The sequence below is a fragment of the Botrimarina sp. genome, from assembly GCF_040219535.1.
In the GTDB taxonomy this organism is placed as follows: domain Bacteria; phylum Planctomycetota; class Planctomycetia; order Pirellulales; family Lacipirellulaceae; genus Botrimarina.
In genome coordinates this window covers 228,871-285,120 of record NZ_JAVJSH010000003.1, presented here as the reverse complement: position 1 = coordinate 285,120, position 56,250 = coordinate 228,871, and the positions used below count along the sequence as shown (strand labels likewise).

General features: G+C 68.5%; 49 protein-coding genes, 1 pseudogene and 1 riboswitch (2 of these 51 cut by a window edge). Of the genes and pseudogenes, 32 read left to right on the top strand and 18 right to left on the bottom strand.

Translation table 11 applies throughout. The features are described 5' to 3' along the window. Positions 1 to 444: pseudogene (locus RIC11_RS01870) on the top strand (lysylphosphatidylglycerol synthase transmembrane domain-containing protein); its annotated part reaches 471 nt to the left of the window's first position; the annotation flags it as partial. Between the two features lie 35 nt (positions 445 to 479). Here the strand turns inward: RIC11_RS01870 and RIC11_RS01865 are convergent. Further along, positions 480 to 1,964 carry a PQQ-dependent sugar dehydrogenase gene (locus tag RIC11_RS01865; protein WP_350208127.1) on the bottom strand — a complete coding sequence of 495 codons (1,485 nt, stop codon included), beginning with the start codon at positions 1,962 to 1,964 and terminating at the stop codon, positions 480 to 482. Positions 1,965 to 2,071: 107 nt separating this feature from the next. On the opposite strand from RIC11_RS01865, the gene RIC11_RS01860 reads away from it, so the two are divergent. Then, the gene (locus RIC11_RS01860) at positions 2,072 to 2,725 is read left to right on the top strand and encodes a hypothetical protein (RefSeq protein WP_350208126.1); all 654 of its coding nucleotides are present in this window, start codon (positions 2,072 to 2,074) and stop codon (positions 2,723 to 2,725) included. Beyond that, entirely contained in the window at positions 2,722 to 2,970 is a 249-nt protein-coding gene (locus tag RIC11_RS01855) for a hypothetical protein (RefSeq protein ID WP_350208125.1), read from the top strand. The genes RIC11_RS01860 and RIC11_RS01855 overlap by 4 nt, the downstream gene beginning before the upstream one ends. On the opposite strand, the gene RIC11_RS01850 is transcribed toward RIC11_RS01855, so the two are convergent. Further along, positions 2,967 to 3,971 carry a DUF362 domain-containing protein gene (locus RIC11_RS01850; protein WP_350208124.1) on the bottom strand — a complete coding sequence of 335 codons (1,005 nt, stop codon included), beginning with the start codon at positions 3,969 to 3,971 and terminating at the stop codon, positions 2,967 to 2,969. The two genes, RIC11_RS01855 and RIC11_RS01850, sit on opposite strands and share 4 nt — an antisense overlap. Beyond that, positions 3,968 to 4,861 (bottom strand): hypothetical protein, encoded by an 894-nt coding sequence (locus tag RIC11_RS01845; RefSeq protein WP_350208123.1) that lies wholly within the window; start codon positions 4,859 to 4,861, stop codon positions 3,968 to 3,970. Before RIC11_RS01845 ends, RIC11_RS01850 begins: the two co-directional genes overlap by 4 nt. 406 nt (positions 4,862 to 5,267) lie before the next feature. Next, positions 5,268 to 5,350: riboswitch (cyclic di-GMP riboswitch) on the top strand. A 240-nt stretch (positions 5,351 to 5,590) separates the two neighbouring features. Between RIC11_RS01845 and RIC11_RS01840 the strand changes: the two genes are divergently transcribed. From RIC11_RS01840 to RIC11_RS01800, 9 genes are all read left to right on the top strand, one after another. Next, complete coding sequence (locus RIC11_RS01840; protein ID WP_350208122.1) at positions 5,591 to 5,773, top strand: Flp family type IVb pilin; 183 nt, start codon at positions 5,591 to 5,593, stop codon at positions 5,771 to 5,773. Between the two features lie 304 nt (positions 5,774 to 6,077). Continuing rightward, positions 6,078 to 6,650 (top strand): A24 family peptidase, encoded by a 573-nt coding sequence (locus tag RIC11_RS01835; protein ID WP_350208121.1) that lies wholly within the window; start codon positions 6,078 to 6,080, stop codon positions 6,648 to 6,650. 206 nt (positions 6,651 to 6,856) lie between these two features. Continuing rightward, a complete protein-coding gene (gene cpaB / locus RIC11_RS01830; protein WP_350208120.1) occupies positions 6,857 to 7,921 on the top strand; it encodes a Flp pilus assembly protein CpaB in 1,065 nt (354 codons plus the stop codon). 161 nt (positions 7,922 to 8,082) lie between these two features. After that, a complete protein-coding gene (locus RIC11_RS01825) occupies positions 8,083 to 9,876 on the top strand; it encodes a type II and III secretion system protein family protein (RefSeq protein ID WP_350208119.1) in 1,794 nt (597 codons plus the stop codon). 137 nt (positions 9,877 to 10,013) lie between these two features. Continuing rightward, positions 10,014 to 11,246: a CpaE/TadZ family protein gene (locus tag RIC11_RS01820; RefSeq protein WP_350208118.1), complete on the top strand. Its 1,233-nt coding sequence runs from the start codon at positions 10,014 to 10,016 to the stop codon at positions 11,244 to 11,246. Between the two features lie 269 nt (positions 11,247 to 11,515). Further along, positions 11,516 to 12,841, top strand: a complete 1,326-nt coding sequence (locus tag RIC11_RS01815; protein ID WP_350208117.1) for a TadA family conjugal transfer-associated ATPase — start codon at positions 11,516 to 11,518, stop codon at positions 12,839 to 12,841. Positions 12,842 to 12,976: 135 nt separating this feature from the next. Next, positions 12,977 to 13,945, top strand: coding sequence for a type II secretion system F family protein (locus RIC11_RS01810; RefSeq protein WP_350208116.1), 969 nt, complete (start codon positions 12,977 to 12,979; stop codon positions 13,943 to 13,945). Between the two features lie 100 nt (positions 13,946 to 14,045). Further along, on the top strand, positions 14,046 to 15,017 hold the full coding sequence (locus RIC11_RS01805) for a type II secretion system F family protein (protein ID WP_350208115.1): 972 nt from the start codon (positions 14,046 to 14,048) through the stop codon (positions 15,015 to 15,017). Between the two features lie 265 nt (positions 15,018 to 15,282). Beyond that, on the top strand, positions 15,283 to 16,668 hold the full coding sequence (locus tag RIC11_RS01800) for an MFS transporter (RefSeq protein WP_350208114.1): 1,386 nt from the start codon (positions 15,283 to 15,285) through the stop codon (positions 16,666 to 16,668). Between the two features lie 44 nt (positions 16,669 to 16,712). Here RIC11_RS01800 and RIC11_RS01795 read toward each other — a convergent pair whose 3' ends face one another. Both RIC11_RS01795 and RIC11_RS01790 read right to left on the bottom strand, forming a co-directional pair. Continuing rightward, entirely contained in the window at positions 16,713 to 17,216 is a 504-nt protein-coding gene (locus RIC11_RS01795) for a DUF427 domain-containing protein (RefSeq protein WP_350208113.1), read from the bottom strand. A gap of 58 nt (positions 17,217 to 17,274) precedes the next feature. Beyond that, complete coding sequence (locus RIC11_RS01790) at positions 17,275 to 18,855, bottom strand: YifB family Mg chelatase-like AAA ATPase (RefSeq protein WP_350208112.1); 1,581 nt, start codon at positions 18,853 to 18,855, stop codon at positions 17,275 to 17,277. A gap of 412 nt (positions 18,856 to 19,267) precedes the next feature. On the opposite strand from RIC11_RS01790, the gene RIC11_RS01785 reads away from it, so the two are divergent. Together RIC11_RS01785 and RIC11_RS01780 are read left to right on the top strand one after the other, a co-directional pair. Continuing rightward, entirely contained in the window at positions 19,268 to 20,623 is a 1,356-nt protein-coding gene (locus RIC11_RS01785; protein WP_350208111.1) for a phenylacetate--CoA ligase family protein, read from the top strand. Positions 20,624 to 20,628: 5 nt separating this feature from the next. After that, positions 20,629 to 21,810 (top strand): aminotransferase class V-fold PLP-dependent enzyme, encoded by a 1,182-nt coding sequence (locus tag RIC11_RS01780; RefSeq protein WP_350208110.1) that lies wholly within the window; start codon positions 20,629 to 20,631, stop codon positions 21,808 to 21,810. Positions 21,811 to 21,823: 13 nt separating this feature from the next. On the opposite strand, the gene RIC11_RS01775 is transcribed toward RIC11_RS01780, so the two are convergent. Together RIC11_RS01775 and RIC11_RS01770 are read right to left on the bottom strand one after the other, a co-directional pair. Continuing rightward, positions 21,824 to 22,627: a dienelactone hydrolase family protein gene (locus tag RIC11_RS01775; protein ID WP_350208109.1), complete on the bottom strand. Its 804-nt coding sequence runs from the start codon at positions 22,625 to 22,627 to the stop codon at positions 21,824 to 21,826. Between the two features lie 103 nt (positions 22,628 to 22,730). Continuing rightward, positions 22,731 to 24,023 carry an MFS transporter gene (locus RIC11_RS01770; protein ID WP_350208108.1) on the bottom strand — a complete coding sequence of 431 codons (1,293 nt, stop codon included), beginning with the start codon at positions 24,021 to 24,023 and terminating at the stop codon, positions 22,731 to 22,733. Between the two features lie 122 nt (positions 24,024 to 24,145). On the opposite strand from RIC11_RS01770, the gene RIC11_RS01765 reads away from it, so the two are divergent. Together RIC11_RS01765 and RIC11_RS01760 are read left to right on the top strand one after the other, a co-directional pair. After that, positions 24,146 to 24,502 (top strand): translation initiation factor, encoded by a 357-nt coding sequence (locus RIC11_RS01765; protein ID WP_350208107.1) that lies wholly within the window; start codon positions 24,146 to 24,148, stop codon positions 24,500 to 24,502. Positions 24,503 to 24,899: 397 nt separating this feature from the next. Beyond that, positions 24,900 to 25,088 (top strand): hypothetical protein, encoded by a 189-nt coding sequence (locus tag RIC11_RS01760; RefSeq protein WP_350208106.1) that lies wholly within the window; start codon positions 24,900 to 24,902, stop codon positions 25,086 to 25,088. A gap of 95 nt (positions 25,089 to 25,183) precedes the next feature. Here the strand turns inward: RIC11_RS01760 and RIC11_RS01755 are convergent, their stop codons facing one another. After that, the gene (locus RIC11_RS01755; RefSeq protein WP_350208105.1) at positions 25,184 to 26,146 is read right to left on the bottom strand and encodes a lipase family protein; all 963 of its coding nucleotides are present in this window, start codon (positions 26,144 to 26,146) and stop codon (positions 25,184 to 25,186) included. A 323-nt stretch (positions 26,147 to 26,469) separates the two neighbouring features. On the opposite strand from RIC11_RS01755, the gene RIC11_RS01750 reads away from it, so the two are divergent. From RIC11_RS01750 to RIC11_RS01715, 8 genes are all read left to right on the top strand, one after another. Beyond that, complete coding sequence (locus RIC11_RS01750) at positions 26,470 to 27,447, top strand: DnaJ C-terminal domain-containing protein (RefSeq protein WP_350208104.1); 978 nt, start codon at positions 26,470 to 26,472, stop codon at positions 27,445 to 27,447. A gap of 48 nt (positions 27,448 to 27,495) precedes the next feature. Further along, on the top strand, positions 27,496 to 27,798 hold the full coding sequence (locus tag RIC11_RS01745) for a hypothetical protein (protein WP_350208103.1): 303 nt from the start codon (positions 27,496 to 27,498) through the stop codon (positions 27,796 to 27,798). 64 nt (positions 27,799 to 27,862) lie between these two features. Beyond that, positions 27,863 to 28,276 carry a ribonuclease P protein component gene (rnpA, locus tag RIC11_RS01740; protein WP_350208102.1) on the top strand — a complete coding sequence of 138 codons (414 nt, stop codon included), beginning with the start codon at positions 27,863 to 27,865 and terminating at the stop codon, positions 28,274 to 28,276. Between the two features lie 2 nt (positions 28,277 to 28,278). Further along, a complete protein-coding gene (gene yidD, locus RIC11_RS01735) occupies positions 28,279 to 28,530 on the top strand; it encodes a membrane protein insertion efficiency factor YidD (RefSeq protein ID WP_350208101.1) in 252 nt (83 codons plus the stop codon). 247 nt (positions 28,531 to 28,777) lie between these two features. Next, complete coding sequence (locus RIC11_RS01730) at positions 28,778 to 30,532, top strand: flagellar basal body P-ring protein FlgI (RefSeq protein WP_350208100.1); 1,755 nt, start codon at positions 28,778 to 28,780, stop codon at positions 30,530 to 30,532. Positions 30,533 to 30,647: 115 nt separating this feature from the next. Beyond that, positions 30,648 to 34,307 carry a chromosome segregation protein SMC gene (gene smc / locus RIC11_RS01725; protein WP_350208099.1) on the top strand — a complete coding sequence of 1,220 codons (3,660 nt, stop codon included), beginning with the start codon at positions 30,648 to 30,650 and terminating at the stop codon, positions 34,305 to 34,307. A gap of 677 nt (positions 34,308 to 34,984) precedes the next feature. Continuing rightward, on the top strand, positions 34,985 to 35,557 hold the full coding sequence (locus RIC11_RS01720; protein WP_350208098.1) for a helix-turn-helix domain-containing protein: 573 nt from the start codon (positions 34,985 to 34,987) through the stop codon (positions 35,555 to 35,557). Between the two features lie 390 nt (positions 35,558 to 35,947). Next, positions 35,948 to 36,895, top strand: coding sequence for a polyprenyl synthetase family protein (locus tag RIC11_RS01715; protein ID WP_350208097.1), 948 nt, complete (start codon positions 35,948 to 35,950; stop codon positions 36,893 to 36,895). Position 36,896: 1 nt separating this feature from the next. Here the strand turns inward: RIC11_RS01715 and RIC11_RS01710 are convergent, their stop codons facing one another. Then, positions 36,897 to 37,976 carry a permease prefix domain 1-containing protein gene (locus RIC11_RS01710; RefSeq protein ID WP_350208096.1) on the bottom strand — a complete coding sequence of 360 codons (1,080 nt, stop codon included), beginning with the start codon at positions 37,974 to 37,976 and terminating at the stop codon, positions 36,897 to 36,899. Next, positions 37,976 to 38,353 (bottom strand): PadR family transcriptional regulator, encoded by a 378-nt coding sequence (locus RIC11_RS01705; RefSeq protein ID WP_350208095.1) that lies wholly within the window; start codon positions 38,351 to 38,353, stop codon positions 37,976 to 37,978. Before RIC11_RS01705 ends, RIC11_RS01710 begins: the two co-directional genes overlap by 1 nt. Before the next feature lie 139 nt (positions 38,354 to 38,492). Between RIC11_RS01705 and RIC11_RS01700 the strand changes: the two genes are divergently transcribed. Further along, on the top strand, positions 38,493 to 40,184 hold the full coding sequence (locus RIC11_RS01700; protein ID WP_350208094.1) for a Na+/H+ antiporter NhaC family protein: 1,692 nt from the start codon (positions 38,493 to 38,495) through the stop codon (positions 40,182 to 40,184). Positions 40,185 to 40,204: 20 nt separating this feature from the next. Here RIC11_RS01700 and RIC11_RS01695 read toward each other — a convergent pair whose 3' ends face one another. The 3 genes from RIC11_RS01695 to hisE form a co-directional block, all read right to left on the bottom strand. Further along, the gene (locus RIC11_RS01695; protein ID WP_350208093.1) at positions 40,205 to 41,392 is read right to left on the bottom strand and encodes a serine/threonine-protein kinase; all 1,188 of its coding nucleotides are present in this window, start codon (positions 41,390 to 41,392) and stop codon (positions 40,205 to 40,207) included. Between the two features lie 76 nt (positions 41,393 to 41,468). Beyond that, entirely contained in the window at positions 41,469 to 42,362 is an 894-nt protein-coding gene (gene hisG, locus RIC11_RS01690) for an ATP phosphoribosyltransferase (protein ID WP_350208092.1), read from the bottom strand. 67 nt (positions 42,363 to 42,429) lie between these two features. Beyond that, positions 42,430 to 42,735, bottom strand: coding sequence for a phosphoribosyl-ATP diphosphatase (gene hisE / locus RIC11_RS01685; RefSeq protein ID WP_350208091.1), 306 nt, complete (start codon positions 42,733 to 42,735; stop codon positions 42,430 to 42,432). A 209-nt stretch (positions 42,736 to 42,944) separates the two neighbouring features. Here hisE and miaA point away from each other — a divergent pair, with 209 nt between their 5' ends. Beyond that, a complete protein-coding gene (gene miaA / locus RIC11_RS01680; RefSeq protein WP_350208090.1) occupies positions 42,945 to 43,889 on the top strand; it encodes a tRNA (adenosine(37)-N6)-dimethylallyltransferase MiaA in 945 nt (314 codons plus the stop codon). 143 nt (positions 43,890 to 44,032) lie between these two features. Next, positions 44,033 to 44,719 carry a hypothetical protein gene (locus RIC11_RS01675; RefSeq protein WP_350208089.1) on the top strand — a complete coding sequence of 229 codons (687 nt, stop codon included), beginning with the start codon at positions 44,033 to 44,035 and terminating at the stop codon, positions 44,717 to 44,719. Positions 44,720 to 44,760: 41 nt separating this feature from the next. Here the strand turns inward: RIC11_RS01675 and RIC11_RS01670 are convergent, their stop codons facing one another. Next, positions 44,761 to 45,501, bottom strand: coding sequence for a PIG-L family deacetylase (locus RIC11_RS01670; protein ID WP_350208088.1), 741 nt, complete (start codon positions 45,499 to 45,501; stop codon positions 44,761 to 44,763). A 163-nt stretch (positions 45,502 to 45,664) separates the two neighbouring features. On the opposite strand from RIC11_RS01670, the gene RIC11_RS01665 reads away from it, so the two are divergent. The 3 genes from RIC11_RS01665 (at position 45,665) to purN (ending at position 50,634) form a co-directional block, all read left to right on the top strand. Continuing rightward, a complete protein-coding gene (locus RIC11_RS01665; protein WP_350208087.1) occupies positions 45,665 to 46,024 on the top strand; it encodes a hypothetical protein in 360 nt (119 codons plus the stop codon). A gap of 194 nt (positions 46,025 to 46,218) precedes the next feature. After that, positions 46,219 to 49,887 (top strand): isoleucine--tRNA ligase, encoded by a 3,669-nt coding sequence (locus tag RIC11_RS01660; RefSeq protein ID WP_350208086.1) that lies wholly within the window; start codon positions 46,219 to 46,221, stop codon positions 49,885 to 49,887. A 105-nt stretch (positions 49,888 to 49,992) separates the two neighbouring features. Then, positions 49,993 to 50,634, top strand: a complete 642-nt coding sequence (gene purN / locus RIC11_RS01655) for a phosphoribosylglycinamide formyltransferase (protein ID WP_350208085.1) — start codon at positions 49,993 to 49,995, stop codon at positions 50,632 to 50,634. A gap of 40 nt (positions 50,635 to 50,674) precedes the next feature. Here the strand turns inward: purN and mscL are convergent, their stop codons facing one another. The 4 genes from mscL to RIC11_RS01635 form a co-directional block, all read right to left on the bottom strand. Further along, positions 50,675 to 51,100: a large-conductance mechanosensitive channel protein MscL gene (gene mscL / locus RIC11_RS01650; protein ID WP_350208084.1), complete on the bottom strand. Its 426-nt coding sequence runs from the start codon at positions 51,098 to 51,100 to the stop codon at positions 50,675 to 50,677. Positions 51,101 to 51,218: 118 nt separating this feature from the next. Further along, positions 51,219 to 51,698, bottom strand: a complete 480-nt coding sequence (locus tag RIC11_RS01645; protein WP_350208130.1) for a GNAT family N-acetyltransferase — start codon at positions 51,696 to 51,698, stop codon at positions 51,219 to 51,221. Positions 51,699 to 51,709: 11 nt separating this feature from the next. Then, positions 51,710 to 52,696, bottom strand: a complete 987-nt coding sequence (locus RIC11_RS01640) for an RluA family pseudouridine synthase (RefSeq protein ID WP_350208083.1) — start codon at positions 52,694 to 52,696, stop codon at positions 51,710 to 51,712. A 13-nt stretch (positions 52,697 to 52,709) separates the two neighbouring features. Continuing rightward, on the bottom strand, positions 52,710 to 53,612 hold the full coding sequence (locus RIC11_RS01635) for a tetratricopeptide repeat protein (protein ID WP_350208082.1): 903 nt from the start codon (positions 53,610 to 53,612) through the stop codon (positions 52,710 to 52,712). A gap of 132 nt (positions 53,613 to 53,744) precedes the next feature. Here RIC11_RS01635 and RIC11_RS01630 point away from each other — a divergent pair, with 132 nt between their 5' ends. Both RIC11_RS01630 and RIC11_RS01625 read left to right on the top strand, forming a co-directional pair. Then, a complete protein-coding gene (locus RIC11_RS01630; RefSeq protein WP_350208081.1) occupies positions 53,745 to 55,817 on the top strand; it encodes an ATP-dependent helicase in 2,073 nt (690 codons plus the stop codon). A gap of 159 nt (positions 55,818 to 55,976) precedes the next feature. Beyond that, a protein-coding gene (locus RIC11_RS01625; RefSeq protein WP_350208080.1) for a hypothetical protein crosses the window boundary here: on the top strand, positions 55,977 to 56,250 show its 5' end (the start). The gene runs 1,154 nt beyond the window's last position; the window shows 274 of its 1,428 coding nt (coding positions 1-274); its start codon is at positions 55,977 to 55,979; its stop codon lies off the right edge, out of view.

The window sequence follows — 56,250 nt, the reverse complement described above, 5'->3', positions numbered from 1 at the left end:
CTGTGTCGGGCGACGCTGCTGCTCACCGCGGCGGCGGCTGTCGCGCTGTTTGCACCGTTGTGCTCGGAGCGTGCGCCGGGCTGGGTCGCCGGGAGGCTGGTCGGCGTGCGGCTGTTGGGGCCGTTGGCGGCTAAGGTGGCCGCCGCCGCGCAGGTGTACCGCAGCGGGCGGCGGTGGCTGTTCGCGGCGATAGCGGTCGGGATGGTGGTGAACGCGGTGTTTATCGCCTCGTTTTATGCGGCAGCGGCTTCGCTGCCGATGGCGGTCCCAAGCCTGAGGTCGCACTTGTTTATTGTCCCGCAGAGCCTGATCGCCGGCGCGGCGCCGATCTCGCCGAACGGCCTGGGCACGATGGAGGCGACCACCGAGTTCCTCTACCGGCAGGTACGCCCCGAGACGCCGGTGGGCGTGGGCACACTGGCGGCGCTCGCGCACCGCGTCGCGATGTTGCTGGCGGGGGTGACCGCGGTGGCTTACTACTACGCGGCCCCGCGGCGCGAAGCGGACGCGGCGATCAGCCAAGCCAGCGCGAGCGCAGTGGCGGAAGAAGGCTCGGGGACCCCGCCGCCGGCGGCGGCCAGCGCGTCGCGCCAGACCGTGTAGTCGGCCGCGTCGACCACGCCATCGCGGTTGCCGTCGGCTGCCAGATCGTCCGACCCGCCGTAGAGGCTCGACCAAACCGCGTAGTCGTCCGTGTCGAAGTCGGAGTCGCCGTCGTAGTCGCCGGGGAGAGCCATGTCCATGCGGTAGAAGCCGCCGCCGAGCGACAGGACATAGATCTCGCCTGTGAGGTCCTCGACGAAGGCGACAGGGCTTGTGGGCACGTTGCGGCCGAAGAGCTGGCCTGTGATGTTCTCGACGGTATCGAACGGGTCGGCCGGGTCGAACTTCCAGTACCGGCTGGCGACCGCGTCGGCGAAGAAATAATGGCCCTGCAGCGACGGGTCGTAGCCGCGGTACGCGACGCCCCCGGTGATCGAGTTGCCGGTGAACAAGGGGTCGGCCGACGCGTTGTTCGTGTGGAAGTACTCGTAGACCGGGTCGACCGCGCCGGGGGGCTTGGGGCCGCCGACTCCGCCGGTGGGCGTGGCGACGGAGCCCTCGCGTAGCCGCCAGCCGTAGTTCTCGCCGCCCGGGCTATCGCCCGGCTGAAAGTTCACTTCTTCCAGGAAGCTTTGCCCGACGTCGGCGATCCAGAGGTCGCCGGTCTGGCGGTCGAAGCTGTTGCGGAAGGGGTTGCGGAGCCCGTAGGACCAGATCTCGTCGTCGCCGGTGACGCCGACGAACGGGTTGTCGGCCGGGATCGCGTAGTTGCGGCCGGCGTCGGCGGGGAAGTCGTCGCCGGACACGTCGATCCTCAGCATCTTGCCGAGGAGGTTGTTCGTGATGTCTTGGCTGTTGCCGATGCCCGGCGTGTGGCCCGTGCCGTTGTCGTTGCTCCCACCGCCGTCGCCCGAGGCGATATACAGGTACCCGTCGTTGGGGCTGAAGCCGATCCACCCGGCGTTGTGGTTGTTCTGCGGCTGGTCGAACGATAGCAGCGGCGTGATGCTGTCGGCGAGCGCTCGAGTGGGGTCCGCCGGGTCGCGTTGGAAGCGGGCGATGCGCGAGGTCAAACCGCTCGTGCCGCGCGTCACCGTGTAGTACGCGTAACCGTAGCCGTTCGATTCGTAATTCGGGTCCAGGGCGAGGCCGAGCAGGCCCCCCTCGCTGCGGGTGTCGACGCCGGGGATCGTCAGGTAGGGCGTCGGGTCGACCTGGCCGGTCGTCGCGTCGAGTCGGCTGATCGTCCCACTGCGGCCAGCGATGAGGAACTGCCCCGGCAAGGTCGGATCGGCGGCGGCCGTGGTGGCCGTGCCGACCGACGCGATAAACGTCGACCCGGTGACCCCAGCGTACGCTTCGACCGCCAACGCGACCGCCACGATCGAGAGGGGCGTCCTCAGCAAGCCTGCCTTCGTCATCGTTGCCCTGCCTGGTTCGCGTAGCTAGCGAACGATCGACATCGTTCGATAAGGTAGCCACAATAGTAGCGGAGCGACGACCTCATGCAATTCGGGCGCCGAGCGGGATGAGCAGGGAAAGCCGACAGATGGCCGCGGCGTTCCGTGCTCTGCGACCCGTGTACGACCGGCTGGGGACGCGGGGATCGCTCGCGCTAATCGCACTCGCGCTAGTCTACTTGGCTGTTGCACAGCCATGGACCGAGCCGTGGCCCGCAGGGGCCGGGCCGGTCGGCTCGACGCCATCGGCCCAGGCGCCGGTCGGCGATTCGGGAGCGCGGGCGGGCGCAGCGCACGGCGACCAAACCGACGTCGACCCGGCCGAGCTGAGCGACGTGCTGACCGACCAGGGGCGCGGCGTGTTCCGCTCGCCGGCGGGGCTCCGCTACACACGCGGCAGCGTCCACGGGCACCGGCTCGCCCACCTGCTCTCCCACGCCCGCGACGACCCGGCCCGCGACGGGCCGCACGGCGTGTTCGACGAGAGCGACCCGGCCGAGCTGGTGCGCCTGATCGACGCGTTGTACCTGCAAGCGCAGGAGGGGCGCGCGACGAGGTCGCGTCGCGAGCGGGAGCGGACGGTTTATACGGTCGACGCCGGCGAGCGGATCGGCTACGTGGGCGGCGAGACCGGCGCTCGGCGCGGCCGGCCTACCGCGCGGCACGTGCGGATGGTCGTCGAAGGCGACCGGCTTATCACCGCCTACCCGGTCATCCCATGATCTTGCCGAGCATGGCTTCGATAGGGACCTGCCGCATCTGTGGGACGGGTCCGCTCCGTTGGCGCCGGTGCGGCGTGTGCCGGAGGGAGGTCGTCCTGTGCGACGAGTGCGACTCGGCGTGGCGAACGGCCGACACGGCCGGCGCGCCGACCTACGCGACCGACCGCGACATGCCTTGCCCTTGGTGCCGGGCGTCGCTGTGGTCGAACGGGGCGGAATGGGCTGCGGGCGAAGAACGCGCCTAGCTGACGAGCTCGCCGCCGGTCGCGCGGAGCCGCTGCAACGCGGGCTGGTCGAGCACGTCGAACGGATCGACGAGCGGCCGCCACGGCTCGCCGCGTTGCTCGATCCGCTCCTCGGCGATCGGCCCCAGCCGCCGCGAAGCGAGCGCCAGATAGCCGATCCGCTCCGGCACGAGCCCCATGATGCGGGCCACGGTGGCGTCGAGCGCCGGCAGGCTTGCGCCGACAGCCACCAGGCCCATGTGCTTGCGGCTGCCGAGGATCGGCCCGTCGCCTTCCATGCAGTCGATGCCGTCGACGATGCCGACGACGCGGGGCAGGGTGCTGTTGATGTCGGCGACGGTCTCGGGGATGCCGTTGTGGTGCAGTACGTTCTTGGGCCAGCCGTACTTGATGCCCGGGATCACGCCGTACAGATTCTTCATCGCCGCGGTCACGCCGACCCAGTGGTGGGTCTTCATTTTCGGCATCGAGACGACGAGGTCCGCGTCGAGCACGCTCTCGGGCAGGTAGAGGCCCGGCAGCTTGCTGAAGCGGCCGCGGTTGCGGCGGTAGCCGACCCGCTGGTAGTTGAGGTCGGCGAACGGCAGGCGCTCGCCGGCGAGCGCCTCGCCGACGCCCGACTCGATGAGGGCGGTCTCGGTGTCGCGCACGTGGCCGGGCCCCTCGCCGACGGTCACTTCCGCGCCCCATCGGCGGAACACGTCGGCGGCGGCGAGGATCATCGCGGGGTGGGTCGTCATGTGCGGGATCGCGCGCGTCGGCTCGACCAGATTCGGCTTGAGCAGCACCCGCTTGCCGGCCAGTCGTTGCGCGTCGAGCCCAACCGCCACGAGGCCGTCCCGGATGGTCGCGGCCAGCGGGCCGTCGTAGCGCTGGTTCTTCGCGACGAACACCGGCGACGGGCCGCCGTACAGCAAGCGGCCGGCGCCGAGCAGACCCGCGGCCGCCAAGCCGCCGATGCCGATCGCGGTGCGCCGGGTGATTTGGTTCGGCTCGTTCATCGTGCGGCGACGGGGCGAATGGGTAGGCGGTTGTGGGTGAGCGTCGCTTGTGCGGCGAGGGCGAACAGCGCGGGCTTGTACAAGCCGTTGTCGCGACCGACGCGGGACCATGCCGCCGACAGCCGGGCGGCCGCGTCCTCGCCGGCGAGGCCGTGGGCGGCAAGGCCACGCACGGCCCAAGCGACCGACGCGGCGCCAAGCGGCTGTCGGATCGTGTCGGCGAGGTAGTCGAGCGTCAGCCGCAAGCGGGGGTCGTCGACCCGCTCGCCGGCCAGCGCCCACGCGGCCACTCCGCTGGCTTGGGCGTGTTGCAGCAGCTCTTGGCCGAACACGACCGTGTTGCCATAGTTGGCGCCGCCGCTGGGCAGGAGCCGGTCCTGGAGCAAGCGGACGGCCTCGACGCGCCGGGGGTGCGTCGCGAGCGTGCCGTCGCGTAGGGCGACCGCGAAGAAGGCGGTCGGCTCGAGCCACGAGTGCGTGTCGGGCGCCCACGACCAACCGGCGAGGCTGAGGTCGTGACCCAGCACGGGGTTGGGCGGCTGGGTCCAGGGCTCCTGATCGAGCGCCCAATCAGAGGCCGATGCGATCGGCTGCGCGTAGCCGACCGGGTCGACGGCGCGCCACGCGAGGATCGCCAACGCGGTGGTCCAAGCGGGCTCGGCCTGCTCGGCGGTGACGCCGACCGAGCCGTCGCCCGCTTGGCGCTCCGCGAGCCACCGAGCGCCGGCCTGCGCCGCGGCAGGCTCGCCGGCGTGCGCCAGAGCGATGGCGGCCCAGGCGATTGGCTCGCTGGCCGCGGGTCCGTCGGCGTGGTAGCCGCCGATCGGCGAGCGGCGGAGTCGCGTCAGAGCGCTATCGAGGGCCGCTGTGAGGCCGAGTTCTTCCGCCATGGGGGCGACACCGACTGGGAGAGACTGTGCTTCGACTCGCCGCTTCGGCCCGGCAGGGCCGTGATCGGGCAAAGCGTGTTTGGGGCTTGTCTCTACTGTCGCTCGCGGAAGCGGCACGGGTGGTGAGGGGGCTCGGCGCGGCTGCAGAGCGGGGCCGAGAGCGTGCCGGACGCGCCGGCGCAGCCGGTTTACGGGCCTTTTGAAAAAAATCTCAAGCCGCGTTTGACCCGCCCACGGCGTGACATAGGTTTCTGGTGTCGCGAGAAGCCGAGCTCGAATCGAGCCGAAGCGACGCTCTTCAAAACGACTCATCCCACCTGTTTCGCTCACGAGATTTCGCCCGCCGGCGGCCCGAACGAAGGGCCACGGCCGGGAAAACCGAGACAAGAGCCCGCCGCGTATCTGTCCACGAGAAAGGCAAACCCGTCGCGAGGCGGGGGCGCAAAGCCCACGGGCCCAGCAAGATTGCGGGGCAGCCGGGCTGCCGATGGAACGCCCACCCCGCCGCTTCCGAGCGGCTGCGTGGGACGAATGGAATCACCTCACCGGGTGATACGCACGTTCACGTGCTTAATTTCACGACCGAAACGCGACGCCCGGCGGGCTCGCCTTGGAGTAGTCCAAGGGTCGCGTGGAGGTCAGCCAACGAGGGCCCCGATGCCCTCGCCACTAGCAGGGCCACGCCGCGAAAGGCGTCGAGGCGGGTCCGTAAAAACGGAGAGGAAGAAGATGAAGAAGTTCGCCCAGAAAGTCCAACGTTTCCTCGCCTCGGAAGACGGTCCCACGGCTGTCGAGTACGCGGTCATGTTGGCGCTGATCGTGATCGTCTGTCTGACGGCGATCCAGTCGATCGGCACCAACGCGTCGGCCACGTTCACGAGCGTCGCCGGACAGCTTAGCGGCGGCAGCTGATCCGACAGCCTTGGCGACCGGGCCCTGCTAGCCTGGCGCACCACCACCGGCCCGGCCGGCGCTCCGCGAGGGGCGCCGGCCGGGTCTTTTTTTGCGCGCCGCGGGCGACCGAACGAGCCGGTCCGGTTGTCGCGGTTGGCGTGACCGGGAGGGCTGGCGCCGCAACGAGCCGCCGCATCGCGGCCCGGCCGGCCGTCGCGCGGCGCAACGGCGGGCTACGTTTCGGCGGTTCGTCGTGCGGAGTCATCCGGCGCGGGCCGCTTAAGCCTTAAACGACCTCGACGCCTGCGTAGACCCACGAGCCATGGACCCCACCCAACTCGCCGACGCCCTGCTCAGCAACTGGCCCGTTTGGGTCGTCACGGTGACGCTGGTCGTCGCCGCTGTGATCGACGGCCTCCAGCTGAAGGTGCCGAACTGGATCACGTTCCCGATGATCCTCAGCGGTTGGGCGTACAGCGCCACGCTGAGCGCCTACCCCGGCTGGGAGGGTTTGGTCTACAGCCTGATCGGCACGGCCGTGGGCCTCGGCTTGCTGCTGCCCGCCTACGCGATCGGCGGCATGGGCGCCGGCGACGTGAAGCTGATGGCCGGCATCGGCGCCTGGATGTGGGGCACGGTGACCGCCTACTCGTTCGCCGTGTCGGCCGTCATCGGCGGCGTGATGGCGGTGATCATGGTCTTCAGCAAGCAGCGGTGGGAGAAGCACCACGGCCAGTTCTGGCTGATCCTGAACGAGATCCTCACCGTCAAAGACCCCGAACAGCTCGCGCAGATCGCCGCCGAACGCAAGCCGCGGATGATGCTGCTGCCGTACGGCATCCCGATCGCGATCGGCACGATCGCGTACTTCGCCTGGAACCGGATGCTCGTCTGACGACGCCCGTGAGACGGGGGGGCGGCGACCGCCGCTAGCGACCCCCGCCCGCTGATAGCTGACCGCTGAGAGCTGAGAGCTTTGTATTTCCTGGACCGGATGCGCCGGTCCTGCCGAAGTAACCGACGAGGCCCGCTTCGCGGCGGGTGGTCGGAGTGTCTGTCCCCGCTGGGGCAGCCGCGCCGGCCGACCGTGGGGGGAACCACATGCGACCAAAATCTTTACTATTGCTCGCCTTTGCCCTCGGCAGTGGCCTGGCGGCGTCGATCGCCATCAGCCGCGTGATGGACGCCAAGGCGAACGGGGGCGTCGAGCTCGACACGACGCCGATCTACGTGGCGCGGCACAACATCAACCTGGGCGACCCGATCAGCGCCGAGATGGTGGCCCTCGACGAATGGCCGACGGACAAGGCGCCGAAGGGATCGATCACCGCGCTGGAAGACCTCGAGGGACGCCGGCCCCGCACGACGATCGTCGCGGGCACGCCGATCCTCGAGGCGCAGCTGCTGGCCCAGGGCGAGACGGCCGACCCCGTCGCGAACATCCCCGACGGCTTCCGCTTGTCGACGATCAAGGTCGACGCCGAGAAGAGCGCGGCCGGCTTGCTGAGCCCGGGCGACCGGGTCGACGTGCAGCTCTACGTTGCCGCCAGTCAGCGGGCCGGCATCCCCGAGGCGAAGACCCGCGTGATCCTGCAGAACATCCGCGTGTTCGCGGTCGAGCAGGCCGTGCAGCGGTCGGCCGACGGAGAGGAATCGAAGGCCATCCCCAAGACGGTCTCGTTGCTCGTCACGCCGACCCAAGCCACCACGATCAACCTCGCTCAGAATGCCGGAGAGCTGAGCCTGATCCCGCGCAACCCGAACGACGAGAGCGTCGCCGAGGTGGCCGACATCACCCTGACGGAGATCCTCGGCGGCCGCAGCGAGCGTAACTCCCGCGAGGAAGAGCAAAACCGTGAATCGAGCGGCGCCCCGAAGCCGAGTTTCTTGGACACGGTCGTGGGCATGATGAGCCAAGCGGCGCAGCAGCGTCCGCCGTTCGAGATGACGATCGTGCAGGCCGAGGAGGTCACCACGCTGCAGTTCGACCCGTCGACCGGCGCGCCGCTCAGGGGCCAGTACGACGCGCTGCGTGGCGCCCGCACCCGCAGCACGGGGACGAAGGGGACGCCGGCGAGCTTCGCGCCGCCGGCGGTGAAGCCGAGCGAGAAACTCGGCGAGGACGTGACAGGGTTCGATTTCCCGATCGACTTCGGGGAAGAGTAGCCGAGCGAAGCTGAAGCGACGCGACCGCGGCCTACCGCGGCGGCCGTCGGGCGAGGGACCGCCCGCCGGCGAAGAAACTACCTGGGGGGAAGCGTCCGCCACCGCGGTCGCGCCAGGCCATCGCCCCGACGGGGCGGCGGCCGCAACCGGAAAGTACAAGGATGTACGACTCCATCAGCCGCCGATCGGTCCGCGCCGCACGCCGAGCGACCGCCCTCGTGTTGTCGGCCCTCGTGGCGATCCCGCCGTCGGCCTCCGCCCAGACGGGCGGCGGCTCGGTGGTCCGGAAGATCGACGGGCCGAGCGACCAGATCGAGATCACGACCAACTCGAGTCGGATCCTCACGCTCGAGAAAAAGATCCCCAAGGTGCAAGTCAACAACCCCGAGTTGTTGGCGGTCACCCCGCTGTCGGCCAACGAGATCCAGATCTCCGCGAAGAAGGCCGGCGTGACGCAGGTCAACCTGTGGGACGAGAACGGCGACCTCCACACGGTGGACGTCTACATCTACGGCGACGTGCGCGAGCTCGAGCACGCGCTGGCCACGCAATTCCCGAACTCGTCGATCAAGGTCTACCGCTACAGCCAGAGCCTGGTTCTCACCGGATTCATCGACCGGCCCGACTACGTCGACCCGATCGTCCGCCTGGCCGAGGACTACGCGCCCAAGGTGATCAACAACATCGCCGTGGGCGGAGTGCAGCAGGTCCTGCTGAAGGTGAAGATCTACGAGGTGTCGCGGTCGAAGCTGCGGAAGCTCTCCACCGACTTCGCGTTCATCGGCGACGGCGGCTACTTCGGCACCAGCGTGTCGGGCCTGATCAACAACGTGGGCGGACCGAGCAACCCGTTCGGCTTCGTCACCCTGGCCGGCGACGTGAAGGGCGTCGCGGACACGGCGGGCCAAACGGTCGAGTTCGCCGTCACCGACGGCACGGACGCGCTGGTCGGCTTCCTCGACGCGCTGCAACAGAAAGACGTCGCCAAGATCCTCGCCGAGCCGAACATCGTGGCCGTGAGCGGCCGCCCCGCGCAGTTCAACGAGGGGGGCGAGATCCCGATCATCGTGCCCCAGTCGCTGGGCAACGTGGCGATCGAATACAAGCCGTTCGGCACGCAGGTCGACTTCCTCCCGATCGTGCTGGGCAACGGCAAGATCCGCCTGGAAGTCCGCCCCCGGGTCAGCGACCTCGACTTCTCCAACGCGGTGATCATCAACAACACGCAGGTGCCGGCTCTGACGGTCCGCCAGGTCGACACGGCGGTCGAGATGAGCGCCGGGCAGACTTTCGCGATCGCCGGCCTGATCCAGCAACGCACCACGTCGACGCAACGCGGCGTCCCGTTCTTGATGGACATCCCGATCCTCGGCGTGCCGTTCCGGAGCAACTCTAACGAGGTCGAAGAGGTCGAGCTGCTGATCCTGGTCACCCCCGAATTCGTCGACGCGATGGAGCCCCACCAGGTGCCTCCTTGCGGGCCGGGCATGGGCACGGTTTCGCCGAGCGACTGCGACCTGTACATCGACGGCAAGATCGAGACCCCCGACTATTGCAGCCCCTGTGCGAACGGCCGTTGCGGCGGCTGCCCGCAGTGCAACGCCGGCGGCTTCCCCGGCCCCCCCTCGCAGCTGCTCAACGGCGGCGCCCGGCGGGGGGGCTACGGACCGGCCGCGACGCCGACGCCCGCCGGGCCGCCGATGGAGTACTTGCCGGCGCCCGAGTCGATGGGGCCCGGAGAAGGGGTCCCGGCCGACGTGCAGCCGCTGGACCTCAGCCGAGCGGCGCCGCCGACGGGCGAGGCCGGGCAGGCCGCCGAGTCCGCGCCGGGGCCGTCGCACTTCGGCGCCGAGCCTCCGCGGGGCTACGTGCGTCAAGCCGCTCGGCCGTACCAAGCCACGCCGGCGGTCGCCACCGACGAGGGTTTGATCGGTCCGGTCGGTTATGAGGACTGACGCGCCCGACCGCCAAAACGCCCGGCGCGCCCACACAGGTGAGCTAGCCTCTCTTTAGCCGCCAGGCCCCGCCGGTGGTCGCGCGCCCGCCGCCGTGTGGCGCCGTCAGCTGAAGCTCCGATGAGACGCCCTCCGCTATGGCCAATGTCCTGCGACTCGCGATCGTCGACCCGAACGACGGGACGCGCGGATCGCTGAAGGCGACGCTCATGGGCCTCGACACGGTGTGGCTCGAGGCCGAGTGCTCGCGCTACGACTTCGTGCGGGACGTGCTCGATCAGACCGAGCCGGACGTGGCCTTTGTTTGCATGGACAGCGACCCCGACAAGGCGGTCGCGTTGGTGGGGGAGCTGGCGAAGCACAAGCCGGGCGTGAGCGTGCTGGTCTCCAGCAGCTCGACCGACGGGAACCTCATCCTCCGAACGATGCGCGCCGGCGCGAAAGAGTTCCTCACGCAGCCCCTGCGTCCCGACGACCTAGCGACTGCGTTCCAGCGGATCGCCCAGTCGCGGTTCGGCGCTTCGGGCGGGGGGGGCGCCAGCTGCCGGGTGATCGCGGTCACCGGCTGCACGGGGGGCGTCGGCTCCACGAGCATCGCGGTGAACCTCGGCTGCGAGCTCGCGGCGAACCCGAACAACTCGGTCGTGGTGGTCGACCTGGACCTGCCCCTGGGCGACGCCGACGTCTACCTCGACACGATCCCCGAGTACACGCTCACCGACGTCGCCCAAAACATCGGCCGGCTCGACTTCACGCTGCTGAAGCGGTCGCTCACCAAGCACGCTTCTGGCGTGTACCTGCTGCCCAGGCCGGTGCAGCTGGAAGACGCCGGCCTCGTGACGACGGAAGACCTGGGGCGCGTCATCAGCCTGTTGCGCGCGACCTTCACGCACTTGATCATCGACACGTCGAAGGCGTTCAACTCGCTCGACATGCAGGCGATGGACTTCGCCGACGACGTGCTGATGATCAGCCAGCTCGACCTGCCGTGCCTGCGGAACGTGGTCCGGTTGATGATGTCGTTCGAGCAGCGGGGCGCGCTGCGCGACAAGGTGAAGATCATCGTGAACCGCGTGGGGCAGGGCGGGGCGTCGATCAGCGTCAAGAAGGCCGAGACGACGCTCGGCCAAGAGATCTTCTGGCAGCTGCCCAACGACTTCCGCACGATGATCGAGGTCCGCAACAACGGCGTGCCCCTGATCGAACAAGCCCCGAAGGCCGCCCTCACCCAGTCCATCTCGCAGCTCGCCCGCGAGCTGACCGGAGAGGCGGCCCCTGGCGAGGGGGGCTCGAAGTCCACCCGGAGCTGGCTCGGGCTGTGGGGCAAGAAGGGCGCCACCGGGACCGAGGCGGCCGCCGCCGACGCCTGACACACCGCCCGCCCCGCCGGCCGCGGAGAACCGCGATGGGGGGGCGCGCGGGCCCGGTCCCAGATGCCCGCCCGATCGAGAGCCCGCCCCCCTCGTGCGGGGCGCCGTGGGCAGGTCCGGTTTTGCGGATCAGGCCCCGCCACCGGCGAACGCCCAGGCCGAGCCGGCGCGCCGTCCTGCGTGAGCTAGGTTTCAGCGGACATGTCGCTTCCACGCAACAAGGCGTGTGCGACCTCGCTACCGCTCTCCGCCGCGACGCCTCCCCCACCATGACGAAGCTCACGACGCCCCCGTCGGCCATGGCCGGCGCCGACAAGGAAGCCGAGTTCGAGAACCTCAAGCGTCGGATCCACTCGAAGCTGGTCGACAAGCTCGACCTGTCGAGGGTTGGCGAGCTGGAAGGCGACGTGCTGCGCCGGGAAATCCGCCTGGTCGTCGAGCACCTTTGCGACACGGAGGACACGCTCCTCAACCGCAACGAGCGCGACCGCCTGGTCGACGAGGTCCTCGACGAGACCTTCGGCCTGGGCCCGATGGAGATGCTGCTGAAGGACCCGTCGATCAGCGAGATCATGGTCAACGGCCCGAAGAGCGTGTACGTCGAGAAGAGCGGAAAGCTCGTCAAGACGCAGTGCACGTTCCGCGACAACAAGCACCTGATGCAGATCATCGACCGGATCGTGTCACGCGTCGGCCGGCGCGTCGACGAGGTCTGCCCGATGGTCGACGCGCGGCTGGCGGACGGCTCGCGTGTGAACGCGATCATCCCGCCGCTGGCGCTCGACGGGCCGAGCGTCACGATCCGGCGCTTCGGTTCCAACCCGCTGAAGCTAGAGGACCTGCTGAACTACAAGTCGCTCACGCCCGAGATGGTCATGCTCCTCGAAGCGGCCATGAAGGCGAAGCTGAACATCGTCATTTCCGGCGGCACGGGCTCTGGCAAGACGACGCTCCTCAACACGCTGTCGAGCTTCATCAGCAACGACGACCGGATCGTCACGATCGAGGACGCCGCGGAGCTGCAGCTGCAGCAGGACCACGTGGTGCGACTCGAGACCCGCCCGCCGAACATCGAGGGCAAGGGCAAGATCTCCGCGACGGACCTCGTGAAGAACTCGCTGCGTATGCGGCCGGACCGCATCATCATCGGCGAGTGCCGCGGCGGCGAGACGCTCGACATGCTGCAGGCGATGAACACCGGCCACGAGGGCTCGCTCACCACCTGCCACGCGAACACGCCCCGCGACGCCATCGCCCGCCTCGAGACGATGATCATGATGGCCGGCTTCGAGATGCCGATCAAAGCGATGCGCACCCAGATCGCCAGCGCGGTCGACCTGATCGTGCAGGCGAACCGCTTGCAGGGCGGTCCTCGCAAGGTGACCCACATCACCGAGGTGCTCGGCATGGAGCAAGACACGATCGTCATGCAGGACGTGTTCCGCTTCGAGAAGACGGGCGTCGACGAGAACGGGCGCGCGATCGGCCGCTTCGTGGCGACAGGCATCCGGCCGTCGTTCATGGACCGCCTCGAGTCGGCCGGCATCCGGCTTCCCGCAAGCACGTTCCGCGAGCGCGTGATGATGCAAGACTGACGAAGGCTGGGGGGTCGAGGCCGGGGTCTGCGGGACGCAGGCCTCGGCGTTGGGCCTCGGCCGTTTGATCGAACACCGCCGACCTGCACACCGAGCCCCCCAGCCTACCGCCTCCAGCCTACGGCCTGCCTTCCCATGTCTCCCCTGCTGCTAAGCCTGATGGTCTTTGGCGGCGTCACCGGACTGGTGATCGCCGTGGTGATGCTCTGGAGCGGCCAGAAGGACGCGGAGGTCGAAGACCGCCTCGAGGCGTTGACCTCCGGCAAGGCCAAGAAGGGAAAAGATAAGGCGCCGACCGAGAACGAGCTGCTCGCCGAGACCTGGAACCGCGGCGCCGGCTCGATCGAGCAGGCGATCGCCAACCACCTCAACCTGCAGCGCCTGTTTATCCAGGCGGACGTGTCGTTCAGCGTGAGCCAGTTCCTGCTCGCGTGCGTCGCGGCGGCTCTGGTCGGGTTCTTCGGCCCGACGCTGGCCGGCCTGCCCGTGAAGTTCGCCCCGATCTGCTCGATCCTCTTCGTGTTCATGCCGTTCGCGTGGCTGATCATGAAGCGCCGCAAGCGGATGAAGAAGTTCGCCGCGCAGCTGCCCGAGGCCCTGGAGCTCGTCGCCCGCGCGCTCCGCGCCGGCCACAGCCTCGGGGCCGGGTTGAACCTGGTGGGCGCGGAGATGTCGCCGCCGATCGCCAAGGAGTTCGCGCGCACGTTCGAGGAGCAGAACCTCGGCATGCCGCTCGAGGAGGCCCTCGAGAACCTGACCGAACGCGTGCCGAACCTCGACCTGAAATTCTTCGCCACGGCCGTCATCTTGCAACGGCAAACCGGCGGTGACCTGGCGGAGATCCTGGACAAGATCGGGCGGCTGATCCGCGAGCGGTTCAAGATCTGGGGCCAGGTGCAGGCGCTGACCGGCGAAGGCCGCCTGTCGGGCATCGTGCTGCTGGCCCTGCCGCCGCTGCTGTTCGTCGCCGTGTACCGGATGAACCCGGATTACCTGATGCTGCTGTTCACCGACGACCTGGGCAAGAAGATGCTCGTCGGCGGGATCGTGATGCAGCTGCTGGGCGCCGTGGTCATCCAGAAAATCATCAACATCCGTATTTGATCAGCAGTCCGGCGCGCCGCCCGCGGAGGGCGGCTTGCGAGCCGTCGCTGTGCCCGACCGACGCGAGTCGTAAGTCCTCACTTCCTAACGCCGCATTCTCATGTCGCCCATAATCGCCGAATTGATCAGCTCCGCTCTGCTGATGAAGCTGGCCGTCTTCGGTGCGGTGGCCGCCGGCATGTGGTTCGCGCTGGACTACTTCGGCGGCGCGGGCAACGAGCGGACCGACGAGCGGCTCGAAACGCTACGCGACCCGCGGCAAGCGACCCGCGCGAAGAAGCAGTCGGACAAGATGGCGAGGCTCATCGAGCACGCCACGCCCGCCCTCGCTGCGCCGCTCAAGCCGAAGAACCAAGAGGACGCCGGCAAACTCAAGCTGCGGCTCCAGCACGCGGGCTTCCGCAGCGAGAGCGCGATCAGCGTGTTCTTAGGTTCGAAGCTTATCGGGTTGGCCTTTGGTTTCTTGGCGGGCGGCGGGGCGGCCTACTTCACCAAAGGCCTCACGCAAGAGGCGTTGTTCATCACCATCGGCGCCGCCGGCTTCTGCTTCTTCCTTCCCGATCTGGTCGTCTGGTTTGTTAAGAGGCAACGGCAGGACAACATCTTCTACGGGCTTCCCGACGCGCTCGACCTGATGGTCGTTTGCGTCGAGGCGGGGCTCGGCCTCGACCAAGCGATGCGGAAGGTCGCCGAGGAGATGCGGAAGACCTACGGGGTCCTCGCCGAGGAGTTCGCCCTGTGCAACCTCCAGCTCCAGATGGGCTCGCCCCGCAACCAAGTCTTGCAAGAGCTGGGCTCGCGGACCGGCGTCGACGACCTGAAGGCGCTGTCGGCGATCCTGATCCAGGCGGACAAGTTTGGTTCGAGCGTGGCCCAGGCGTTGCGTGTGCAGAGCGACTCGATGCGCACCCGGCGGAGCCAGATGGCCGAAGAGAAAGCCGCGAAGACGGCCGTGAAGCTGATCTTCCCGCTCGTCATCTTCATTTTCCCGGCGATCTTTGTGGTGCTGGTCGGCCCGGCTGCGATCACGATGATCAACGAGATGTTCCCGGCGATGAGCGCCGGCCAGTGATCGGCCGGCTGGCTTTCAGCGGCAGTTGACCGGCCGGCGCCGACCGGCCGGCGACGTTCTCGTGCGGACGCAAGCGCCGCGGTGCGGGTTGGTCCGAGCGGCTTGGCGCCTCGTCAACGGGCGGGGTTCTCGCCTAGGCTTTGTCGGCCCCCGGGCCGTTCGTTGAGCGTCGCCGTGTCGACGCCGAGCCTGGGAGGCCCGCCCACCAAGCGCCAACGCCGGCCGGCTTGAGCGCCTGCCCGCCTCGCCCCCGATGCCCGCCCCGATGCCAGCAGGACCACCCGGCGCCAGCGGGCCGACGCTCGCGCGGCTGGCCGCGATGATGTTCTTGCAGTACTGGTCGCTGGGCGTGTGGTTCGTCACGTATACGTCGTTCGTGGCGGCCAATACGGGCGACCAGGGGGAAGCGATCTTCTCCGACGGGTTCGCCGGCTACAGCGGCACGGCCACGGCGATGGGGAGTCTGCTGGCGCCGGCGATCTTCGGCTGGCTAGCCGACCGCCGCATCGCGCCGAAGTTCCTGTTGTCGATCCTGCACGGGGTGTGCAGCGTCGCGGTGATACTGATGCACGAGGCCCGTGACGAGTGGGTGTTCTACGCCGGCCTGCTGCTCTACTTCCAAGCGTTTGGACCGACCGTTTCGCTAACGAACACGGTGGTTCTGCGGATGTCGTCGAACACGGATCGCGACTTCCCGGTGCTGCGGCTGTTCGGGACGACGGCTTGGATGATGGCGGGGGTCTTCGTCGGCGAGATCGCACGGCGTTGGTGGGGCGAGTCGATCGAGGCCACCAGGATCCCGATCGCGATAAGCGGCGTGTCCCACCTAGGAATGGCCCTGTATTGCCTGACGCTGCCCCGCGCGAAATCGCCCGCCCGCGTCGCAACGGGCGCGGATCACAAGCGGGCCCTCGACGTGCTCCGCAATCGTCCGTTTATCGCCTTCTTGGCGATCTCGATGCTCGCCGCGATCGGATCGCAGGCCTACAACTTCGCCAACCCGTTTATGAACCAGCAAGGCTACGTCGGCGCGGCGGCCGTGCTGACGCTGGGCCAGCTGAGCGAATTGGTCTGCCTGGCCTCGATGCCCTGGTTGCAGCGCCGGGTCGGCCTGAAGGCCCTGTTCTTGTTTGGGATCGGGGCGTGGGCGGCTCGTTACACGTTGCTGGTGATCGGGTCGCTCGGCGAGCCCGGGTCGCCAGCCACGGCCGCCGTGATCGCGGCGATCCTTTGCCACGGCCCGGCCTACGGGTTTATGTATGTCGCGGGTCAGCTGTACGTGGACAAGCTGGTTCACCCGCACAACCGAGGCGCGGGGCAAGGGCTGCACGCGTTGGCGATGAACGGGCTCGGCCACCTGCTCGGGGCCGGCTTGGTTGGTTGGGCTCAGTCGCGATTCTTAACGCCCTCCGGAGTTACGCCACCGCCGTACGACTGGGTGCGATTCTGGTTGACGCCAATCGGGTTGTTTTTGGTGGTTGGTGTCCTCTTTCTGGCAAGGTTCGCTCGGCAGAGGCCCAGGCGAAAGGCGGCGCGCCACTCCGTCGACGGATCGAGTGGCGAAGCCAATCTCGACGGCGACGCGCCGGAGGGGCCCTCGCCCGACGCTGATCCGCAGGCGCGCCGGTCGGCCGACGCAACTCAGCACTGAGGCCTTTCCGGCCGTTTGGCCGAATCGACGCGCCGCTGGTCGATTTACCAGTGCGCTGTCCCCGACGCGCCCTTGAACGGGCCGGCCAAGTCGCTTGTGACCCAGCCGCCGTAGAAGCCGCCCGGCTGTGCCGTGGCTTTCTCGCCGTCAACGTAGCACGCGTCCATCGCCGAAAGGTAAAAAGCCAGATAATCGGTGATCGGGGCGAACCGTGCGGTGGGCGCCGGATAGCTCCAAGCACAGCGCTCGATTACCCCTCGGTCAGTCTTTAGCGCCCAGTACTGGGCGCGCCCCTTCCACTCGCAGAACGAGCTGCCGGCGCACGGCTGTAGGCGCCCGAGGTCGATGTCGTCCGGCGGAAGGTAGTAGGTGGGGGGGTGGCTGGTCTCCAGCACCCGATAGGCCCGCTCGGTTGCCGCAAGCTCCTCGCCGTTTGCAACGACGCGGATTCTGCGCGGGCACGGCTCGATCGCCGGAGGGCGCGGGTAGTCCCACACCGATTCTTGGCCGGGCTCCGGCGGCGTGGCCCAGGAAGGTCGTGCGGCCATACAGTCCCCATTCTGGCAGGAATGGCGGCTCTGAGGCCGGGCGCCGGAGCGCCCCCGTTCACGCCCAGAGCTTCCGATCTAGCAACCGGTAATTGACCGCCTCGCTAACGTGCTCTGGCCGAATCGCATCGGATTGGTCGAGGTCGGCGATCGTGCGGGCCACCCGCAAGACCTTGTCGTGGGCTCTAGCGGATAGCCCGAGCTGCTCCACGCTCGACTTGAGCAGTCGGGCGCTGGCGTCGTCGAGTTGGCAGAACGAACGCACGTCGCGCGAGGCCAGCTGGGCGTTGAGCCGCACCCGGTCGCCGTGAGCAAAGCGTCCCGCCTGCCGCGCCCGTGCAGCGACGACGCGCTCGCGCATCGTCTGGCTATCGGTCCCGGGGCGAGAGCAGCGGAGCTCGTCGTAGCCGACGGCGGGGACTTCGATTTGCAAGTCGATCCGGTCGAGGAGCGGGCCGCTGATCTTCGCCATATACCGCTCTACCTGATTGACCCCGCAGTGGCACTCCCGCCGGGGATCATTGCGATAGCCGCAAGGGCAAGGGTTGAGCGACGCGATCAGCATGAAGTCGGCCGGGAAGGTGGTCGTCGCCAACGCGCGGCTGATCGTGACTTCTCCGTCCTCGAGTGGCTGACGCAGCACTTCGAGGGTGGGGCGGTTGAACTCGGGGAGCTCGTCGAGGAACAGCACGCCGTGGTGTGCGAGGCTGATCTCGCCCGGCGACGGCGTCGAACCGCCGCCAACCAATCCGGCGTTGCTGATCGTGTGGTGCGGAGCGCGGAAGGGCCGCTGCGCTAGCAGGCTCTGCCCGGCCGCCAGCCGGCCCATCGCGCTGTAGACGCGCGTCGTTTCGACGGATTCGTCGGGCGACAGGTCGGGAAGGATCGTCAGGGCGCGCTTCGCGAGCATCGTCTTGCCGCTGCCAGGGGGCCCGACCATAAGCAGGTTGTGCCCGCCAGCGGCCGCGATCGTCATCGCCCGCTTCGCCATCTCTTGCCCGCGGACGTCGGCGAAGTCGATGTCGTACGCTTTGCCGTTGGCTACGAGGTCCGCGACAACGCACGGCTGCGGCTCGATGTCGATCTGCCCGGTGAAGAAGCCGGCCGCTTCGGCCAAGCTGCCCACGGCGATCACGTCGACGCCCTCAACGACCGCCGCTTCCCGGGCGTTCTCCCGCGGCAGCACCAGCCCCTCGACGCCCGGCTGGGCCGCCGCCGCCATGGCCATCGACAGGGCGCCCTTAACGGGGCGCGTTGAGCCGTCGAGCGCGAGCTCTCCGACGACGGCGAAGCGGCGGAAACGGTCGCTCGCCGCGTCGGCCGCTTTCGCGCCGCCGCCGGTCGGTCCGCTCAGTTGGCCCGACCCGGCCAAAACACCTAGGGCGATCGGCAGATCAAACGAGGCCGCTTGCTTCGGCAGTTCAGCCGGAGCGAGATTGATCACGATCCGGTCTTGAGGGCGGATGAAACCGCTGTTGACGATCGCCCGCTCGCTTCGATGGGTCGCCTCGCGAACGGCGGCTTCGGGAAGCCCCACGAGCAGCGTCTTGGGCATGGCGCCGGGCGAGACATCCACCTCCGCATCGACGGCCACCGCGTCGATCCCTAGCAAGCTGTAGGTGCGTAGCTTGGCGAGCATGGGCGGTAATCTCCTTGGATCGCCTGGGTGGGCGACGCCTGCCGTAAGTGTACGGGTGGCCATGCTACCGCCTGCCATGAGGTGTTCAAGTGTCAACCGACGAAAAACTGGGACTTCTCTAAAGCGAGAGGGACGGCCGCCTACAGAACGGCCGGCGTGCTGATTGCGTTCGATTTCTGGACAGGTAGGATCTAGCGGGAGTAGCTGTGGGCTGCTCGGAGACCGTGTAGCGATCAGCGGCGCGCGGCGGGCTGGAGGCGCGAGTCAAGCGGTCGCGCCCCGACATCCCTCAGCCCGCCGTCTGACCAAGCTTGGTCAGTTGACGGGACTTATGCGTTCGACAATCAATCGCCTCGCGTTGCCGCTCGTATCCGGCGCAAGTCGTAGCCGGTTCGTCGCGTTGACACGAGCCATGCGGCGGTTTGAGCGAGCCGGAGCTGCCGAGCAAGTCATCGAGCAGCGGCGCCGGCTCGAGCGGTTGTTCCGGCACGCGGCGGACACGACGGACTTCTGGCGCAGTCGGCTGGCCGCGGTTGATCGTTTGGAGCAACTACCGCCGGTCGGCAAGGACGAACTCGAGAAGGGCTTCCCCGACCGGGTTGTGAGCCGCACGGCGCACCCGCCTGATCTCCGGCTTGCGGCGACACGAGGAACGACGCAGCGGATGATCTGCGTCCACGACTTCGCCAAGCGCGACGCGATCCGCGCGGCGATGGTCCGCACGCTGGAGGTCGCTGGGTTCCGGATTGGCCGCCGGATGGTCGAGATCCCGCCCGACGTTTGCGACGTGGTCTGCGGCGACCTCGGAGAGAAAGACGAGTCCGTGTGGCGGCACCTCGCCCAAACGCTGCGAGACCGCAAATTGCGCGATCCAAACTCGCTGCGCGACCTGCGGGGCCTGATCGAGAGGCGATGGGTTTACAACCGCGTCAATTACCCGCCGTTCGGCGCGGGCGGCAGCAACCCGGGGCCCGAGCGGCTCGGCATGTATACCGATCGCATGCGCCGCGACCGCCCCTATTTGGTGAAGGGGCTCACGACTTACTTGCACCAGATCGCGAAGCACGCCCTAGCGACCGGTGCGGCGCCGCTGGGGGTGGCGATCGTCAAGCCGCTCGGGTCGGGCGCCACGCCGACGATGCGGCGGACGATCGAGACGGGTCTCGGCGGGCGCTACATCGACGATTACGGCAGCGCCGAACTGGGGCCGATCGCGGCCGGTTGCGGCGATTCGGTCGGCTGCCACGTGTTCACCGATCTTTTTGTCGTCGAGGTGCTGGACGCCGACGGACGGCCGTGTGCCGAGGGAGAGCTCGGCGAGGTGGTGGTCACCGACTTGATCAACTACGCGATGCCCTTGATCCGCTACCGGATCGGCGACCTTGGCAGGCTGCTCCACGAGCCTTGCCCGTGCGGCCGGCCGGCCCCGCGATTGCAGCTGGAGGGCCGCGTGCACGACGCGTTGGTCGGCGCCGATGGGACGAGGGTGAGCAGCTTTGCAATCGCCGAGCGGTTGCATCGGCTGCCGTTCGTCGACGAGTTCCAGATTGTCGAACGGCCGGATAGCTCGCTCGTGTTGACCCTCACTCCCACGCCGAATGCTTCCCCAGACGAGGCCGCCGCGCGCGACGCGATCGCCGAGGAGCTGGGGCCCGGACGGGTCGTGTCCGTCAAGACGGCGCGCACGCTGCCTCCCGAGCCGGGCGGCAAGTTCCGCTGGGTGAAACCGACCCGGCTGACAGCGCCGGCGTCGCTTAGCCCCGGGTGAACGCCATGCTCGACGTCCGCGGCGACTTCCTCGCCCTAGAGCAGGACCCGACGCTCGTCTACCTCGACAGCGCGGCGACGTCGCTCAAACCCAGGGCCGTGGTCGAACGCGTTGCGTGGGCGCTGGGCGAGGGCGCCGCGCCGGTGTACCGCGGCGTCTACGCGCGTGCGGCCGCAGCCACCGAGGCGTTCGAGGCGGCGCGCGCCTCGGTCGCCGGCTGGTTCGGCGTCGCCGCCGACCAAGTCGTTTTCACACGCGGCGCGACCGACGGGGTTAACCTCGTGCGACGCGGGTGGAAGGGGCTGCGGAGCGTGGTGACGACCGACGCCGAGCACCACAGCAACCTGCTTCCCTGGCGCGACGGCCTGGAGGTCCGCACGATCCCGTTGTCCGATGACGGCTGCCTGAGCCCCGGCGCCCTCGAAGCGGAGCTCGCTGCCCGCCCGGCCGACCTGGTCGCCGTGTCGCACGTGGGAAACGTGCTCGGCGCGATCAACCCGGTGGCTGAGATCAGCCGGGTCGCCCACGAGCGTGGCGCCGCGCTGCTGGTCGACGCCGCGCAGAGCGCATCGCACTTGGCGGTCGCTCTGGGCAGCCTCGGCGCAGACTACTTAGTTTGCAGCGCCCACAAGATGCTCGGGCCAACAGGCGTCGGCGCGCTGGTCGCCACGCCCGAGGCGCTCGATCGGTTGGCGCCGGTCTCTTGGGGCGGGAGCATGGTCGAGTCGGTCACCGCCGACGGTTCGCAGCTGCAGCCCGCGCCACGGCGCTGGGAGGCCGGCACGCCAGCGGTCGAGGCCGCGCTGGGCTGGGGGGCGGCGATCGAATACCTAGAAGGGCTGGGGGCCAGCCGCGTGGCCGACCACTTCGACCAGGTCACGGCCGCCGCGGTCGAGCGGCTCCGCGACATCGAAGGCGTCCGCGTCCTCGGGCCCCGCGACCCCTCGCTGCGTTCGGCGATCGTCGCGATGGAGGTCGACGGTTGGGAGTCGCACGCCCTCGCGCGGGCCATCGGGCAACGCGACAACATCTGCATACGCTCCGGCTTCCATTGCGCGCAGCCGTTGCACCAGGCGATGGGCCTCGGGCCGACGCTCCGGGCGAGCTTCCACGTCTACACGTCGGCCGACGACCTCGATCGCTTCGCCGATGCGCTGCGCCGGGTGACTTCGGTCCGGTTCGGCTGAGCCGCGCCGGGCGTCACTTCTCCTGGAGGATCTCGAGCCAGCGATCCCAGGCTTGTCGCCGCGCTTGCTTGTTCGCGTCCGATGCGTCGGCGGCCTCGCCGGCGCGCATGAAGCCGTGGCCGGCGCCGTCGTAGATGACGGGTTTGTAAGCCTTGCCGGCCGCTTCCATCAGGCGCTTCGTCTGGTCGATCGTGGAGTTCACGCGGTTGTCGTTCTCGCCGTAGAACCCGAAAACCGGGCAGGCGATCTGGGAGATCGCGTCGGCGTCCGTGGGCGCCGTGCCGTAGAAGACGCACGCCGCGGTAAGCTTCGGGTTGTGGGTCGCGTAGGCGAAAGAGCGAGAGCCGCCCCAGCAAAAGCCGGCGACCGAGACCGACCCGTCGGCCGACGGCAGCCCGGTGACATAGCGGGCGGCAGCGTCGAGGTCGGCGTTGACCTGGTCGTTCGCCAGGTTCCGGATGGCGCGACGCACGGCGTCGCCGCTGTCGAACGAGGAGGTCCCGCCGCCGCCTGGGCCCATCCCGCTGAGCAGGTCCGGGGCGATCGCGAGGTAACCCTTCTCGGCTAGCTGGTCGGTGACGCCGCGGACCCAGTCGGTGAGGCCAAAGATCTCGTGGATCACCACGACGGCCGGCGCGTCGTCAGCGCGCTCTGGGTAGGCGACGAAGCACTCGATCGTGCGGCCGTCGCGCTGGACCTCGGCCCATTCCAGGTGTCGCGGCGTGTTCTCCAGACGCTCTTCGGGAGTCGGCTGACCGGTGGCCGACGCCAAGGTCAGGGGTAGCAAGAGCAGCGAGACGATCCATTGGCGAGACATAGCAGTCGGTCCGTGCGAGAGGAGCAACGGGACGAATAGGGATCCCGCCAACCTAGGCCATCCCGCGTCGCCCGGCCACTGCCCGCCGTCGCCCGGCCCGACTCTAACCGGCGGCGACGAGTTCGCCGATCGGCTCGTCGGGCGCGGGGGCCTTGGCGGCCGTCGGCGGCGCCGCGCCGACCGCGGCAGCTACTGACGCCGTCGCGGCCATCGCGGCGAACAACCACAGCGAAAGCGAGTAGCCGCCGGTCAGGTCGAGCGTCACGTCCATGAGGAACGGCCCCACGCTGCAGGCGGCGACCGTGGCGGTCCACACGCTGCTGCGGATCGCGCCGAGCTCCTTCCGGCCGAAGTACCGCGGCCAGAGGGTGTTGCCGCTGACCGCCATGAGCCCTTGGCCGGCGCCGATCAGCGCGCCGCCGGCGTGGGCCGCCGCCAGCGTCGCCGCGTTGCCGAGAACGAGTGCGCCCGCGCCCAAGGCGGCGACAGCGACCGCGACCAGGAAGCGCAGCGGCACGCGGTCGGCCAGCACGCCGCCGTTGATTTGCATCGCGGCCATCGCGAGGGCGACCGTCGGGAACAACGCGGCGGTTTGAGCCGCGGAAAAGCCCCCCTGTTGCATCAGCGGCGCGAGGTTGAAGAAGAGCGCGGTGCAGACAAGCCCGACCAGCGCCGTGCACGCCGAGGCGATCCAGTACGCGGGGGTTCGCAGCGCCGCCCGAAACGAGAGCTCTCGGTCGGCGGTGAACGGCGTTCCAGTCGGCTGCGACGCTTCGGCTATCGGCTCTTCGTTGTTTCGGTAAGCCAACGCGATCAGCGGCAAGAGACACGCCATCGTCACTATCCCAGCGATGGCATACGCGTTGCGCCAGCCGAACTCCTCGATCAACGTGTGCAGGCCTAGAGGCACGATCGCGATCCCGGTAGCCATCCCCACGCCGGCGATCCCCGACGCCAACCCCAGCCGGCGGGAGAACCACATGCCGAGCGTGTTGTTGGCCGCCAAAGACAAGCCGCCTTGGCCGAACGCCCTCAGCGCGAAGAAGCACAGCGTCAGCGACACGAGGCTCCGGACCTGCGAGATCGCCAAGCAACCGAGGCCCACGGCCGTAACCAACGCGAGAGACAGCAGCTTCAACCCGTGGCGGTCCATCCGCTTGCCCAGCCACACCAGCGGCACAGCAGCGAGCAGGCTGGCGACCATGTACGCGCCGGAGAGCTGGGTGGCGGTCAGGCCAAGCGACTCACGGATCGGCTCGTTGAACAACGCCACGCCGAACGTCTGGCCCGGGCTCGTGCCCACGTGCATCAAGATCGCCACCGGAAGCATCACCCAAGCGTAGGCGGGGTCGCGGGCGGGACGCGCCAGCGGCGCGCGGTCAGCGGGAGAGGACATCCAAGCTCTGAGTTGGTGGTTCAGCGGGCGGGAGGGCGCTGAAAGGCGGGGCCACATTCTAGGCGCTGCCCCACGGCGGGCGAAGGTGGGCGCGGGCGGCGGGTACGCGTTAGAGTCGGGTCATGGCAGGACTCTTCGATGGCACGCCGCTCGAGCGGCCCGTGCGGTGCGACCGATGCGGCGAAGAATCCACGCAATGCCAGTGCCCTCCCGCCCTGGTGCATGAACCGGGCACGCCGCCGGCAGAGCAAACGCCGCGCGTGCGACGCGAGCGCCGCCGCGGGAAGTGGTGCGCGGTGGTGTCTGGCGTCGAGGGCAACCCGACGGCGCTGAAGGAGCTGCTCAGCGCCCTCAAGTCGGAATTGGGCTGCGGCGGCGGGGTGAGCGACGGCGAACTCATCTTCCAGGGCGACTGCCGCGACGCTGTGGTCGCGAAGCTTGTCGACCGCGGGTTCAAGGCGAAGCCCGGCGGCGGCTGAACGCTTCTTTGCCTCGTCTTGCCTCGTCGCGTTCCGTCAGTGGTTAGTCGCGGAGGGTTCAGACTGGTCGGTTCTGGATCAACCACCGCCACGCTCCCACGTGTCGATCGAAAAGGGCATCGCGCCCCCGAAGCCCTTATACTCCGCCAGGACTCGTAGGACTTGAGCGATTGGCACGCCGAGTGCCTGCTGCTCCAGGCGACGTGAATCCACCCCCCCAACGGGAGTCCGGCAATGCCCGCCCAAACCCCCGCCCGCGATGAGTCGATTTTCTCGATTGTCTGCGGCGTTGCAGCGCTGGCGACGTCGTGCATGTTCTTCCTACTCGGTTAACGCTCCGAGTGCGCTCCACGCAGGCGTCTTTTCCCCTAACTGACCCACGAGGACGGCCGACCCGATGAAGACGACCCTCGCTAAGTCCGCCCGTAGTTTCGGCTGCTTGGCGGCTGCCGCGGCCGCTTGTCTAGCGCTCGGATGCGACAACAAGGAGACGATGCTCGACATCGACACTCCCGACGGCGGCGTCGAAGTCCAACGCGACCGAGACACGGGCGAAGTCGACGTCGAAGTGGACGAAGAAGGTTAGCAAGCGGGCGCTAGCTGTCGATCGTTGCGGCGGGGCATATGGCTCTCTTGTCGGAAGCCTTCCTGCTACGCCAATTCGATCCTCAACCGCCGGCATCATCGTGCTGCCGCGTTCTCAGCCGCTCCCGCGGGCTTCCGATCCTGCCTAGCGCTTACGACATGCGGCGCCGGCGGGCCGCCCGTGTGTGGCGGATCAACGCGCAGCAAGAGCTTAGCCACGTCGCGCGGCGGGCTGCCGGCGCTCTCCTGTTCCACGGCCCGCCTGATGGCCGTGATGTACTCGCCCATCAGGTGGTCGCTGAAGTGGTCGATCCGCCATTTGCGAAGCGTTCGCCAAAAGCCCCACCAGCGGTCACGCGCCCTCCACACGCCGGACACGTCGGAGATCCTCCCTCGGCGGTTGAGGTAAATCTCGGTCCCAGCGTGCCGATAACCGAGCCACGGCGGCGGCACGCGCGTCACGACGTCGTTGTTGTTCACCCAACGGAAGTACCGCAGGTTGACGTGGTTCACGTACCGCTTGTCGCCGACGCGCGGAGCGCCAAAAGTGCAGACCTCTTCCGGGTTAGAGCGGATATGCGATAGGCGGCAACGACCGGCACAAATGGCGGTCATCGCTCCCCCCAGCGAGTGCCCGGTGAACCAGAGGGTTCGTTCGTTGCTGACCAGAGCCTTTTCGAGCCGAGGCCACAGGTCGTCGACCTCGCGCTTGAAGCCCCGGTGGACCCGGCCGACGGTCTCCGCCAAGTCGGTCAGGGCGTCGAGGTCGGCGCGGATGTCGTTCCACTCGTGCGGTTCGGTTCCGCGACAGCAGACCACGGCGTCGTGATCGCCGCCGAAAACGTACGCCTGCGCGCCGTCGCGGTCGTAGAATCGGCATTCGGTGAGGCCGATTTGGTCGGCGATCCGGCCCGCGACGGCTCGCGAAAAGTAGGAAGCCCTGGCCAACTCGGCGAACAGCAGCGAACGCTGCAGGAAGGTGAGTTCCGAGATCGCGCGACCCGCCAGGCGGCTCACAGCGCTGAGGTCACCGCCCGCTCCGTCGGTAAACGCGTTCATAGGCGCGAGTCTTGCAAGCGGCGGGATACGACGGCGGGCGCCCGAGCTGGGCAGCCGAGCGAAATTTAGAGCGGGCGTCGCGGCGCCTCAAGTGCGGCGGCCCGGCCGAAGGGCGACCCGTATTCTGCCCCCACTGGGCCGCACAAACACGCGGGGCGCCTAACGGGACATGCGGCAAACCGCTTTAGTCGGGCTTGGCTTCCCTCCCCCAAACGCGGCGTACGTGGGCTGATTGCGGTCCCCTAGGGGGGCGGTGCTATCACGGCGGCAGAACGCTAGAATGCCGCGCGACCCGAAGGCGTGCGGCGGCCTAAGAGCAACGTATGGCAGACGACTATTACAACGTGCTCGGCGTGCCGCGAACGGCCAGCGCAGACGAAATCCGCAAGGCCTACCGCACCCTGGCCCGCAAGCATCACCCGGACGTGAATCCCGACAACCCGGCGTCCAAAGAGAAGTTTCAGCAGGTACAGCGGGCCTTCGAGGTGCTCAACGACCCGAAGAAGCGGGAGCAATATGACCGCTTCGGGCCGGCGTTCGAGTCGGTCGGCGCCGGTGGCAGCGCCTGGGGCGACGCCCGACGCGGCCGGCAGGGGGGCGGGTTTGGCGGGTTCCCGGGCGGGCCAGGCGGGCACGGCAACGTCGAGTTCGACCTGGGCGACCTGTTCGGCGGCGGCGGAGGGGGTGGCTTTGCCGACCTCTTCCGTCAGTACGGCGAGCCTCGCCGTGGCGAATCGACCGCCGCGGCGGCCCACCGCGGCGACGATATAGAGCACGAGATCACCATCCCGTTCGCGACCGCCGTGCTCGGCGGCCAGACGTCGATCGGCGTGACACGCACGGGCGGCAAGCAAGAGACCCTCACGGTCAAGATCCCGGCCGGCGTCGACGACGGCCGACGGATCCGGCTCCGCGGCCAAGGCAATCCGGGCCCGCGTGGAGGCCAAGCCGGCGACCTCTTACTAACCGTGCACGTTGCGCCCCACCCCGTGTTTCGCCGTGCCGGACGGCGCCTCGAGGTGTCCGCGCCAATCACCCTGGCGGAGGCCGCCGAAGGCGCAAAGATCGACCTGCCCACCCCCAAGGGCGTGATCACGCTCACGGTTCCGCCCGGCACGTCGAGCGGCAAACGGCTGCGCGTCAAAGGCCACGGAGTGGACCCCTACGGCGACAACCCCGGCGATCTGTACGCCGAGGTGCAGGTTGTCTTGCCGCCCGAGCTGAGCGACGACGACCGCAAAACCCTTTCGCAAATCTCTCGCCGATACGAGCAGACGCCACGCGAGGGGCTCAGTTGGTGAGACGCCCGGTGGCCCTAAAAGGACGCAAACAAAAGGAGTTCGCAACCGATGTCAGACGCAATGATCGCGACTATGCCGGTGCTCGATCCGCCCACGCAAGCGGTGCTCGTCATGTCGCTTCTCGCTTTCACGCTGCTGGGCCTCGCCCTGATGGTCGGCGCCGCGTTGGCGGGTCGGTGGGTCCGCCGGATTAGCGGCGACGAGCTCCGGGAGCCGCTGCCGCTCGGGCCGCGGTCCCGCGGCGAGGCCGTCGCCCTCTCGGCAGCTCAATCAACGGCGACCCCTTTTCTAGCCCGCGAGACCGCGATCGATCACCGCAAGCCGGCCTCGTCCGCGACCACCGTTCGCTAGCGCGCAGCACACGCTGGCCGTGTTTAGGCGCCCCGTCCGTCGGGCGGTGGAGGGGAATAATCTGATGGCGCCAGACCCGATCCGACCACCGGCCTCTCCGCTCGATCGGTTCCCGAAGGGCGCCCGGCTGCTGAAGGGCCCGCAGTTCGACGCCGTGTTCGCCGTCCGGTTGAGCGCGGGCGACGCCGCACTGGTCGTCCACGGTCGTCCCAACGGGCTCGGCTACCCGCGGCTGGGCATGGCGGTCTCGCGGAAGGTTGGCTCGGCCGTGCGGCGGAATCGGTGGAAGCGGCTGCTGCGCGAGGCGTTCCGCCTGTCTCAGCGGGAGCTGCCCCCCCTAGACCTGGTAGTGATCCCCCGCGCCGGCGCCGCAGCGGACCTCGACACGCTCGACCGTTCGCTCCGGCAGCTCGCCCGCCGTGTGGCTCAGAAAGCCGAGCGGCGTTCTCCGAACCGCGGCCAGTCGCCCTTTCCCTGACCGTGTACCGCATCGTGCTGTTCTTGCTGGACGGCGTTCGCGTGTCGGCGACGGTCGCGCTGTTGGCGGCTGTCCGCGTGTACCAGCGCCTCGTCGGGCCGTGGCTCCCCAACGCGTGCCGCTTCGACCCCACCTGCAGTCATTACGCGGTGCTAGCAATCAAGAGGTACGGGCCGGTGCGAGGCTCGGCGAAGGCGATCCTGCGCATCGCGCGGTGCCATCCCTGGAGCGCTGGCGGCTGGGACCCCCCTTAGTCGCCCCACGGCCCGCCACAAGAGCGTGTCGGCCCAGGCGGTCGGCCGGCCCCTGCCCACTGTTCTGGTGGCCTAGCAGGCCGACGATTCAATTCTGGAAAACGTCGCCGTAGAGCTTCCGCTGGCCTCCGGGATGGCCCCGGCGGCGGTGCGGTTCTGTCTTGCCGGCGCCCACGCATCCCTTTACGCTCCGCCGCCCGCCGGAAGACCCGGCGCCGGGAGCCGCCTGCGCGAGGGAGCGTGCGTGATGAGGTTGAACCGAAACGAGATCGGCCGCTTGTCGTGGGCGGCAGCGGTGGTTTCGCTCGCCTGCGGCGGGTGCGCCTCGATGCTGTTCCGCGGCGGGGAGAAGGAGACCGACGCCGCGCTTGAAGAACTCACCGAGAACGAAACTCCCCTGGTGGGCGACTACGCGTACCCCTGGGGCACGCACCCCGAGAAAGTCGAGGCGGTCGCCCTGTGTATCGGGCTCGACGGGACGGGCGAGGACCCGCCTCAGTCGCCGCAGCGGGCCGCGATGCTGGACGACATGCAGCGGCGCAACGTGCCCAAGCCAAACGAACTGCTGCGCTCGCGCGACAACGCGCTGGTGTTGCTACGCGGCTTCCTCCCGCCGGGCGCGCAGAAGGGCGATAAGTTCGACATCGAGGTCCGCACACCGACCCGCAGCGACGCCAAGAGCCTGCGCGGCGGCTACGTGCTCAGCGCGCGGATGACGCAATTAGCCGCGCTCGGCGGACAGATCCGAGAGGGGCGCGTGCTGGCCGAGGCCGAAGGCGCCGTGCTGATCGACCCGTCGTCGGACGAGGAGGACGCGCTCGCGGCCCACACGCAGGGCCGGATCCTCGGCGGCGGCACGGTCCTCAAGTCGCGCGACCTGGGGCTGATGATCGGCGAGGCGCACCAGTCGTTCCACCTCGTGCAGTCGATCGCCGCGAGCATCAACAAGCGCTTCCAGTCGTACGACGAGGGTCGCAAGCAAGGCGTCGCGGAGGCGAAGAACTTCGGGTTCGTGAGGCTGCGCGTGCACCCGCGCTACAAGGACAACCTGCCGCGCTACGTGAAGGTGGTCCGCGCGTTGTCGGTCCGCGAAACGCCCGCCGCGATGCAAGAGCGGCTGCAGCTGCTCGAGACCCAACTGCTCGATCCGCTGACCAGCGCCACCGCGGCGGTGCGGCTGGAAGCCATCGGCGACGAGTCCGCGATCAAGCGGCTCCGCGCGGGCCTCGAGTCGGCCGACCCCGAGGTGCGATTCTACTCGGCCGAGGCGCTCGCCTACCTGGACCAGACCGACTGCGTCGAAGCGTTGGCAGAAGCGGCCCGCGACGAGCCCGCGTTCCGCGCCTACGCGCTCGTGGCGCTCAGCGCCATGGACGACGTCGTCGCCTACGACGCGCTCCGGTCGCTGCTAGACAGCCCCAGCGCCGAAACCCGCTACGGGGCGTTCCGAGCGCTGTGGGCGATGAACCCGAGCGACCCGATGATCCGGGGCGAGCAGCTCGGCGGCAGCTTCGCCTACCACGTGATCGACGGCGGCGGGCCGCCGATGGTGCACGTCACGCGGACCGGCCGGCCCGAGGTGGTGCTGTTCGGGGGCGGGCAAAACCTGCGATTGCCCCTCGTGCTTGACGCGGGCACCTCGATCTTGGTCAACGGCCTCGAGGGCGACGAGATCACCGTGAGCCGCTTCCGGGACCGGCGATCGACCCTCCGCCGCGCCGTTTCGACCGACCTCGACGGGGTCATCCGCGCAATCGTCGAAGTCGGCGGCGAGTACCCGGACGTCGTGCAGGCGCTGCAGCAGGCGAAACGCGATGGCGCCCTCGAGGGCCGCCTGGCTGTCGACGCCGTGCCGCAAGACGGGCGCGTGTACGACGGGCCGAGCGAGCAGGCCGACCCGCAAGGCGCCGAAGTCGACGCCGACCTCGACGCGAGCCTCGGCACGGACGAGTCCTACCGCGTGAGCAACCCGCTGCCCGACCTGTTCTCGAAGAAACGCTGAAGGGATTGCGGAATTCGAAAATCGGATTGCGGAATTTCGAGCCCGCCCACACCGCCGGCCTGCGCGATCCATTCCGCATACCGCAACCCGTCATCCGAATTCCGCAATCCCCGCGATGCTCACTTCGCTCCAGCTCGTCGGCTTCAAGAGCTTTGCGGAGAAGACCCGCTTGGTGTTTCCGCAGGGCGTGACGGTCGTCGTCGGGCCGAACGGGTCGGGCAAGTCGAACGTGGTCGACGCGGTAAAGTGGGTCCTGGGCTCGCAGAGCCCGCGGAGCTTGCGGGGCAAGGAGATGACCGACGTCATCTTCAACGGCTCCGAGTCCCGCAGCCCCCTGGCCTCGGCCGAGGTGACCCTCGCATTCGACAACCGCGTCCCCGAAGCGGGCGGGCGGCGGCTGTTCGCCGATGTCGACCACGAGGAGGTCCGGCTCACGCGCCGCGTGAACCGCAGCGGCGAGGGCGAGTACCTCGTCAACGGCCGCCCGTGCCGGCTGCGCGACTTCCGCGAGTTGCTCGCCGGCACCGGAGCGGGCGCCGACTCGTACAGCATCATCGAGCAAGGGCGTGTCGACGCGGCCCTCAGGGCTTCGCCCCTCGAGCGGCGGCTGCTGCTAGAAGAGGCGGCCGGGATCAGCCGGTTTCGGCTCAAGAAGCGCGAGGCGGCGCGGCGCCTGGAACGCGTCGAGCAGAACTTGCTGCGTCTGTCCGACATCGTCGATGAGGTCGAGGGGCGCCTGCGGCGCGTGCGCGCTCAAGCCGGCAAGGCCCGTCGGTACCGAGAGGCCTCGCTGCGGCTCAAGGAGGCCCGCACCGAATTGGCCGCGGCCGATTGGCGCCGGCTCGCCGCCGAACGCCGCCGGCTGGCCGAAGCCCGGCATGCGCTAGCCGAGCAGGTCGAGCTCGACAGAGCCGGCATCGCCGAACAGGAGCAACGCTTGGCGGACGCTCGCGCCGCCGCGACCGGCATCGAGAGCCACGACAGAGCGCTGAGGGTCGCCCAGCAGCGGGTCACCCAGGCTTCCCGACGGGCAGCCACCGCCGACGCCGACCGCCGGCAGGCGACCGATGGCCTGCTGAGTTCCGCGCAACGCTTGCTGGCAGCCCGTCGCGAATTGGCCGCCGCCGGCCCGGACGACCAAGCGATAGCCGCTCTGCAAGCGGCCGATGAGACAGCGCGCCAATACGAGTCGGCCCTCGCCGAGGCGCGTCGTGAGGCGGAGGAAAGCCAGCGGCAGCTGGACTCGATCCGCAAGCGTCATACGCTCGAAACGACGATCGCGGAGCGTGTGGACCGGCTGCGTGTTCGTTGCGAGACCAAGCTCACGAGCCTCCGGCAACGCCGGGCCGACGCGGCGCGTGCGGCGGCGGAGCTAGATAGGCAAACCCGGCAGAAATCCGAAGAAGCCGACGCGGCGATCGCGGCGCTCGCCGACGCGTCGAGCCAGCGCGACGCCGCGGCCGATCGCCTCCTCCGGATCGACCACGCGATTGCGGGAGATCGCCGCCGGTTGGCGGAGCGGCGCAACGAGGCGAGCCATCAGGCGGAGGGCATCGCCGAGCAGCGTGAGGAGCTCGTCGGCTTGCGCCACTCGCTCGCCTCGATCGAGGCCGAGCAGAAGCGGCTGGAGCGGCTCAACGCCGATGTGGGGCGGATGGTCGACGCGTCGGACGCCACCGCGACGCGGCTCGGCGTCGAAGGCCTCGTCGCCGACCTGATCCACGTCGAGGCGGATTTCGCTCCTCTGGTCGAGGCCGCGCTCGCCGAGCGGGCGGAGCACGTGGTGGTCGACTCTCGGAGCCGGCTCGTCGACGCGCTGCTGTCGGCCGCCGGCGCCGGCGGCGCTTTATCGGTTCGTGCCGGATTCCAGGCGCTCGACAGCCGCCCCCCGGCGCTCGCTGTCGACCAGATCGACCTCTCCGACACGCCGGGCGTGGTGGGCCGGGCCGTGGATTTCGTTGAGGTCGAGCCGCGGCACGCCGACCTGGCTCGGCGGCTGTTCGGCCGAACTTGGTTTGTCGACGACTTGGAAACGGCGGTCCGACTCTCCGAGGGAGTCGGGCGCGGCCTGTCTTTCGTGACGCTCAGCGGAGAGTCGCTCACCTCGGCCGGCGCTATCGTCTGCGGCCCACGAGACGCCGCGGCCAGCTTGCTCACGCGCCGAGAGGACGCCCAGCGCCTGAAGTCGCGGCTAGCCGACGCCCAGCGCCGCGTCGCCGAGAGCCAACTCGAACTGGAGCGTCTGCGCTCGGCGGTACGCGAAGTCGAACAGCGCCTCGAAGCCCACACCGAGGCGGCGGCGATCGAGCGAGAGCACCTGGCGTCGGCCGCCCAACGGGCCGCTGCACTGGAGGAACGACGTCGCCACCAGCAGTCCGCTCTCTTGTCGCTCCAACAAGAAGCGGCTTTGCGCCGCGACCAGACTGCAGAGCTCCAGCAGCGCATCGACGCGTTGGCCGGCCGGCTGCAACGGCTCGCCGCCGCACCAGGCAGCAACCGCTCGCCCTCCGACACGGCTCGGTTGCTCGCCGAGGCCCAGGCGCATGCCGCTCGGACGGCGACACGAGTCGAGGAGCTGTCTCTAGCAAGCCAGAAGCACACCGAGCTGCTCGAGTCGTTGCGAGCCGAGGCGAAAGGGGCCCGGCGCGGTGAGCCGGAGGTCCGCGGTCGGGTCGATCAGGCAGAGAAGGAGTGGCGACAAGCCGAGAGGTCGGCCGAGCGGTCCGCGTGTGAATCGCTGCGGGAATCGGCTCGGGTCGCCGACGCGATGCTCCGGTTGGAGGAAGTCACGCTAGCCGCCCGCCAAGACCGGCGGGCCCGCGCGGCGGCCGAGCAGATCGTCGCGGAGCTGTCGGCGGCCGTCGCCCAAGGGCGGGGCGAGCTCGACGCGGTCGCTCGTCGGCTCGCCGACGCCGAGTTGCAGTCGCAGCGGGCCGAGCTCGAAGCGCAATCGGTCGCCCGCCGCGTCCGCGACGACTACGGGATCGACGTCACCGAGCCGCGCTTCGCCCGCGAACCGGAGGGCCGCCCGCCAGTCGATCGGTCGGCGCTACGGGAGGAGATCGATCGGCTCCGCCGGGAGGTCGAGTCGACCGGCGCGGTCAACCTGGCGGCGCTGGAGGAACTCGACGAGCTAGAGACACGTTTCGCTACCCTCTCCGAGCAGTACAACGACCTAAGCCAAGCCAAGAAATCCCTCGCCGGGCTCACCAGCCGGATCGACGCCGACAGCCGCGAGCTGTTTCAAGCCACTTTCGAGACGGTCCGCGGGCACTTCCGCGAGCTGTTCGCCCGTTTGTTCGGCGGCGGCGAGGCGGATCTTCTGCTAGTCGACCCGCCGGACGGCGAGGCGGCGCCCGGGCCCCTCGATGGGGGGGTGGAGATCGTCGCTTGCCCGCCCGGCAAGGAGCTGAGAAGCCTGACGCTGCTCTCAGGCGGCGAAAAGACAATGACGTGCGTCGCCCTGCTGCTCGCTCTATTCCGCAGCCGACCGAGCCCCTTCTGCTTGCTCGACGAGGTCGACGCCGCGCTCGACGAGGCGAACGTGGGCCGCTTTCTAGAGGTCCTCAAGGATTTCCTTGGGGAGACCCAGTTCATCGTGATCACGCACAGCAAGCGCACCATGGCGGGCGCCGACACGCTGTACGGCGTGACGATGCAAGAATCGGGCGTGTCGAAGCAGATTTCTGTGCGATTCGAGGACGTCGGCGAGGACGGCGTTATCCGGCTCGACCAGCCTGGCGCCCCGCTGGCGCCGGCGCTCCGTGCGGCTTGAGGCCAGCGCGCCGAATGGCGGGTTGGCGCCCGCGCTAAAGTCGCACCCTGTTTTGTAACGAAGATAAGGGTCGGATGGGTTCGTCTCCCTCCGGCGGCAGGCCAGGCGCCTCGCCCGCCGGTTCCCGGGAGACTCGCAGGGGGGAGCCTGCCTTTGATCCATCCACTGGACCGCTGCGGCTGCGCCCCGTGCGCGTCGGGACCCGGGTTCTGCCCGGCCGGACGCAACGGGTCGATCGCCGCTGCCTGGTGAGAGGGCTTCCCCCTGCGAGTGACCCTGTCTGCGGGCAGAGTGCGCGTCGCCCGTGCGTGAGGGCTAGCGGGCGCCGCGAGCGAGGGGAGTTGTGCCGGTTCTGATGGTCGTGACGGGCCCCGCGCCCAAAGCGACTCCGAAGAGCCCGCATTGGGCAACGCCCGTCCCACTCCCGTAGCCGATGCAAGCAGTACTACGGAGCGGATCAGAAGGACCTGACCCAAACCGAAAGCACAAACCCCCCCTTTAGGACCCCGACCCAGACGCACGTCGGTAGCCGACTCTCTCCAAGGGAGCGGCGTACGAAGCGACTCCGGCCCCACCGGAGGCGCCGACGGGCGAGGGGTTAACCGCGCGGCGCGCCGTGACCCAGCGTGTGCGTTGAGCGACGAGCGGACATTCAGTACAGAGAATTGGAGAGCCCGATGAAGGTCTTCACGACGGGTCAGGTCGCCAAGATCTGCAAGGTCGCCCCGCGCACCGTCAGCAAGTGGTTTGATTCGGGGCGCCTTAAGGGATACCGGATCCCCGGTTCCCAGGACCGCCGAATCCCCCGAGAGTACTTGATTAAATTCCTCAAGGAGCACGGCATGCCGCTGGGCGACCTGGAGGACGAGGCGATGGCCAAAGTGCTGATCGTCGCCCAGGACCAGGTGCTGATCGAGAATCTCAAGCGGGAGCTCCCCGCCGAGAGGTCGTTCCGCACGCAGACCGCCGCCAGCGGGTTCGAAGCCGGCATCCAGGCCGAGAGCTTCCACCCCGACTGCATCATCTGCGACTTCTCGATCGGCCACGTCGAGGCGTTGCAGATCTGCCAAAACCTGCGTCGCAACATCGACTTCGCCGAGACGATCTTGATCGCCCTGCTGCCGGACGACGGCTCGAGCATCAGCTTCGACCGGTCGACCATCAACGAGACGTTCAAGAAGCCGTTCGATTCGGCCCTGCTTGCCGAACGGCTACGGACGCTGATCGGCGCCAAGAAAGAGCTGGTCTGAGTCTGCCAGCACCCGGCCGAGCCGCCGCCAGCCACCCGCGTCCGCTCGCCGCGGCCGCGACAATGGCGGATCACATAACTGGGGTCGACCGCTGGAGGCGGTCGCTGCCGCGGGGTTTTCCCAGCCCCGTGGCGGACGCCCCTTCTGAAACGCCGCCAGAGGCCCGCTCGCAAACGCGAGCGGGCCTCTGGCCGTTAATGGTGCAGGTTTCTCGGCCGGTCGCTGGGCGGTTAAGCGCAGCACGGCGGCCGCGGTACGCAAGGAGAGGGCCGTTTTCTAGCCCTGACGCGACCGCCCCGGCCGACTTAAACTGCTCGCATGCCGACTTCGACCCAATCGCCGCACGGGGCCCCAGCCGCCACCGCTCCCCTTTCGGATTTGCTCGGATCGGTGGCGACGGTTCTCACGCGGGTCGAGTCGCGGCTTCAGGCCGAGCTGACGAGCAAGGACCCCCGCGTCGACGAGGTGGTCCGCCACGGCTACCGCCTCGGTGGCAAGCGCCTACGCCCCGCGCTGGTGCTGCTTTGCGGGGAGGCCGTTGGCTGTCTCACCCCTGCGCACGAGTTGCTCGGCGTGGTGGTGGAAATGATCCACACCGCGACGCTCGTCCACGACGACGTGCTCGACGAGGCCGCGCTCCGCCGCCACGTGGATACGGTCAACGCCCGCTGGGGCAACGAGAAGAGTGTCTTGCTCGGCGATTTCCTCTTCTCGCACGCGTTCTACCTCGCCTCGACCCTCGAAGCCGACGCCGCCACCGCGTGCCGGCTGATCGGCCGGTCGACCAACCGTGTCTGCCACGGCGAGCTCCGGCAGACTCTGGCCGGGGGCGACCTCACGGTCAGCGAGGAGGACTACCTCGCGATGATCGAAGGCAAGACCGCCGAGCTCTGCGCGTGCTGCTGTCGGCTGGGGGCGTTCTATGCTGGCGGCAGCGCTCCGGTGGCCGACGCCCTCGAGGCCTTCGGCCGCGACCTCGGCATGGCGTTCCAGATCGCCGACGACTTGCTCGACCTCACCGGCGACGAGGCTTCTACCGGCAAGACGATCGGCGTCGATCTGGCGAAGCAAAAGCTCACACTGCCGCTGATCTACACCCGCGACAGCCTCGTGAACGGGCCGCGCGTGCACCTCGAGAAGTGGCTCCGCGAGCCGACGGCCGAGTCGCGCCGCGAGCTGCACCGGCTGGTCGAGGCGGTCGGCGGCTTCGCGTACGCGAAGCAGAAGGCGACGCAGTACGCGGACAGCGCGATCGATCGGCTGTCGATCCTTGAAGACAGTGAGGCGAAGCGTACTCTCACGCACTTGGCCCGCTTCGCGAGCCGCCGCGACGCGTAGCTCAGAAAGCGCCGCCCCCTCCTCCAAAGGTTCCCTGCTGACGGTGAACTCTTACTACGAGAGGGTCGTTCGTAGGGTCGGTATCGATCCCATTCGCGTACCACGTTTGGTTTTGTTCGATTGCTGTGAGCGATATTGCGTCTCCGACGGCAAGGCAATCGAACGAAACGATTCCCTCTTCATCGGCCGTAGTTTGCAATCGAAGGTACTGTGCCGAACCGCTCTCGCCCGGCTGCGAGTACCTGGAATTCAGTCGGACGGTGGCGCCGGTCAGCGGCCTGAGCTTATCGCCACCACCGTCGGTTCCCGCTAGGGGTTCGAAGGGATCGCCCGCGTCGTCGATATCGGCAAGCAGTTTAAGGCGTTGCACCACCGCTCTTGGGAGTTGCAGCGTCAGCGTTTCGCCGGGCCGAAAAGGCCTGTTCAGCGACTCGGTGACAAACGCATGACCGGGCGCGATTGCGGTGACGTTGTCCAATTGCTTGTCGCGGAAAGTAAGCTTCGTCTGGTGCTCGCCTGCCTCGTCGACCCGCACGACAAAACTGTCGAAGTAATTGCGTTCCGCATTAGTCCACCCGAACGTCAACGACGCTTCGTCGATCGGGCTTCCCGAGTCGTCGACTACGCGGATGCGGATCGCGTCGTCGTCGTCGGCGGCAGCTCGCCCGTCTGTCGAACGGATTGTCTCCGATGGAGTGACAAGTGATCGGAGTCCGGCCTCGATGCTTGCCAGTTGATCGCGCATCTCGAGTTGCTGCCCCACCATGTCGTGGGCAAACTGCCATTGAGACCACCCCATGGCGCTAGTGGCGACTACCAGCAACCCGATCAGCAACGCCTGAACGCGCTTCACCATCACGGAGTCTCCTTGTTTCTCGCGGCGACAACGCCGCACGATTGCGCCGAAGTCACCGAACTGCTCGGCCGCTCTTCGCTGCGCCTCGCCCGCCGGGATGCCCCGCCGCTCGTGCTCTTCCGCGAGTAGGTTCACGTGCAGCCGCAGCTCCTCGGCGATCTCGTCGTCGATCTCCTGGCTGGGGCGGTCGTCGCCCGGGTAGAGCCAGTAGGGCAGGGCGGGCATCACACGGCCTCCGCGGCGGGACGTGCAAGGCGCGGCGTGGCCGCGCCGGTCTCGATCACCTTGCCGATCGCTTCGGCCATCGCCCGCCAGCTGGCCACCTCCGTTTTCAGCTGGGAGCGGCCGTTGCGGGTGAGCCGGTAGTACTTCGCCCGCCGGTTCGCCTCGCTTTGTCCCCACTCGCTGACGACCCAGCCACGGCGCTCCAGGCGGTGCAAGGCGGGGTAGAGGGAACCTTCCTCGACGCGCAGCAAATCACCGCTGGCAGAGAAGATGTGCCGCGCGATCTGGTAGCCGTGCTTCGGGCCGCCGTCGAGCGTCTGCAGGACGAGCAGATCGAGGCTCCCTTGGGGCAGCGGCGTGTCTCTCCGGTCGGCCATCTTGTTCCCCTTGCGTGTCTATGGGAGTGTCGCACGGCGACCCCTGGCGCGTCAAGGGGAAAGACGAAATCGGCCCGGTCGGACAAAATCCGCCGACAGGCGCGACTCCCTCTTTGCCCGAACGCCACCACGGAACCGGATGCACCCCTACGGCCTGCTGAGCCTCGCCCCGCCAGTCATCGCGGTGGTCCTGGCGATCATCACCCGCCGGATACTGTTCTCGGTGCTCGTCGGCCTGTTCGGCGGCGCGTTGCTCACGACCGGTGGCGACCCCGTCGAGGCGGTCGTCGATCTCTTCGAGGTCCACCTCTGGAGCACGTTCATCGAGCCGGGAAAGCTGCGGCTGTTCTCGTTCACGATGGCAATGGGCGCGATGGTCGGGCTGCTCCACGCGGCCGGCGGCATGCAGGGCCTCGTCCAGTTGATGACGCCCCTGGCGCGCGGCCCCCGCAGCGCGCAACTGACCGGCTGGGTCCTCGGCCTGGTGGTCTTCTTCGACGACTACGCGAACACGCTCTTGCTAGGCGGGGCGCTGCGGCCGGTGTTCGACCGGCTGCGGATGTCGCGCGAGAAGCTCGCTTACCTGGTCGATTCGACCGCCGCGCCGGTCGCGGGGCTGGCGATCGTCTCGACCTGGGTCGCGGTCGAGATCTCTTACATCCAGGAGGGACTCGACAACCTGCCGGGCCAGCCGCTCGGCGAGGGGGGCGCCAGCGCTTTCGGCCTGTTCGTCGCTTGCCTGCCCTACCGGTTCTACGTGATCCAGGCCCTGCTCTTCGTTCCGCTGGTGGCGCTCATCGGACGGGACTTCGGCCCGATGCACGCCGCGGAGGAGCGCGCTAGGCGGGAGCCGCCGGTTTCAACGGAGGCCCACGACGACGACGCGGCGCTCCCTCAACCAACCCACTGGTCGAACGCGGTGGTCCCCCTCGTGGCGACCTTGGCGACCGTTACCGCATTGTTGTGGGTCAGCGGGCAAGCGAGTCTGCCCGCGGGCTACGACTCGGGCGGGTCGACGCTGGCCCTGTTGCGTGACGTGTTCGGCTCGGCCGATTCGGGTATGGCCCTCATGTACGGCGGGCTCGTGGGGCTCGGCGTGGCGGTCGCCATGGTGCGGGCGCGGAATCTGTTGCCGCCTGAAGAGACCACAGCCGCCCTGGTGCGGGGCGTGGTGGTTGTGCTGCCCGCGGTTGCAATCCTTTGGTTCGCGGGGGCGATGTCGCGGATGACCGGCAACCGCGACGTCGACGGCGCGCCCACGACCACCCCCTACGAGTACTCCGACACGCGGCTCTACACGGGCGAGTACCTCTCCCAGCAGCTGCTGGGCGCCGACGGCGACGCCCCGAGCGCGGCCCTCAAGGCCGTGTTGCCGACCGGGGTGTTCCTGTTGTCCGCGGTGGTCGCGTTCTGCACGGGCACGAGCTTCGGCACGATGGGCCTTGTCGTGCCGATGGTCGTTCCGATCGCGTACGCGGCGGCGGCCGATGGCGTTGGCGACCCGACCGCTGCGCCGCTGTTCCTCGCGTCGCTTGGCGGTGTGCTGGCCGGCGCGATCTTTGGCGACCACTGCTCGCCGATATCCGACACAACCGTTCTCTCGTCGACCGCCAGCGGCTGCGACCACATTTCCCACGTGCGTACGCAGCTGCCGTACGCGCTGGCGGTGGCGGGCGTGGTGGTGCTGTTGGGGACTGCGCCGCTTGCGCTGAAGATCAGCGTGTGGGTGTTGCTGCCGCTGCAGACAGCCGCCCTAGCGGCGTTGCTCCTGATTGCGGGGCGAAAGCCGAGCTCGCCCGAGGCCGAAGCCGGCGCCGCGACACAGCCCTAGCGGGGCGGCCCCGTTCGTCGCTAGCCAGCCCACACGAGCACGAGCAGCGTCCCCAGCCCGACAGTCACGACGAGCAGCAAGCCTGCGCAGCCTTTGCGTTCCGGACCGCCCTCGGCCAGCCGGCGCGAAAGGCTCGCGTCGCCCGCCGGGGCGACGTACGCGGGCGGCGTCGGTGAGGCGGTCGGCGGGGCCGTGTCGTTGTCGGCGTCGTCCCCGCTGTAAGGCTCCTCGTCGTGCGGGGACGCCGCGTCGAACTCCGCGTCGCTGTCGTCGAGGCTCGGCAGCGGTTCGATCGCGGCGGGCGCGCCGGTGAGCGAATCGGCGAGGTTGTCGACCTCTCCGTCGGGGGCCGACAGGATCGCTTGCAGGGCCTCGACGACCGCTTGCGCCGTCGGCGGCCGGTCGTCGCGGTCTTTGGCGAGCAGGCGGTCGACCAAGTCTTCCAACGAAGCCGGCGCGGTCGGCGCAACCGAGCGTAGCTTGGGTGGCGGCTCGTTCACGTGTTGGCGGAAGAACTCGATCGCGTCGGACCCGGTGAACGGCCCCCGCCCAGCGACCGACTCGAACAACACGCACCCCAGCGCGTACAGGTCCGCCCGGCCGTCGATGTCGCGTCGCCCGCGGACCTGCTCCGGCGCCATGTAGCGGACCGAGCCGACGGTCTGCCCGGAGATCGTCAGGCGTTCGGCGTCGTCTTTGAGCGCTAGGCCGAAGTCGCCGAGCTTGAGGGCGCCGTCATCGGCCAGGAAGATGTTGCCGGGCTTGAGGTCGCGGTGGACCACCCCGCGGTCGTGCAGCGCGCCAAGCGCGGCGGCGACGTGGATCGCCCCCTCGACGGCGTCGCGCCAGGGCAGGCTGTTCCGACGACGCAGGACCTCTTGCAGCGACCCGTAGGGGGCGATTTCCATCGCGTAGAAGAGGTAATCCTCCGCCAGCCCGGAATCGACGTGCCGCAAGATGTGCGGGTGATCGATCGCTTGCGCGACGCCGATCTCACGGACAAACCGGTTGAAGATTGCTTCGTTGGCCGCGTGCTCCGGCCGCAGCAGCTTGAGGGCCACCTCGGGCGGGTGGTCGGGCGGCGACTCCTCGGCTTCGCCCTCGGTGGGTTTCCAGGCCGCCCTAAAGACTTTCCCCGCCCCGCCCGTGCCGAGCACCGCCACGAGTTGGTAGGGGCCGATCCGATCTCCGACGTCCTTACCAGCCAAGGCTCGAGCCTCCTGATGGGGCAACCGGGGCGCCCGCTCGCGAGCCGACACGGCCCGCCGACCAGCGGCGCCCGGCTTACAGCCGGCAGTTCTTTATCGCGGTCTCGAGGATGGCGTGCGCTCCGAGTTTTTCCAGCCGCTCCATCGCGTCGATCACCTCGCCCCGCTTGACCATCGCTCGCACCGCGACCCAGCCTGCGGCGTCGAGTCGATTCACCGTGGGGGAATCGAAGCCGGGAGTGATCTTCTCCGCTTCGGCGAGCTTGCCCTCGGGCAGGTTGTACTCGAGCAGGGAATACCCGCGCGCGATGATCACGCCCTCGACGCGACGGACGATTTGGTCGCAGAGTTGCCGGTGGCTCGTCGACGGGTTCTGGATCAGCACCGTTTCATAGGAGCCGATCTCGTCGAGTATCCGCAGCTTGTTGGCGGCCAGCGTGCTGCCGGTTTCGACCAAGTCGACGACCGCGTCGGCGACACCCAGGGCGATCATCACTTCAACCGAGCCGGTGAGCTCGACGATGTGGCACGTGACGCCGTGCTTGTTCAGGTAGTCGCGTGTGACCGTAGGAAAGCTGGTCGCGATGCGGTCGCCGGCCAAGTCCTTCGGCTCGACGACCGGGCTCGACTCGGGCACACAGATCGCAAGCCGGCACGCCCCCATGCCGAGCTGCTTGCGGACCTCGACGGCGGGGCGGTCCGCCATGGGGCGCGTGACACCGGCCTCCTCCACCAAGTCGCTGCCGGTGACGCCCAAGTCGATCGCTCCCTCGGCGCAGAGGATCGGAATGTCGTCGGTCCGCAGGAACGTGACGTCGATCACGCCATCGATGCCGGCGGCCGATTTCACACGGGCGAACAGGTCGCGGTTCTGGCGGCGGAACTTCAAGCCGGCGTCGGCGAGCAAATCGGTCGCCAATTCGGCGAGCCGGCCCTTGCTAGGAACACCGATGCGGAGCGGGGAAGGCATTTGCGGCGCTGGTTTCGGCTGGTTCCGGCGGGCGAGCAGGGGCGAACTGTCCGGTGGCTGACGCGGTCTACCGACGACTCGCTTTCTCGGTCAGTCCGGACGTGCCGAACCGGCGTTGGAGCTCTTGTTCGACTTCTTCGAGATCGACGCCGCGCCACCGGAAGAGGACCATCGCGTGGTAGAGCAAATCGGCCGCTTCGTAAACGAAGTGCTCCCGCCCCGCCTCGCCCGGCTCGCCGGCCGCTTCGACAAGCTCGCCTGCCTCTTCGGTGACCTTCGGCCCGATCTCCTGCAAGCCCCCCGCGAGCAGCTTGGCCGTCCACGAAGACCCCGCGTCGGCCGAGGCGGCGCGCTCGCGGATGGTCGTCTGCAAAGCGTCCAGCGGTCGCGGCGGGGGACTCACGGGTACGATCTGTGGGCAGGGGGCGGGTTGGCACGAGTCGGCGAGCCCGCCAGCTTAGATGCCGCCGGGGCCGGCGGCAATCGACCGCCGCCCGGATGGAGGGCGGTCCGTCGTGCGGTTCCGACGGGGCGATCAGCCGCCGCGCCGCGGTTAGAAAAGCGAGAACTACAGTCGAAGCGATGCCCGCCACTCCGATCGATTTCGCCGCCGAATGCTGGTTCCTGACCGGCGCTACCGCTTCGGGGAAGACTTCGGTGGGGCTGGCCCTCGCGGAGCGGCTGGGGGCCGAGATCCTGTCGCTCGATTCGATGGCGGTCTACCGCGGCATGGACATCGGCACCGCCAAGCCCGACGCGGAGTCCCAACGCCGCGTGCCGCACCACCTGATCGACCTGCGAGACCCGCACGAAGAGTTCAGCGTGGCCGAGTACCGCGCGGCCGCCGAAGCCGCCGCCCGCGACGTGATTCTCCGCGGTCGGAAGCCGCTGTTCGTAGGCGGCACGCCGATGTACCTGAAGTGCCTAATCCGCGGGCTCTTCGACGGCCCCGCGGCAAACTGGGAGTTGCGTCGCGACCTCGAACAGGAGCTGTCGCGAGAAGGGGCGGCGGTCTTGCACGAGCGGCTTGCTCTGGTCGACCCGGTCGCCGCGTCGAACATCCACCCCAACGACGCCCGCCGTATCGTTCGGGCGCTTGAGGTCTTCCGGGCGACCGGAGAGCCGATCAGCCATCAGCAGATGCAGTTCGACGACGCGCGTCCGGCCGACGAGTGCCGGGTGTTTGTTCTCAAGCGGGATCGCTCGGACCAGCACAAGCGGATCGAGGCCCGAGTCGAAGCGATGATGTCCGAAGGCTTGGTGGACGAGGTCCGCGCGCTGACCGCCCACGGCCGGCCCTTGGGGCGGAGCGCCAGCCAAGCAGTCGGGTACCGCGAGGTGCTACAGCACCTGGCCGGCGAGTACGGCCTGGCGGAGACCATCGAGCGGGTGCAGGCGCGGACGCGCCGCTTCGCGAAGCGGCAGGGGACTTGGTTCCGCAGTCTCAGCGAGAGCCGGTTCGTCGATGTGGCCCCAGACGAGACGCCCGACTCCGTTACCGAACGCATCTTGGCCGCCGGGCGGTAGGCGCCTCGGGAGGGTCGTGCGGGCTGCACCGATCCCGGCGAAAAGGTTCAAGCAGACGAGGCCTTGGCCGGGGCCGTCCCGCGCGCGTTGCGGCGCAGAATGGATCGTCGTGATCCGTTCAGCCCTCCCAAGGTCCCACTTCGATGACCCGACGCCGCTTCGCGTTCTGGATCGGCATGGGGCTGTTCGGCGTGGGCGAACGGCTTCGTGCGGAGTCCCTCGACGCGATGGCCGCCGCCCTGATGCGGTCGACCGAAGTGCCCGCACCTCCGCCGCCGGCGTTGCCCGAACCGTTTGTGGCCCCGGCCATGCCGGTCCACTGGCAGGCTACTCACAACCACACGTGGCGTTGGGTGCAACGTGAGGAGTACCTCGGTGGCCAGTGGCGGCTGACCGGGATGACGACCCCCGTGCACCGCCGGACCGGCGAACCTCTTGAAGGGGGGAAGGGCTACCTAGACGAGGAAGCCGTTCCCGAGCGTTTCCGCCTCGAAGCGGACAATGGGGGGCTGGCGGCCGACGGGGCAGAGCAGCTCGGCGAACCGCACGGCGAGGACAGCGTGCCGGCTGCCGTCGAGGCGCCCGGGCCCGACGCGGTCGAGGCTCGTCGGTTGCGTCATGGGCGACCTCCGAGCCGCTGGCTGAGGAGCCTTACAGCGGCCGAACTGAGCGTCTGGCTAGCCACCGTCGAGCCCCCCGAGGCGACCGTCGAGGGCATGACCTTCGCCGTCCATCTGACCCGCGACCACGGCTTCGCCGACGCGCCGGTGGCTGGGCTCACCTACGAGGAGCAAGCCAAACTCCACGGCGCAGCGCACCACGGGTACTGAACGGGCGCCCCCGCCGACTCGAAGTGCCGTGGCGGCGCGCGTCAGTCCGCCAGCCGCAGGCTCGCCATCAAGTCGGTGACCCCGATCGCCCGTGGGCTCGCCAAGCGCTCGCCAGCGGCGAAACCCGCGGTGTGGCCGAACCAGCGGTTCATCGCTTCGACGCGTTCAAAAATCTGTTGTTTCTCGGGCGGGAATTGCGTTTCGTACGCGCGGATAGCCGAGAGCTTCTTGTCGAGCGTTGTCCCGATATCGACAACGAATGTGTCGCCGACCACGGGTGGCTCGAGAGTGTAGAACGAGAGCGAATAATAGAGCTGACCGTCGATGCGGTGCGTCGGGAGCCCGTCGAAATGTTGATCCCACTTCGTCAGCCGCGAGTAGAACACGGCGGCGTCGGTGATCTGCATCGCCTGCCAATGGTCGGGTGAGGCCATCGGCGTGCGGTCGCCGAGGCCGAGCACGAGCCTAGGCCGCCAGCGGCGGAAGACCTTCGCCAGCGCCACCCGCTCGTCGAAGCCGTCCATCAGCCGGCGGTTGGGCAACTCAAGCGTGACACGCTCGTGAACGCCCAGGAGTTCGGCCGCCCGGCGGGCCTCGGCGAGCCGCACGTCGGGTCCGGGCGAGGCGGGCGTCGGCTCGCCGTCGGTCAGGTCCACGATCCCAACCCGGTAGCCCTGTTCCGCCAATTTCGCCAGCGTGCCGCCGCAGCCGATCTCGACGTCGTCCGGGTGGGCGCCGACGGCGATCACGTCGATCCGCGGGGAGGTTTCTGGAGGGCTCACCGTTTCCGCTCCGGCGTCGGTTCGGCTAGTTGACAGCTGCTTGCGGGGGTAATAAGAAATCGCCCCCGGCGGGGGGTCAACCGGTTCGGCCGCCCCGGCCGGTTCCGGACGCGTAGAATCGTCCTTCCCGTACCTTTCCACTGCGCCTGCAGGACCCGCTGACATGCTCGCCGCCCCCGCTCCCTTGACGCCCCCCGAGCAAGAAGCGTTGCCCATCGGCCAGCCCGCCGGCGGCTGGTTCGGCGAGGGCGACTTGGCGCCCACCGAGGCGGCGTCGTCGGACCCGTTCGACGACTTCGAGGACGACGATTTCGACGACGACTTCGATGACGACTTCGAAGAAGAGTGGGACGACGAGCCGGAGGACGACGGGTTCGGCGAGGAGTTCCAAGACGACGAGGACGATCAGTTCGACGTCAACGCCGACGTGTCTGAGCAGGAACTGGACGACGAGGACGACGACTCCGGCAAAGGCGGCGACTCGTTCTCCGACGACGAGGACTTCGACGAAGGCGACGACTGACCGGCCCGGGGGCCGGCGCTGCGGCTGCCTAGCGCGAGCCCTCAGGCGGGGAGGCACGCCGTTCCATTGGGGGGCTCTTCCGAGCCTCGCCCGGGCTTGGCCTATGCGCGCCGAGGATTGCAGAGACAATAGGCCCTTCGCCCCAAGTCCCCGCAGCCGATCGATGACAGCCGACAGCTGTCCGCCCCCACCGCATGTTTTCCCCCGTCGAAGGCGCCGTCAGCTTCCCGAAGCTGGAAGAGGAGACCCTCCGCTTCTGGAAAGACCGTGACGTTTACCAGCGCTCGCTCGACCGCCGCGCCGGCGCCGAGCCTTTCGTTTTCTACGAGGGCCCCCCGACGGCCAACGGCATGCCCCACCCGGGCCATTGCCTGACGCGGACGATCAAGGACGTGTTCCCCCGCTACCGCACGATGCGGGGCTACCGCTGCGAGCGTAAAGCGGGTTGGGACACGCACGGCCTTCCGGTCGAGGTCGAGGTCTGCAAAGAGCTCGGCATCCACTCCAAAGAAGAGATCGAGGCCTTCGGCGTCGAGCCCTTTATCCAGAAGTGTCAGAAGTCGGTCTGGCGCTACATGAAGGAGTGGGAGCGGCTCACCGAGCGGCTGGGCTTCTGGGTCAACCTCGACGAGGCGTACGTCACGTACCACGAGTCGTACGTCGAGAGCGTGTGGTGGAGTTTGAAAGAGCTCTTCGACCGCGGCCTCTTGTACCAGGGGCACAAAATCGTCTGGTGGTGGGCGCAGGGTGGCACGGCGCTCTCTTCGGGGGAGGTGGGCCAGGGATACCGGCAGGTGGCCGACCCGAGCGTGTACGTGAAGTTCCCCCTGCTGGAGGACGGGCTGCCGTCGACGACGTCGCTCGTCGTCTGGACCACCACGCCGTGGACGCTTCCCTCGAATCAGTTTGCGGCGGTGCATCCCGACATCGAGTACGCGACGGTGCGCGTGGTCGATGCCGTAGAAGGGAGCCGCCAAGGCGCCGAGCTCGCCAAGGATCGCCAAGAAAAGCTGATCATGGCGAAGGACCTCGTCGCTGCGATCGGCGAGAAGACCAAGCAAGATCTCGAAATCGTCGAGACCCGCCAGGGGAGCGAACTCGTCGGGCGGCGTTACGTGCCGCCGTTCGAGTGCTACTACACGCTGGCCGCGGCCCGGCGCCGGCAGATGCTTCGCGAGCAAGAGGGGAGCCAAGTCGGCGACCGGCCCTTCGACCTCGGCGGTGGCCAGATCGGGCGCCTCAAGGAGGGGGGCGAACAGCACGTCGCTTGGCGCGTGGTTGCGGCCGATTTCGTCACGACAGACAGCGGCTCGGGCGTGGTGCACCAGGCGCCGGCCTTTGGCGAGGTCGACTACGACGTGCTGGTCGCCGAGCGGGCGCGCTTTGTCGAAGGGACCGGCCCGGAGCTCATCAACTGTGTCGGTCCCGACGGCAAATTCACCAGCGAAGCGCCCGACTTCGTGCGGGGCCGCTGGGTGAAGGGCTGCGACAAGGACATCACACGCAATCTCAAAGAGCGCGGCCTGCTGTTCCACCAAGAGCAGTACCTGCACGACTACCCGTTCTGCTGGCGCGCCGAAGAGGACCCGCTGATCCAGTACCCGCGCGAGAGCTGGTTCATCAAGACCACCGCGTACAAGGAGGCGATGCTCGAGAACAACGCCGCCATCAACTGGCTGCCCGAGCACATCAAGTCGGGTCGGATGGGCAAGTTCCTCGAGTCGAACGTCGACTGGGCGCTCAGCCGCGAGCGGTTCTGGGGCACGCCGCTGCCGATCTGGGAGTGTGGAGTCTGCGGAAGGCAGGCGGCCGTAGGCGGTTACGACGAGCTGCAATCGTTGCCGGGCGCGAAAGGCTTCGAGGTTTGGCAGGCCGCGAAAACGAACGACCCTGACCTGCCGGACGACCTCCGCGTGCACAAGCCGTACATCGACGCGATCGAGTTCGACTGCGATGAGAAGGGATGCAGCGGCCGCATGCGACGCGTCTCGGAGGTGATCGATTGCTGGTACGACTCCGGCGCGATGCCCTTTGCCCAATGGGGCTACCGCGGCGATGGAGAAGGCGCAACCCAGCCGTCACAGCCGCAGCCGGGCGGTGTCGGCCCCTGCGGCGGAGCGGCGCAACGCTTCTCCGAGCAGTTCCCCGCCGACTTCATCTCCGAAGCCCTCGACCAAACCCGCGGCTGGTTCTACTCCCAGCTTGCGATCAGCACGATGCTATGGGGCACGGAGCAGGCAGCGGGCAGCGGGCGACAGGCGGAGAAGCCGACGGCTGACAGCCGGCAGCCGACAGCCACCCCTCACCCCTCGCCGCTCGTTCCTCATCCCTTTAGGACCTGCATCGTCCTCGGCCTGATGCTCGGCGAGGACGGGCAGAAGATGTCCAAGAGCAAGCGGAACTACCGCGAGCCGTCGGAGATCTTTGACAAGTACGGGGCCGACGCGCTCCGCTGGTACCTGCTCACCAACCAGCCGCCGTGGACCTCGATCCGCTACAGCGAGCAGGCGATCAAGGACTCGATCCCCGAGTTCCTGCTCCGGCTGTGGAACTGCTACAGCTTCTTCGTGATCTACGCGAACATCGACGGGTTCGACCCAGCAGAAGAAGTAGGCGGAGGGCAGACGGCAGAGGGCGGTTTGACCGCGAGCCCCCGACGTGAGTCAGGGGCGGAAGCGACACTGGAGATCACCGGCACGGAGTTCGCCTCCGCCGAAAGCTACCGGCCTATCACCGAGCGTGACGAGCTCGACCGCTGGGTCCTCTCTGAGTTGCACCGCACCGTGGCCGCCGTGACCGAGCGGATGGACGCGTACGACAACTTCGGCGCCGGGCAGGTCATCACCGAGTTCGTCGACGCGCTGTCCAACTGGTGGGTCCGCCGCAGCCGCGACCGGTTCTGGGCGAAGGAGAAGCGATCGACCGACAAGCTCGACGCCTACTGGACGCTCTACGAGTGCCTCATCGAAACCGCGAAGCTGATCGCGCCGTTCACGCCGTTCTTGGCCGAGGCCATGTGGCGCAACCTGGCGGGGCCGTTCCGCGACGCCGCGCCCGAGTCAGTTCACTTAGCCGACTACCCGGCGGCGGTCCCTTCGCTCGTCGACGAGCAGCTCTCCGAGCGGATGAGCCTGGTGCGGCTGATCGCGTCGCTCGGGTTGCGGGCGCGCAACGAGGCGTCGCTCAAGGTCCGCCAACCGCTGTCGAAGGTCGAGGTCATCCTCGCGAGCACGGAGCACCAGGCGTGGCTCGAACAGCACGCCGACGTGATCGCCGGCGAGCTGAACGTCAAAGCGGTCGAGTACTCTGACACGCCGGAGAAGTACGTCGAGCACGAGGTGCTGCCAAACTTCAAGCTGCTCGGCAAGAAGCTCGGCAAGCTCATGCCGAAGGTGAAGAAGGCCCTGAACGAGCAGAGCGGCTCCGAGCTGCTGGCGAACCTACGCGACAACGGCAAGATCGACCTAGTCGTCGACGGCCAAGAGGTGCAGCTCTCGCCCGAGGAGGTCGAGGTCCGCATCACCGCGAAGGAGGGCTGGGCCGCCGCCAACGACCGCGGCGTGGTGGTGGTGCTCTCGACCGAGCTCACGCCGGACCTCGTCCGAGAGGGCCTGGCCCAAGACCTCAAGCGGGTCATCCAAGACCGCCGCAAAGAGATTGGTTGCGAGTTCACCGACCGGATCGAGGTGGGCGTCCAAACCGAATCGGACGAGCTCCGCAAGGCGGTCGAGCAGTTCGGCCCGATGGTCGCTGAGGAGACGCTCGCCAAGTCCCTCGGGTTTACCCCCGTCGACGGCGCCGACCCGGCCGACGTCACCATCGGCGACCACCCGGCGACGCTAACTGTCCGTGTCGATCCTTAGAATGAATCACCAAGGACACAAGAGACACGACGGCCAGCCCGCAGAGCGAGCCGCTGCCGACCGGCCTTGCCGATCGAGCCGTCGTGCCCGTCGTGGTCAATCCGAATGAAGATCGCCGTGCTGATCTCCGGCGGGGGCCGGACGCTGAAGAACCTTCTTGAGCTGATCGCAGAGGATCAGCTGCCGGTCGAGATCGCGCTGGTGATCTCCTCCACCGCGAAGGCCGGCGGCATCGCCCACGCCGAGGCGGCCGGCGTTCCGGTTTCCGTCGTGCGTCGATCCGACCACGCCGACGACGAGCTGTTCGGCGCCGCCGTGTTTTCGCGGTGCCGCACGGAGGGCGTCGACTTCGTCGCGATGGCCGGCTGGCTAAAGCTCATTCCCGTTCCGGACGACTTCGCGGGCCGGGTCGTGAATATCCACCCTTCGCTCTTGCCCGCGTTCGGCGGACCCGGCATGTACGGCCACCGCGTCCACACGGCCGTCATCGAACGGGGCTGCAAGGTCACCGGCGTGACGGTGCACTTCGTCGACAACCATTACGACGCCGGCCCCATCATCTGGCAGACGCCCGTACCCGTGTTCGAGGACGACACAGCCGACACCCTCGGAGCCCGGGTTTTTGAAGCCGAGAAAGAGGCCTACCCGCACGTGCTGCGGTTGCTGGCCGCTGGCCGTGTGCGGCTGGAAAGCGGCCGTGTGCGGATTGGCAAGTCCCAAAGGCGAAGCCATTCACCCGACGAATAGCCCCCGGTCGGCGGAGCCGTTGCTCTCCGCGGATGCGCTGTCAGGCCTGCTTCTTCAGCGAGTCGCGGATCTCACGGAGGAGCAGGATGTCCTCGGGGGGATTGACCGCGGGCGACGGCTGCTTTTCGTCGGGACCAAACGTGGCTTCGTGCAGGCGGTTCATGACTCGGATCACAAGGAAGATCGCAAACGCGACGATCAAGAAATTGACCATCGTGTTGATGAACTCACCGAGGTTGATCGTCACAGGGTCGATCGCCTCGGTGGTCGGGTTGTCCGGACCGATCGGTATCTTCCAGTGGGAGAAGTCCACCCCGCCGGTCAACAGCCCGATGGGCGGCATGAGAACGTCGTTGACCAATGACGTTGTGATCTTCCCAAACGCGCCGCCGATCACGACTCCGACCGCCAGGTCCACGACGTTTCCCCGCATCGCGAACTTCTGAAACTCGTTGAGAAATCCCATGCGGAGTCTCCGTAGAAGGGGGCGCGAGCGACGCCCGTCGCTCGACGCGGCGTAATGTACCGTCGAACGGATCCCGGTCCATACCGCTGGAGCGTGGCCTGCCGCCGAGGCGGCGCCGTCAGCGATCGTCCGCGGCAAGGTTCGACGGGTCGCTCAAACGGCGCGCCATCAGCACGTTCCGGAGGCGGACGCCGTCGATGACGACCTCCTGCTCGCGGATCACAGAAAAGCCGGAGCGCTCGAAGAACGGCCTCGCGGTCAGGCTGACGCGTGAATGAACTTCTTTCAGGCCCAGCCGGTGAGCTTCGGCCTCCAGTGCTCGCATCAACGCCGTGCCGACGCCGCGCCGCTGCCAGTCCTTGTGCACGTAGAAATGGTCGATAAGACCGGAGGCTTGCACGTCCGCGTACCCGACGATCGCCTCCCCCACGACGGAAACCAGCGGGTTGAGTTCACGCATCTTCGCCCGCCAAGCCCCGGCGTCTACTTGCCCCGGCGACCAAGCGGCCACCTGCTCCGGTGAATAGTCTCGCCGGTTTACCGCGTGGATCGTCGCGTGCCGGAGGCGCCACAGCTCCGGTTCCTCTCCGTGTCGCATCCTGCGAACGTTCACCGGCTCGTGGTCCTCAGGTGGTCGAGGACCCGGCGCATGTCGTCGGGCAAAGCCGCCTCGAACGTCAGCCGCGCGCCGGTCGTCGGGTGGTCGACGCCGAGCCGGAAAGCGTGCAGCGCCTGCCGTTGGAGCAACGCGGCGTCGTCCGGCAGGGCGGTGCGGCCGTCGAGCTCGCTCGCCGTGATCCGGCTCCGCCCGCCGTACTGCTTGTCGCACAGGACCGGGTGACCGGCGTGCGCCAAGTGCACGCGGATCTGGTGGGTGCGGCCCGTCTTGGGGGTGACACGCAGCAGCGAACAGCGGCGTAGCCGCTCCACGACTGCGAACGTTGTAAGAGCGGGGCGGGCGTAGGCGTGGTCGCGGCGGATCGCCATCTTCTCGCGCACGTGCGGGTGCGGGCCGATCGGCTCGTCGACGACGTCCGCGTCGCGATCGGGCTCCCCCAGGACGATCGCCAGGTAGACCTTCTCGGTCGTGCGGTCGGCGAATTGCGCGGCCAAGCTTGCGTGAGCCACGTCGTGCTTCGCCACGACAATCACGCCCGACGTGTCGCGGTCGAGTCGGTGCACCACTCCCGGGCGGTGCGGCCCGCCGGCGGAGCTCAGCGCGTCGCCGAAGCGGTGGGCCAAGGCGGCGACGAGCGTGCCTCCCCAATGCCCCTTTGCGGGGTGAACCACCATGCCCGGCGGCTTGTCAACGACGACAAGATCGTCGTCTTCGTAGAGGACGTCCAGCGGGATCGCCTCGGGCCGAGGCCCCTCGTCCGGCAGCGGCACGGCTTCCACCGCGACGACATCGCCTTCCTCAAGCCGATAAGAGGGCTTGGTCTGTGGGCGCCCGTTCACGGCCACCGCGCCCGCGGTGATCGCCCTCTTCAGCAGCGTGCGGCTCAAGCGTTCGGCGCGGGTGGCGAGCGCCGCATCCAGCCGCTGGCCCGCATCGTCCTCGGTGGCGACGAATTCGACGGGACTCTCGGCGTGCACGGCTTTGGCCCGCTTAGGGCTGGTCGTCGGTATCGGGGGCGTCTTCCTCAGGCGCCTCGGCGTCGGCATCCCTTTCCGCTGGGTCCCCTCCCTCGGGGTCGCCTTCGGCGGGCTCCCCTTCGGCTGGCGAGTCGTCGCCAGATGGGCCGGATTCGGCGGGGGGACTCGACTCGCCCGGCGTTGCCGCCGACTCCGACTCGAAGCCTTGCAGCAGGTCGCTGAGAGCGGCGTCGGGGTTCGCGGGCGGGGCGTCGGGGAGCGTCAACTCGTCTGGCTCCAGCTCGCCAATCGAAGGGCCCTCCGCTTCGGGCGACGCCGCGGCGGACGTGGCCGTGATCCACTCGTAGGCTTGCTTGACGCCCTTGCTGTCGAGCTCGCTGACGCGCGCCTCGGCCAAGGGGGCGAAAGCGCCGGTCACCCTGCCGTACTGCTCGCGGGCTTTCTCCAGCTCGCCCTGCAGCTCGTACGCCCTCGCAAGCTGGTACGACGCGCGGCCCGAGATCACGTTGTCCGACGAGGCGACGAGCTCCTCGTACACCTTCACCGCGTCGGCGATGGCTTGGTCGGCCTGGTTGCGATCCTGGAAAAACAGGTTCGCGCCCCGGAAGAGCTGGCCATCCGCCCAGGTGATGTCCGACCACTGCTGGACCGCGGTGCCGGGGTTCTCTTCGGCCGCTTGCCGGAGCAGCGGCAGGTCGGGCATCCCGGTGTCGACCGCTCGGGCGTAGTCTTCCCAGCGATCGGCTCGTGCGGCCGCCTTCGACGCCCGCCACGCACCGTAGCCAATCCAAGCGGCGATCAGCAGCACCAATCCGGCCGCGATGGCGGGCAGGTAGGGCTTCACGGCCTCTATCTTGTCGGCTAGCCAGGTCGCCAGCTCGTTCTGTTCTAGCTCGTGCCGGTGTTCGGAATCCATGTTCTCACGACCGCTCGGAGCGGGGGCTGAGTCGGGTGCAGGAATCCGGTATCGTACGGGGCTACCGCCGATTCCGGAATGGGGATCAAGCGCGGCGCCGAGCCGCCAGTCTGCCTCTTTGTCCCGCCGAAAGTGCTCAACCCCGCCCAAGCCGACGCCGTCCGCACGCTCCGCGGGCCGCTGCTCGTGCTCGCCGGCGCCGGCACCGGCAAGACGCGTGTCGTGACGTTCCGGATCGCCGAGCTGATCCGCAGCGGCGTCCCCCCTGAGCGGATCTTGGCCGTCACTTTCACCCGCAAGGCGGCCGGTGAGATGCACGAGCGGGCCGCGGAACTGCTGCGGCGCGGCAAGCGTCGCCCGCCGCGGGATGCGCCGCGGCCCGAGATCAGCACTTTCCACTCGCTCTGCGTGCGGGTCCTCCGGCGCCACGCCCCGCTGTTGGGCTACAGCCCGCGATTCACGATCGCCGACCGCGGCGACCAGGAGGCCCAAGCCCGCTCCTCGTTGCGAGAGATCCGCGCGCCGAGCGATTCCCTGAAGCCGTCCGACTTGCTCAACCACATCAGCCGATGGAAGACCGCTGGGGTGCTTCCCGACGGGGCCGCGGCTTCTGCCGACACGGACCGCGAGCACCTCGCCGCGGTGGCTTACCGACGTTATCAGAACAACCTGAAAAAGGCGGGCGTCGTCGATTTCGACGACCTGCTGCTGCTCACCGAGCGTCTCTTCGCCGAGCACCCCGAGGCGCGTCGCCGCGAGGCGGGCCGCTTCGACCACGTGCTGATCGACGAGTACCAAGACACCAACCACAGCCAGTACGAGATCGTGCGGGCCCTCGCCATCGGCCACCGCAACCTGTGTGTCGTGGGCGACGACGACCAGTCGATCTACGCGTGGCGCGGGGCCGAGGTGGCCCACATCCTGTCGTTCAAGCGGGACTGGCCCGACGCGAAGGTTGTCCGCCTCGAAGAGAACTACCGCAGCCAAAGCCCGATCATCGCTTACGCGAACACGCTGATCGCGTTCAACAGCGAGCGGCACGAGAAACGCCTCATCGCACAGCGCCCCGCCGACGGCCCTGGCGGCGAACGACCGCGCATCCTGCAGCTCAAGGACGAGACCGAAGAAGCGAAGAAGGTCGTAGCCGACTTGAGGGCCGCGCTGCATGCCGGCGGCTGGCGGCTGCACGGCGAGGACCGCGAGCGGTGGCTGCGGGCCGGGGGCAAGCCGCTCCGCGCTTCCGATTTGGCGATCTTGTTCCGGACGAACGAGCAGCCGCGGGCGTTCGAGTCGGAGCTGCGCGCGCAGCAGGTGCCTTACGTGCTGATCGGCGGGATGAGCTTCTTCGACCGGCGCGAGGTGCGCGACCTGGTTAGCTACCTGCGGCTCGTCACCAACCCGGACGACGAGCCGTCTCTGCTACGGATCCTCAACACGCCCCCCCGTGGCCTCGGCGACGCCGCCCGCAAGGCGCTCGTCGAGCGCGCCGTCGACCTCGGTGTGACGCTCTGGCGCGTGGTCGACGAGCCATCGGGCTGGCCGGGCATGAGCGACGCCGCCCGGCGCGGCCTCGCCGACCTGCGCGAGATGGTCCGGAGGTGGCGCGCCGTGGCGGGCGTCGAGCCGCTCGGCGCCACGGTCGACCGGGTGGTGAAGGAGTCGCGGTACCTCGACGAGATAGCCCGCTTGTACCCCGACGCAAACGACCGCGACGCGCGCACCGCGGCGGTTGGCGAGTTGGTCAGCGCCGCGGCCGACTACGGGGCGCGCAACCGCAAGAAGGGGCTCGCACAATGGCTCGACGACATCGCCACCGGTGACCGCGACGACTCCGATAAAGACAAGCAGCTAGGCAAGGACGCCGTCGCTCTGATGACGCTGCACGCGGCCAAGGGTCTCGAATTCCCGCACGTTTACCTGGTCGGCATGGAAGAGGGGATCCTTCCGCACAAGCGGTCGCTCGATATGGGCGAGAATGCGATTGCCGAAGAGCGGCGGCTGGCGTACGTCGGCGTGACCCGCGCGCGAGACCGGCTCACGCTGTCGCTCGCCCTAACTCGCCGCAAATGGGGGAAGCCGCGCGACACGCTCCCCAGCCGCTTCCTCTACGAGATGACCGGCCAGGCCGACAACCCCCGGTACCTCGAGTCGAAGCGGGGCGTGCGGCCGAAGGCCGGTCGCCCGGCCCGCCGACGAACACCTTGATCGCTGTCGACGCAGCCGCCCGCGAAGGTAACCGCGGAGAAGGGCGCCCAATCGTTTGAACTCCGGCCGCGCGGCGGCGACAATACGCCAGCGACCCACGCCCGACCGCTCCCCCCCCCAACGCCGACGCGCGATCCAGCGCACGGCATCGGAGAGACGATGCGCACCACGGCAACCGCAAGACGCTTGAGCGTCGTGCTCCCCTTGGCGGGCGTCCTGACCTTGACGGTCCACCTCGTCGGTTCCCTCGCAGCGGTCGCCGGGCCGCTCGTGTTCGCTCGCCCCGGGGCGGGGGGCGTGTCCGAGCTCTGGACCGCCAACGCCAATGGCGGAGGGGTTGAGCGTCTGAACGTCGATCTGCCTCAGCCCGATCGCCCGGTTTGGTCGAAGGACGGCCTCTCGCTGCTGGTGACTTCGAACGACCCCGGCAGCA

Excerpts from the sequence above, each read along its gene's own strand:
- miaA (WP_350208090.1), top strand. The coding sequence starts at position 42,945 with ATGCCCGCCACTCCGATCGATTTCGCCGCCGAATGCTGGTTCCTGACC.
- RIC11_RS01785 (WP_350208111.1), top strand. The coding sequence starts at position 19,268 with ATGCGGCGGTTTGAGCGAGCCGGAGCTGCCGAGCAAGTCATCGAGCAG.
- RIC11_RS01710 (WP_350208096.1), bottom strand. The coding sequence starts at position 37,976 with ATGCCCGCCCTGCCCTACTGGCTCTACCCGGGCGACGACCGCCCCAGC.
- RIC11_RS01645 (WP_350208130.1), bottom strand. The coding sequence starts at position 51,698 with ATGCGACACGGAGAGGAACCGGAGCTGTGGCGCCTCCGGCACGCGACG.
- RIC11_RS01835 (WP_350208121.1), top strand. The coding sequence starts at position 6,078 with ATGGACCCCACCCAACTCGCCGACGCCCTGCTCAGCAACTGGCCCGTT.
- RIC11_RS01825 (WP_350208119.1), top strand. The coding sequence starts at position 8,083 with ATGTACGACTCCATCAGCCGCCGATCGGTCCGCGCCGCACGCCGAGCG.
- RIC11_RS01855 (WP_350208125.1), top strand. The coding sequence starts at position 2,722 with ATGATCTTGCCGAGCATGGCTTCGATAGGGACCTGCCGCATCTGTGGG.
- purN (WP_350208085.1), top strand. The coding sequence starts at position 49,993 with ATGAAGATCGCCGTGCTGATCTCCGGCGGGGGCCGGACGCTGAAGAAC.
- smc (WP_350208099.1), top strand. The coding sequence starts at position 30,648 with ATGCTCACTTCGCTCCAGCTCGTCGGCTTCAAGAGCTTTGCGGAGAAG.
- RIC11_RS01675 (WP_350208089.1), top strand. The coding sequence starts at position 44,033 with ATGACCCGACGCCGCTTCGCGTTCTGGATCGGCATGGGGCTGTTCGGC.
- RIC11_RS01755 (WP_350208105.1), bottom strand. The coding sequence starts at position 26,146 with ATGAACGCGTTTACCGACGGAGCGGGCGGTGACCTCAGCGCTGTGAGC.
- cpaB (WP_350208120.1), top strand. The coding sequence starts at position 6,857 with ATGCGACCAAAATCTTTACTATTGCTCGCCTTTGCCCTCGGCAGTGGC.
- RIC11_RS01810 (WP_350208116.1), top strand. The coding sequence starts at position 12,977 with ATGTCTCCCCTGCTGCTAAGCCTGATGGTCTTTGGCGGCGTCACCGGA.
- RIC11_RS01705 (WP_350208095.1), bottom strand. The coding sequence starts at position 38,353 with ATGGCCGACCGGAGAGACACGCCGCTGCCCCAAGGGAGCCTCGATCTG.
- RIC11_RS01865 (WP_350208127.1), bottom strand. The coding sequence starts at position 1,964 with ATGACGAAGGCAGGCTTGCTGAGGACGCCCCTCTCGATCGTGGCGGTC.
- RIC11_RS01860 (WP_350208126.1), top strand. The coding sequence starts at position 2,072 with ATGAGCAGGGAAAGCCGACAGATGGCCGCGGCGTTCCGTGCTCTGCGA.
- mscL (WP_350208084.1), bottom strand. The coding sequence starts at position 51,100 with ATGGGATTTCTCAACGAGTTTCAGAAGTTCGCGATGCGGGGAAACGTC.
- RIC11_RS01660 (WP_350208086.1), top strand. The coding sequence starts at position 46,219 with ATGTTTTCCCCCGTCGAAGGCGCCGTCAGCTTCCCGAAGCTGGAAGAG.
- rnpA (WP_350208102.1), top strand. The coding sequence starts at position 27,863 with ATGGCGCCAGACCCGATCCGACCACCGGCCTCTCCGCTCGATCGGTTC.
- RIC11_RS01780 (WP_350208110.1), top strand. The coding sequence starts at position 20,629 with ATGCTCGACGTCCGCGGCGACTTCCTCGCCCTAGAGCAGGACCCGACG.
- RIC11_RS01700 (WP_350208094.1), top strand. The coding sequence starts at position 38,493 with ATGCACCCCTACGGCCTGCTGAGCCTCGCCCCGCCAGTCATCGCGGTG.
- RIC11_RS01720 (WP_350208098.1), top strand. The coding sequence starts at position 34,985 with ATGAAGGTCTTCACGACGGGTCAGGTCGCCAAGATCTGCAAGGTCGCC.
- RIC11_RS01845 (WP_350208123.1), bottom strand. The coding sequence starts at position 4,861 with ATGGCGGAAGAACTCGGCCTCACAGCGGCCCTCGATAGCGCTCTGACG.
- RIC11_RS01760 (WP_350208106.1), top strand. The coding sequence starts at position 24,900 with ATGAAGACGACCCTCGCTAAGTCCGCCCGTAGTTTCGGCTGCTTGGCG.
- RIC11_RS01665 (WP_350208087.1), top strand. The coding sequence starts at position 45,665 with ATGCTCGCCGCCCCCGCTCCCTTGACGCCCCCCGAGCAAGAAGCGTTG.
- RIC11_RS01635 (WP_350208082.1), bottom strand. The coding sequence starts at position 53,612 with ATGGATTCCGAACACCGGCACGAGCTAGAACAGAACGAGCTGGCGACC.
- RIC11_RS01850 (WP_350208124.1), bottom strand. The coding sequence starts at position 3,971 with ATGAACGAGCCGAACCAAATCACCCGGCGCACCGCGATCGGCATCGGC.
- RIC11_RS01840 (WP_350208122.1), top strand. The coding sequence starts at position 5,591 with ATGAAGAAGTTCGCCCAGAAAGTCCAACGTTTCCTCGCCTCGGAAGAC.
- hisG (WP_350208092.1), bottom strand. The coding sequence starts at position 42,362 with ATGCCTTCCCCGCTCCGCATCGGTGTTCCTAGCAAGGGCCGGCTCGCC.
- RIC11_RS01800 (WP_350208114.1), top strand. The coding sequence starts at position 15,283 with ATGCCAGCAGGACCACCCGGCGCCAGCGGGCCGACGCTCGCGCGGCTG.
- RIC11_RS01795 (WP_350208113.1), bottom strand. The coding sequence starts at position 17,216 with ATGGCCGCACGACCTTCCTGGGCCACGCCGCCGGAGCCCGGCCAAGAA.
- RIC11_RS01790 (WP_350208112.1), bottom strand. The coding sequence starts at position 18,855 with ATGCTCGCCAAGCTACGCACCTACAGCTTGCTAGGGATCGACGCGGTG.
- RIC11_RS01765 (WP_350208107.1), top strand. The coding sequence starts at position 24,146 with ATGGCAGGACTCTTCGATGGCACGCCGCTCGAGCGGCCCGTGCGGTGC.
- RIC11_RS01805 (WP_350208115.1), top strand. The coding sequence starts at position 14,046 with ATGTCGCCCATAATCGCCGAATTGATCAGCTCCGCTCTGCTGATGAAG.
- RIC11_RS01820 (WP_350208118.1), top strand. The coding sequence starts at position 10,014 with ATGGCCAATGTCCTGCGACTCGCGATCGTCGACCCGAACGACGGGACG.
- RIC11_RS01745 (WP_350208103.1), top strand. The coding sequence starts at position 27,496 with ATGTCAGACGCAATGATCGCGACTATGCCGGTGCTCGATCCGCCCACG.
- RIC11_RS01750 (WP_350208104.1), top strand. The coding sequence starts at position 26,470 with ATGGCAGACGACTATTACAACGTGCTCGGCGTGCCGCGAACGGCCAGC.
- RIC11_RS01730 (WP_350208100.1), top strand. The coding sequence starts at position 28,778 with ATGAGGTTGAACCGAAACGAGATCGGCCGCTTGTCGTGGGCGGCAGCG.
- RIC11_RS01815 (WP_350208117.1), top strand. The coding sequence starts at position 11,516 with ATGACGAAGCTCACGACGCCCCCGTCGGCCATGGCCGGCGCCGACAAG.
- RIC11_RS01775 (WP_350208109.1), bottom strand. The coding sequence starts at position 22,627 with ATGTCTCGCCAATGGATCGTCTCGCTGCTCTTGCTACCCCTGACCTTG.
- RIC11_RS01770 (WP_350208108.1), bottom strand. The coding sequence starts at position 24,023 with ATGTCCTCTCCCGCTGACCGCGCGCCGCTGGCGCGTCCCGCCCGCGAC.